Below are 57420 nucleotides of genomic sequence, written 5' to 3'. Positions count from 1 at the left end.
TCCCGTGCCGCGCGTGCATGGGACGCGAGAGAAAGCCGGCTCACCGCGCCGATCGAGGGTAGCGCCTCGCCGCGAAAGCCCAGCGTCCGGATCTCGACAAGATCGTCATCGGCGAGCTTCGAGGTCGCATGGCGCTCGACTGCGAGGTCGAGCTCGTCGCGATCCATGCCCTCGCCGTCGTCGCTGACGCGGATCAGGCTGCGCCCGCCATCGCGGAAGGCGACATCGATCTGCCGCGCCCCGGCATCGATGGCATTCTCGGCCAGTTCCTTGACGACGCTGGCCGGGCGCTCGATCACCTCGCCCGCGGCGATGCGGTTGGCGATGCCTTCCGGAAGTCTGCGAATCCTCATGCGGGTAATCTAGTGCGGCGCTAGCTCAAGCGCCAATCTGCCGTCTCGGCAACCAGCTCGATGAAGGCGCGCACCTTGCCCGGCAGCAATCTGGCGGAAGGATAGACGGCATGGATCGGCAGGGACTCGGGCGCGAAAGGCGCCAGGACCTCGACCAGGCTTCCCTCCCGGATCGCATCCCGCACCTGGTAGTAGAGTACCCGGACGAGGCCTGAGCCGGCGAGCGCCAGCGAGATCGCCGTATCGCCGCTATTGGTCACGAAGCGCGGCGCGAGGCTGATGCGGAAGTCGGCGCCCGCTTCGACAAAGTGCCAGTCATGGGGCGGCGACAGCGGCGTGAAGGCGATGAGGTCGAAACCCGCAAGGTCGCGCGGATGCAGCGGCGTGCCGGCGCCCGCCAGATAGGTGGGACTTCCGACCACGGCGCGCCGTGTCTCGCCGAAGCGCCTGGCGATCAGTTGCGAGTCCGGCAGATGACCGATCCTGATCGCCAGGTCATGGCCCTCCTCGACCAGGTTGACGAAGCGGTCGGACAGATTGAGCTCCGCCGAGACCTGCTTGTGGCGCGCAACAAAGCGGGCGAGCAGAGGCGCCACATGCAGCCGGCCGAAGATCAGGGGCGCGGTGATGGAGAGCCTGCCTTTCGGCTCTGTCCTCTCGCTCTGCGCCGCCTGCTCGGCCTCCTCGATATCCGCCAGGATGCGGCGGGCACGCTCGAGATAGCGGCTCCCGGCATCGGTGAGGCTCAGCGAGCGCGTGGTGCGGTGGAAAAGCCGGGCGCCCAGGCGGGTCTCGAGGCTGGCGATCTGGCGCGAGATGACCGAGGGCGACAGGCCAAGGCGGCGGGCGGCGGCCGTGAGGCTCTCGGCCTCGCAGGCGGCCACGAAAGCGGCCATCGTGTCGATCCGGTCCATTCGTGCAGGAATAGCAATAATGTTGTGCCAATTACAGATATTATCGTTCTTCAGGAAATAAATATATTCCGGGGCATGAGCACCCCTTCCAGCGATATCGCCTTCACCCCCACCATCAAGGCCATCCAGGCCGAGCGTGGGTCGCGGCAGAACTATGCACGGATGGAGGAGCGCGGCGGCTTCCGCACCGGGCTCACCGAAGACCTCGCCCAGTTCCTGAGCAGCGTCGACACGGCCTATCTCGCCACCGCCAATGCGGCGGGCCAGCCCTATGCCCAGCATCGCGGCGGGCCCAAGGGCTTCATCCGGATCGTGGGCCCGAAGACGCTCGCTTTCGCCGACTACAAGGGCAACCGGCAATATGTGACGACCGGCAATCTTGCCGAGAACGACAAGGCCTTTCTCTTCCTCATGGATTACGCCCATCGCCGGCGCGTGAAATTGTGGGGCCGGGCGCGCATCAGCCATGATGCAGAGGTGCTCGCGCAACTGATGCCGCGAGACTATGAAGCAAAGCCCGAGCAGGTGATCCTGTTCGATGTCGAAGCCTGGGACATCAACTGCCCACAGCACATCCCGCAGAAGATCGACGCCGAGGATGTCGAGCGCGTGCTGGCTGAGCTTCAGGCCCGGATCGCGGCCCTCGAAGAGGAAAACATGGCGTTGCGGGCCCGCCATTCCTGAGGGAACTTTTTGTCGGAAACGTTCTTATCTGAGCAAATCCCGCCAAAGTTGAAGACTTTGGCGACAAGGATTTGCTCCAACATATTGATTTGGCGCGAATCCTTTTCGGCGAAGTGATTCCACTTCGCCGGGATGCGCACTAGCGGGATTTCCCTGTTCGCAGCATGAGGAGGTTTGCATGAAAGGTCGCGTCATCTTTCTCGCCGTGATTGTGCTGTCCGGCGCCGCACAGGCGCAAGCTGCCAATGATCAGATGGCCGTCCTCATCGGGCCGTGGCAGATCGAGGCGAGCTTCACCAAGGAACAGAAATTCGATCGCTGCATCATGAGCCGCATGACCGATGCCGGGCTCAAGGCCAGTTTCGCACGCGACGAGGCCGGAACATCGCTGACGCTGACCTCAGAGCGTTGGAAGCTCGACAACGGAAAGAGCTATGCGGTCGACTTCGCGGCGGGCTCGGTGGCCTGGAAGGCCGATGTCACGGCGACCAGCGACACGGTGCGCCTGGCCCTGACCGACGCCCGCTTCAACAAGGCATTGCGCAATGCCAATCATCTCGATGTGCGCGGCGCCGGCGCCACGCTGAAGATCCCGCTCGACAAGAGCGCCGCCGCTCTGGCGCGGCTCGATCGCTGCTATGAGACGAACAAGGATGCCGGCGAGACCAACCCCTTCGTCGCCCCGACGCCTTAAACTCCTCCTGGAAAGCCCTGAAGTTCGCCTTCACGACCAAGTTGAGTTATCCTCCGTCCCGCCAAGGAGCGGAGTTCTCGGCATATGGACTTGGAGTTTGGGAGCTATCGCCTGAAGCGCGCCGAACGGCTTCTGCTGGGTCCCAAGGGGCCGGTGGAGCTCTCGGCGCGATCCTTCGACATCCTTGCCATGCTGCTGGAGAGGCCGGAAGAGGTTGTCGGCAAAACCGAGCTCTTCGATGCGGTCTGGCCCGGCCTGGTGGTGGAAGAAAACACACTGCAAGTGCATATTTCGGCGCTGCGCAAGGCGCTGGACACCGGCATGATCATGACGGTGCATGGCCGCGGCTACAAGTATGCTGGCCCGAGACCAGCCTCGACACTGGCCGTAAACGGTGCGGGCGAACCGGCCGGCCAGGCGGCCGGCGAGAAGCCCGCACCCTCCAAAACCTCCATAGCGGTGCTGCCCTTCGACAATATGAGCGGCGATCCGGAGCAGGATTATTTCAGCGACGGGATCACCGAAGACATCATCGCCGAGCTCGGAAGGTTCAGAGAATTTCTGGTCATTGCACGAAACTCGTCCTTCCAGTTCCGCGGCAAGACGAATGACCTGGCCGACGTAGCGAAGAAGCTCGGTGTCCAGTATGTCGTCGAAGGCAGCGTGCGCAAGTTCGGCAACCGGGTCCGGGTCACCGTGCAGCTGATCGACTCATCCTCGACGGCCCATGTCTGGGGAGAGCATTACGACCGCGAGCTCACCGACATATTCGCCATCCAGGACGAAATCACCCAGATGATCGCGGCCCGCCTGGCCCGGCAGGCCAGAACCGCGATTGCATCGCACGCCAGGGCTCGACCGACCGACAACATGTCGGCTTATGAATTTTACCTGCGGGCGCTGCAACTGACGGCCACCTATGACACGGTGCGCAAAGCGGAGCCCTTGCTGCGCCAGGCGGTAGCGCTCGATCCGCGGTTTGCCGCCGCCCACGCCATGCTCGGCTTTGTCGAGGCCATCAAATGCTACTGGATCTACCACAATCCGGATCATCTTCGCGATCACCTTCGTGACCATCTTCATGCCGGATTGGAGATCGCACAGGCCGCATTGCAGCTTGACCCGGACGAGGCCTATGGGCATCTCGCCGCCGGCTTCGCTCTCCTGTATCTATGTCGCTTCAAGCAGGCTGAAATCAGCCTCGACCGTGCGGTTGCCCTGAACCCGAATGACCCGTTCATTCTGAGCATCCGCGCTCTGCTGTTCAATTACACGAGCAGGCCGGAAGAGGGACTTCGCGACATATCCGAAGCCCAGCGCCGTGACCCATTCGCCGTGGGCTGGTACGAGGACTTTCGTGGCATCCTGCTGACGACCGCCGGACGATATCGCGAGGCAACGGCCTGTTACGCGAAAATGGAAACCGTGACATCGTGGTCGCTCACTCATCTCACCGTCTGCCATTTCGAATTGGGAGAAATCAGGCAGGCGCAGGACACCCTGGCAAAGCTGAAGGCACACTGGCCCGGCCTGACCATCGACGAAATCGCCGATATCGAAGTGAACTTCTTCGAGGATGCGGCAATCTTCAGCCGCTACCGGGCTATTTTGAGGCGCGTCGAAAAGGAAGAATAAGCGCCGCGCTATTGCCCGTCGGACTTGATCCCTTCCGGCTTGCCGACCACCGTCACGATGAGCTTGTCGGGCTCGGAGATGCGCCTGGCCTGGACCTTGGCCTGATCGAGCGTCACCGCATCGATCATGTCGTTGCGGCGGTTGATATAGTCGATGCCGAGATTGTCCTCCTGGATGGCAAGCAGCTGCCTGGCGATCTTGGAATTGGAATCGAAGCGCAGCGCATAGGAGCCGGTGAGATAGGTCTTGGTCTCGGCGAGCTCGGCGGCGGTCGGCCCCTCCTCGGCGAATTTCCTCATCGTGTCCTTGACGACGCCGAGCGCTTCGCCCGCCTTCTCGTTGCGCGTGCCCAATTGCCCGAAGACGAGGCCCGCATGATCGAACGAATAGAGGCCGATCGAGACGCCATAGGTGAGGCCGCGCTTCTCGCGCACTTCCTCGGTGAGACGCGAGCCGAAGCCGCCGCCGCCGAGGACGAAGCTTGCGACATAGGCCGGGATGAAATCGGGATCGGCCCGTAGCATGCCATCGGTGCCGAAGGTGATGATGCTCTGCGGGATGTCGCGGTCGATCACCTCGGTCATGGGCTTGCCGTCGACATGGAACATCGGCGCCGCTTTCGGCGGATCGGTGTCGGGGAGATCGCCGAAGGTCTCGTCGAGCAGGCGCGCCAGCGTCGCCTCGTCGATGTCGCCGACAACGGCCACTTTCAGGCCCTTGCGTGAGAAAAGCTGCTTGTGCATCGCCTTGAGGTCCTCGGCGGTGATCGTGGCGATGGACTTCACCGTGCCGTCCGTCTCGCGCGCATAGGGATGATCGGCGAAAGCCTTCGCCATCCAGGCGCGCGACGAGATGGTGTCGGGCTCCTCTTCCTTGCGGCGCGCGCCGACGAGGAGCTGGTCGCGCACCCGATCGAGCGGCTCTTGCGCGAAATGCGGCTTGGCGAGCGCCAGCTTGAGCAGCGCGAAGGAGGCGTCACGCCGGTTGGCCAAAGTCTGGAACGAGCCCTGGAACCGGTCGAAGCTGGCGTCGAAGGACATCTTCATCGCCAGCTCGTCGCGCTTCGCCTGGAAGGCGGCCGAATCGAGATCGCCCGCCCCTTCATCCATCATCGCGGTGATGAAGTTGGCGGTGCCCTCCTTGCCGGCGGCGTCATTGACGGCGCCGCCCGAAAAGGAGAACTGCATGGCGATGAGCGGGTTGGTGTGGTCCTCGACCAGCCAGGCGGTGATGCCGCCCTTGCTCTTCACTTCCTTGATCTCGATGGCCTGCGCCGGCAGGACATGGATGGCGACGATGGCGAGTGCCGCAAAGAACGGGCGAAGCGGGCGCATCACGGGCCTCATGCGTTACTGTTGGGTGGAGTTGGACGGCGTCGGATCGGTGGGCTCACCGCCGCCGGCCGGAGCGCCGGCGGCCGGCAGGAGGACGCCGGTCACCGAGCGCCTGTCATCGAAGGTCTTCGCTGCGGCGGCCTTCACGTCTTCGAGCGTCACCGCCTGGATGCGGTCCGGCCATGCGAGCACATCGGCGACGGTCATGCCGGTGGTCAGCGCCGAGCCGAAGGCGCGGGCGAGGGTGCCCTGGTTGTCGCGGGCATAGACGGTGTCGGCGATCAGCGTCGCCTTGGTGCGGGCAAGCTCATCTTCGGTGATGCCATTGGCCTTGATGTCCTCGAGGATGGCATCGATCTCGGCTTCCACCGGCTCGACCGCGCCGCCGGGGACGGGTGAGCCATAGACGCCGAAGATGCCTGAATTCAACCCGTCGCCCGAATACCAGGCGCCGGCATAGGAGGCGAGGCGCTTCTCGACCACCAGCTTCCTGTAGAGACGGCTGGTGGCGCCGCCGCCCAGGAGCTCGGCCAGCACGTCGAGCGCCTCGGCCTCGCCTTTCGCAGCGGTGGCGTAGGAAACACTCAGATAGGCACGCTGGACGACCGGCGAAGCGGCGCGCGCATCGGTCAGCGTGACGCGGCGCGGCGCGATCGGCTCGGGCTCCTCGGTGCGCATCCGCGCCGTCACATCGAAAGTGTTCGCGAGCTTGCCGTAATGCTCCTCGGCCAGTTTCCTCACCTCGTCCGGCGTCACATCGCCGGCGACGACGAGGATGGCGTTGGCGGGCGTGTAATGCGCCTTGTAGAAAGCGATCGCATCGTCGCGCGTCAGCCTGTTGACTTCCGGCATCCAGCCGATCACCGGCTTGCGATAGGGATGCGCCAGATAGAGCATGGCGTCGATCTGCTCGCTGAGCAGGCTCGAGGGATCATTGTCGATGCGTTCGCGCCGTTCCTCCTCCACCACCTTGAGCTCGGGCAGCACATTCTCGTCCTTAAGCACCAGGTTCTGCATGCGGTCGGCTTCGAGATCCATCACCAGGCCCAGCCGTTCCTTGGCGATGCGCTGGAAATAGGCCGTGTAGTCCTTCGACGTGAAGGCGTTATCCTCGCCGCCATTCTGGCGGATGATGCGGTTGAAGGCGCCGGGCGGATATTTGGTGGTGCCCTTGAACATCAGATGCTCGAGGAAATGCGCGATGCCGGCCTTGCCCTGCGGCTCATCGGCCGAACCCACGCGGTACCACACCATGTGGGTCACGACGGGAGCGCGGTGATCGGGAATGACCACCACCTGCATGCCGTTATTGAGGGTGAAGGTCTCGGCCAGAGGCTGGGCGGCGGGCAGCGGGCGGACAAACACCGCCAGCAGAAACACGCCCGCGAAAGCGGCATAAAGCCCGCGGCGCTTGAAGCTCATGAGATCACCTGTGTGGTAAAATTGGCGTGATGCGGCGGGCGGGCTGAAGAGGCTGGCGATGCGGGACCATGGCCCGCGCCTATTCATCCTTGAACACGTTGCCCATGTTCCAGATCGTCCCGTAATTCGGATTGGTCTTGCGCTTCTCGGCAAGCTGCGCCGCCTTCAATTCCTTGAACAGCTGGTTCTCGGTCTTCGGCTTGCCGTCCGGCCCCACCTTCGAGATCCCGTATTTCTCGTAGACGTCCTGCTGCGGCGGCTGCTGGCCTTGCGCGGGCGGGGGATTGGCGGCAGCCGTCGTCATCGGTGCGGGCTGCGGCTGCGCCTGGTCCATCGCGGGCTCGGCCGGGGGCGGGGCGCTGGCGATCTGCTGGGGCTGGCCGTCTTCACTGGTCTCGCCCGAGGGCGGACGCAAATTGAGATCAGGCGGCATGGAAAGGTTGCGGTTGACGCGCACCTGCGTCTCGTCCGGCGTCGCATTCTTTCCCGAACCCAGCAAATCCTGCATTTTGGTCTCGGAACAGCCGGCAACGGCAAAAGCCGCCACAAGGCTGAGGACGAGGCCATAGGCCATTTTCATGATATTGCAGTTCCCTTCGCTAGTCCCCGGATGTGCGGAATGCCGCAAAACTGCCCCGGCAATCGGGCAATTCCGTGACCGCTACCTCGTTCTGCCCTCTCTTAGGGATTCATAAACCAAGAGGGCCACCCCGGCAACGATGGCTACATCGGCGAGGTTAAAAATGTACCAGTCGAAGCTGCCGACATGGAAGGAAAAGAAGTCGGCCACAGCGCCATGGACGGCGCGGTCGAAGGCATTGGCAAGCGCTCCCCCGAGGATGAGCCCGATGGCGGCGGCGGTCACCGGCCGCGTCACCTTGGCGAGCCATACCCACAGCCCGGCGCTGATAGAAAGCGCCACGGCGATCAGGAGCCCCTGCGAGGTTCCCCCCGACAGCCAGCCATAGGAAATGCCGCGGTTCCAGGCGAGCACGATGTCGAAAACGGGAAGCAGCGCGATCGGCTCACGGCTCGCGATATCGACGACATGCAGCATCCACCATTTGAAGGTCTGGTCGATGCCGAAGCTGAGCGCGGCGAAGACCAGCCCCAGAACCGACAGGCTGCCCCACAGCCTCACGCGAAGAGCTTTTTCTTGTGACGCTTCTGCCATTCGCGCACCGCATCCGCATCGCGCGGCGTGATATCGGGGAATTCCCTGTCGCTGCCGACGGCCGGCGTGATCTTCCAGGATCTGGCGCATTTGCGCCCCTCGGCCGGCTTGAACACGACCGCCACGCCCTTCACGTCATCGAGACGGAAGGCGTCGGCCGGCCCCTCGCCTGCGACGAGCTTCGCCTCGGAGGTGATCGCCATCTCGGCGATGTCGATGCCTTCAAGCAGCGCCAGCACATCCTTGTCCGCGACATGGATCTCGGGCGCCGCTTCCAGCGATGAGCCGATCGTCTTCTTCACCTGGCGCTCGATCTCGAGCGCGCCGGTGATCACCCGGCGCACATCGCGGATCCTGTCCCACTTGCCGGCCAGATCGGCATCGATCCATTCGGCCGGCGGCGAGGCGAACTGCATGAGATGGACGGAGCTCTTTTCGCCGGCGAAGCGCGACAGCCACGCTTCCTCGGCGGTGAAGCAGAGGATGGGGGCGAGCCAGGTCGACAGGCAATGGAAGAGCTGGTCCATCACGGTGCGGCAGGCGCGCCGGCGCAGCGACGACGGCGCATCGCAATAAAGCGCATCCTTGCGGATATCGAGATAGAAGGCCGAGAGATCGACATTCATGAAATTGATGAGGGTGGCCACGACCTGCTTGAAGTCATAGGCGCGATAGCCCGCAACGACGCTCGCATGGATGTCGGCGAGCTTGTTCAGGATGTAGCGCTCGAGCTCCGGCATGTCCTTGGGATGGAGGCGCTCGGACTCCTCCCAGCCGTCGAGCGTGCCCAGTATGTAGCGCAAGGTATTGCGCAGCTTGCGATAGGCCTCGACATTGCTCTTGAGGATCTCAGGCCCGATGCGCTGGTCGTCGGCATAGTCGGTCGAGGCAACCCACAGCCGCAATATGTCGGCGCCCGACTGCTTGATGACGTCCTGCGGGAAGACCTGGTTGCCGAGCGACTTCGACATCTTGCGGCCGTCCTCGGCCATTGTGAAGCCATGGGTGATGACGGTGTCGTAGGGCGCCCTGCCCCTGGTGCCGCAGCTCTCGAGCAGCGAGGAATGGAACCAGCCGCGATGCTGGTCCGAGCCTTCGAGATAGACATCGGCCGGCCAGCGCAGATCGGGGCGCTGCTCGAGCACGAAGGCATGGGTCGATCCCGAATCGAACCACACATCGAGGATGTCGTTCACCTTCTCCCATTCATTGGGATCGGTGACGCGGTCCTTCAGGAAACGCTCATGGGCGCCGTCGGCGAACCAGGCATCCGCACCTTCCGCCTCGAAGGCGTTGGCGATGCGCTCATTCACTTCCGGATCGTTGAGAACGACGCCGGTCGCCTTGTCGACGAAGACGCAGATCGGCACGCCCCAGGCGCGCTGGCGCGAGATCACCCAGTCGGGACGCGCCTCGATCATGCCGCGCAGGCGGTTCTGCCCGGCGGGCGGCACGAACTGGGTGTCATCGATCGCCTTCAGCGCCTTGGCGCGCAGGCCGTCATTCTCGCCATCTCCCATGGAGATGAACCATTGCGGCGTATTGCGGAAGATGATCGGCTTCTTGGAGCGCCAGCTATGCGGATACTGGTGCTTGAGGCGGCCCCTCGCGATCAGCGCATTGGCGGCGATCAACGCCTGGATGACGGCCTCATTGGCATCGCCCTTCTCGCCCTTGTCGGTGAGCACACGCTTGCCGGTGAAGGCCGGCGCCTCGGCGGTGAAGGTGCCGTCGGCGTCGACGGTGAAGGGGATCTCGGTCCTGATGCCCATCGTCTTGAGCTTGCCCAGATTGGCCTCCCAGACATCGAAGTCGTCGGCGCCGTGGCTGGGTGCGGTATGCACGAAGCCGGTGCCGGCATCGTCGGTGACATGGTCGCCGGCGAGCAGCGGCACGCGGAAATCATAGCCGAGTGCCACCAGCGGATGCGCGCAGGTCGCGATCCCGGCGATATCGACATCGGCGAGCCGCTTGAACTCCTCGACGCGGCAGGCCTTGAAGGTCTCGCTCGCGAGATTGTCGGCAAGGATGAGGCGCTCGCCGGTCTTCGCCCAATTGTCGGCTGGCGCCTGCACGATCTCATAGAGGCCATAGGCGATCCTGGGTGAATAGCTGATGGCGCGGTTGCCGGGGATGGTCCAGGGCGTGGTCGTCCAGATCACGACGCTCGCCTTGGCGAGATCGCCCTTGGGCGCGGTGCCGTCGGCCATGAAGGTGACCGGGAATTTCACATGGATCGTATCGCTGGTGTAGTCCTGGTACTCGACTTCGGCATCGGCCAGCGCCGTCTTCTCCACCACCGACCACATCACCGGCTTGGAGCCCCGGTACAATTGTCCGCTCACGGAGAATTTCATCAGCTCGCGGGCGATCTGCGCCTCGGCCGCGAAGCTCATGGTAGTATAGGGGTCCTTCCAGTTGCCGATGACGCCGAGGCGCTGGAATTCCTCCGACTGCACGTTTTTCCAGTGCTCGGCGAAGGCGCGGCATTCCTGGCGGAACTCGTTGATCGGGATCGCATCCTTGTTCTTGCCCTTGGCACGGTACTGCTCCTCGATCTTCCATTCGATCGGCAGGCCGTGGCAGTCCCAGCCGGGAACGTAATTGGCGTCCCTGCCCGACATCTGCTGCGAGCGGACGATCAGGTCCTTCAGGATCTTGTTGAGCGCGGTGCCGATATGGATATTGCCATTGGCATAGGGCGGGCCGTCATGGAGGATGAAGAGCTCGCGGCCCTTGGCGTCCTCTCTGAGGCGGGCGAACATGTCCATCGCCTGCCAGCGCTTGAGGATGTCCGGCTCCTTTTGCGGCAGGCCGGCTTTCATCGGAAAGTCGGTCCTGGGCAGGAACAGGGTCTCGCGGTAATCGCGTACCGGATTGTCGGTCTTGTCGTTCATTGTCTTCTGTCAAATTGGGGTGTTCGGGCGCGCTTGTAACAGCGAAAACCCGAAGGGAAAAGGGCTGGCTGTCCTTCAGGCGGCCTTCATAGGCTCAATGGCCTTGATCTCCTTGGCGAGCCCCAGCTCAGCAGTCTCCTTGTCATAGTCGCTCTGAAGATGGAGCCAGAAATCGGCACTTGTCCCGAAATAGCGGGCAAGCCTGAGCGCCGTGTCCGCGGTGATGCCAATCTCCTCGCGGACAATTCGCTCGATCCTGGTCCGGGGCACATTCAAGGCCTTCGCCAAGGCATATGCGGTCATCTGGAACGGGATCAGGAATTCTTCGCGCAGGACTTCACCGGGGTGAAGCGGGGGCAGTTTCTTGGACATCGGAATCCTCGAGACCTCAATGATAGTCAACAAATTCAACTTCTTCCGCATTGTTATCGACCCACCTGAAGCAAATCCGGTATTGATCGTTGACACGGATTGAATACTGGCCGTCTCTGTCTCCCCGCAATCGTTCGAGCCGATTATTGGGCGGCACTTTCAGATCTTCGAGCCGGGCGGCACGGTGAACCATCCTCAGCTTGCGGCGGGCAACCTCCAGGATATTCGCGGGGAAACCTTTCGCCGCCTGTCCGTTGAACGCCGCTTCGGTCACCTTGTTTTTGAAGCTCTTGATCAAGACCAACCTTGTATCATTTATTGATACGTCAGCGCAACAGCTATTGTATCAAAAAGAGGATTATATTGATACATGTTGATGATGAACAAACCCATCAATCATAATCTTGCCGTGCGGGCATGATTTTCCCTGCGCCCCTTCACCGCGATCCGGGACGGCAAGATGACGTGGTTAACGAGACTGCTGGGCTTTTTCTCCCTTGGCTTCATGGCGCTGGCCACCTCGGCCCAGGAACTCCCCAAGGAGCCGATGCTGCGCATCGATGGCGGCATGCATACCGCCTCCATCCGGCGTCTCGATGTGAGCGCTGACGGGAAGATCCTGGTCACCGGGTCCGAAGACAAGACGGTGCGCGTCTGGTCGCTGCCCGAGGGCCGGCTGCTCAAGACCTTGCGGCTGCCGGCGGCGCCGGGCGATATTGGCAAGGTCTTTGCGACGGCAATCAGCCCGGATGGGAAGCTGGTGGCGGCGGGCGGCTGGGATGACGTCGACAACACCGCGCTCGATTACTACGTCTACATCTTCGACCGGGTCACCGGCCATATTCTGGGCCGGCTCGGACCGCATCCGCAGGTCATCGACGAGCTCACCTTCTCGCCGGACGGCAAACGCCTCGCCGTCGGCATGGGCGGCAGCGCCGGCATTGCGGTCTGGGACACGGCGCAATGGAACCGGATACTCACCGACGGCGAATATGGCGACCAGGTGAACGGCATCGCCTTCAGCTCGGCCGGCGAGATGGCCGTCACCTCGCATGACCGCGGCCTCAGGCTTTATGGCGCCGATCTCAATCTCAAGGGATCGATCCATGCACCGAGCAATGACAGGACGGAGGGCGTTGCCTTCTCGCCGGACGGCAGCAAGCTGCTGGTGGGCTATGTCGGCACCATGGCGGTCGATATTCTCGATGCCAGGAGTCTTCAGCGTCTTTATCAGGCCGACACCAGCGGGCTCGCCATCGGCGATCTGGCTGCGGTGGGCTGGTCTGATGACGGACAGACGATCTTTGCCGCCGGTGATTACTACACACAGGGCGGCGTCGAACGCATGCAGATGTTTGCCTGGGACAAAGAGGGGCAAGGCAAACGCCGTGCCCACGATGCCGCTGGCAACACGGTCATGGATCTCAAGGCCCTGCCAGGCGGCGGCGCCGCCATTGCGGATGCCAATGGCGGGTTCACCGTCTATGACGCGAAGGGCGACATCGTTCTGCGCAAGACGAGCATTGCCGCCGATCTGCGCGGCGAGCTCGGCGAGAATTTCACCGTCAGCGAAGACGGCATGCGCGTGCGCTTCGGTCTCGGCATCGAGGGCCAGGACCCCTGGCTCTTCGATATGGCGACCTTGCGCTTCACCGAAGCGCCGCAGCCGCCCGGCGATCTCAAGCCCGCCAATGTCACGAAGCTCGACGTCAGGAACTGGCAGGACGAGTTTGAACCTACCGTCAGCGGGGCTCCGCTTCAGCTCGACCGCAATGAAAGGAGCCGTTCGCTCGCGATCGAGGAAGATGGCGAGACCCTGGTGCTCGGCACCAACTGGTCATTGCGCCGCTACACGAAGAAGAGCACGCCGCTCTGGTCGCTTGCGGTGCCTTCCATTCCCTGGGGGCTCAACATCACCGCCAGGGACCAGTTGCTGATTGCCGCCCATACTGACGGCACGATCCGCTGGTATCGCCTTGCCGACGGCGCCGAGCTCCTCGCCCTCTTCGTCGATGCGACCGACAAGCGCTGGATCGCCTGGACGCCCACGGGATATTACGCGGCCTCGCCCGGCGGTGAAGATCTGATCGGCTGGCATGTCAATCGCGGCTTCGACCAGGCGCCCGATTTCTTCCCGGCCAGCCAGTTCCACGACCAGTTCTACCGGCCCGATATCGTGCGCGAGGTGTTCAACACCTATGACGAGGACCAGGCGATCAAGAACGCCAATGCCAAAGCGAAGCGCCCGCCGCGCAAGGAAGAGATCACCGATATCCTGCCGCCGGTGATCGAGATCGTGAAACCGGCGGAGGGCACGTCCGTCACCGAGGCGGTAGTGACGCTCTCCTATCGCGTGCGCACGCCGGACGGCGAGCCCGCGGATGAGATCGAGGTGCTGATCGACGGCCGCCCGCAAGGCCAGCGCGGCGCGGCGGTGGTCAATGAGGATGACAGCCTGAGCCTCGATGTGACGATCCCGGCGCGCGATGTCGAGGTGGCGCTCATCGCCAGGCAGGGCGACGCGGTGAGCGTGCCGGCGCGGGTGACGCTCAAATGGGCGGGACCGCCTTCCGAGGACCAGATCAAGCGCAAGCTCTATGCCGTCTTCGTGGGGGTGAGCGACTATGACAAGGCCGGCCTCAAGCTCAATTTCGCCGATGACGATGCGCGTGACTTTTCGGCCAGCGAGGCGGCACAGCAGGGCAGCCTCTATGAGGCGGTCGAGGTGAAGCTCCTCACCGACAAGGAGGCGAGCGCCGACAATATCCGCTCGGCGCTGGGCTGGCTCGAGGACAAGGTCGGCCCTGAGGATGTGGGCATGCTGTTCCTGGCGGGCCATGGCGTCACCGACGCCAAGCAGCGCTTCTATTTCCTCCCCGTGGGCGGCGATCCCGAAGACCTGCGCTCGACCGCGATCGGCGAAAGCGAGATCCGCGAGGCCATCTCCTCGCTCGCCGGCAAGGTGCTGTTCTTCATCGATGCCTGTCATTCGGCCGACAGCCTCAAGGGCGATGTCGCCCAGGCCGATGTGACGGCGGTCGTCAACCGCATGGCACGCGCCGATGCGGGCGTCATCATGTTCGCCTCTTCCGGCGGCAACGAATTGTCGCTCGAGCGCGCCGACTGGAATAACGGCGCCTTCACCGAAACGCTGCTCGCCGGGCTTGCCGGGGCCGCCGACTACGAGAAGGACGGCAGCATCTCGACCGCCGAGCTCAATCTGTGGCTGACGACGCAAGTGAAGAAACTCACTGGAAATCGTCAGAACGCGGTGATGCTCAAGCCCGACACGGTGCCGGATTTCCCGGTGGCGCGGGTGAAATAATAGTTGCCTCTCAAACCGTCATCCCGGCGAAAGCCGGGACCCATTCAATAGGGCCAACCGGGCGGCGCTGCCCATGTTGAATGAATTTAGTAGGCCCCGACTTTCGTCGGGGTGACGATGATTTTTTCGAGAGCCTCTGCGCTCAGCTCTCGAAGGACTGATAGACGAGATGGGCCAGCGAGACGATGTCGTCGCGGCTGGTCTCGCCGGCGATGACGAACCCTAAGGGCCCGTCGAGCCAGTAGCAGGCGGTGACGCCCTGCTTCTCGACGACGAGGAACTTGCTCTCCCGGCCGCCCGCATTGGCGGTGAGGAAGATGGTGATGCGCCGCTTGGCCTGGTCCTCATACATGAACTGCGCCGCCGGCTGGTCGCCCGCCGCCAGCAGGCGCCCGCCCATGAAGCTGTAGCCGCGCGCCGAGAGATCGGGAATGACCAGCTTCTGGCCGACGCGCTTCGACAGCCAGGTCGTCAGGTGCTCGCTGTCATTGGCGGCAACCTCGACCGCATGGCGGCTCTCGCGCGAATAGATCTCATGCGCCTCGATGGCCAGATCGGCGAATTCCATCGCCTTGGGCGGGTTCATCTGCTGGCTTCCGAACCAGCCCGCGGCGCCGCCGATCAGCAGCAGAGCGAGGGCGGCGGCAATGGCGGCGGGCGAGAACGAGAAACCGCGGCGATGGCGCAGCGCCGCCTTGATCTGGGGCGGCACTGTTTCGTCGAGCGCGGGGTCGAAGGCTTCCTTCAGCCATGATTTCTGGCGCCGCCAGGCCTCGACCTTGGCGCGCGCTTCCGGATCGGTGGCCAGGCGCTCGTCCAGCGCCCGGCATTCCTGCCCGGCAATCTCGCCATCGGCATAGGCATGCAGTGACCAGTCTTCGCTGTTGTTGGCCGGTTCCGTCATTTCACTCGTCTCAAGGAGGGTTTCGCCCCCTCGCCTATCAGTTCGCGCAAGGCGCTGCGCGCCCGCGACAGCCGCGACATGACGGTGCCCACCGGCACGCCGGTGATCTCGGCCACGTCGCGGTAGCTCATCTCCTCCAGCGCCACGAGCACCACCACCTCGCGCTGCTGGTCGGGCAGCCGGTCGAGGGCCGCCGTCACCTGCAGGAACAATGTCTCGCCTTCCTGCGAGGGCCTTTGCATGACCTCGGGATCGGAGAGGTCATCCACCGTCTTGACGATCCCGGCCCGCCTTTCCCGCCTCAGCCCGCTCACATGGATGTTGCGCAGCACGGCATAGAGCCAGGCTCTCAGCGGTCGCGTCGGGTCGTAGAGATGGCTCTTCACCAGGGCCCGCTCGACGCAATCCTGGACAAGATCGTCCGCCAGCGCCGGATCGCCGGTCAAAGCCCGGGCGAAGCGGCGCAGATAGGGTATCTCGGCAGTGAGATCAGCGCGGAAAGTCATCTCCGACCTTTATTCCTGATACAGCGCCCAAAGGCACCTTATTCCATCGGATGGGCGGGAGCACGCTCCGAATGGCGGCGCCTTATGCCAAGCACGATCAGCGCAATGGTGACGACGGTCGCAACCGTCAGTCCTGCCTTGATGTATTTGACATCGATGCCGAGCGCCGCATCGGGAAGGATGTCGAGCACATAGCCCAGGAGGCTCGCCACGTAATAGCTGATGGCGGCGATGGACAGGCCCTCGACCGTCTGCTGCAATCTGAGCTGCAGCCTGGTGCGCTCGCTCATCGCCTTCAGCAGATTGCCGTTCTGCTCCTCGACATCGATATCGACGCGGGTGCGCAGCAGATTGGCGGCATGCATGAGCTTGTAGGAAAGGTCCATCTGGCGGTCCTGCATGCTGAAGCAGGTGCGCATGGCGGGCATCAGGCGCCGGTCCATGAAGGCGGTCACGGTCTGCAAGCCATCGATCGGGCGCTCGCGCAGGGCGCCGAGACGGGCACGCACGATCTCCGAATAGGCCCGCGTGGCCCCGAAACGGAATTGCGACTGGGTGGCGCCCGCCTCGAGCTCGCCCGCCACCGCCATCAGACGGTGCAGCAGGGCCTTGTTGGCGGCGAGCCCCTCGCTCCTCGTCATCTCGGCCGTGATGTCGCCCAGCGACTGCTCGATGCGGCGCACGACCGGCTGCAGCCTTTGCGCCTCAGGCAGGCCGAGCAGGCAGAAGGTGCGGTAGGTCTCGAGTTCGAGGAGCTGCTGGATGAAGATGCCGGCCCTGGGCGCCGACATGCCGCGGTCGAGGACAAGGATGCGCACGAAGCCGTCATTGGCGGCCAGGAAATCGGTCGCCACCAGCGCATCGCCGGCTTCCGTCTCGAAAGCCACGAGACTCGCCTGATCGAAGACCTTCTGCCAGCCCTCGCCATCGGCCTCGGACAGGAAATGAAGGTCGACCGCCACCATCAACGGGCCCGGCTGCGGCAATTGCAGCATCGCCTTCTGCAATTCGCCACCCGGGCGGGCGAAGGGTGTCCGGTCGGGGCTCGCCAGTTCCCAGGTATAGGTCGTGAATTCGGCATGCTGTTCCCAACGCAGCGCCGAGTCGGCGAAACCGACGCGATAATGCTTCGAGGCAGCATCGGGCCCGCGATGGCCGCGCGCCGCGACGAATTCGCCAAAGGCGGCGCGATCCTGCGCGGCAAGCTCCGCATCGGTCATGAAGGCGAAATGCAGCAGGCGCAAAGGCGGTGAAACGGCCGCAAAGGGCCTGGCATGAACCTCGCCAAGCACGGCGCCACGCAAGGGATGCGGCTCGAGGGTCATCGCTTACCTTCAGCAGATCCGAAAGATCGAATCATAGTGCGATGATGGCGCCACGGCATGTGTCGCCGGGTCGCATCCAGAGCATCGGACCGAAAAGTGCGCGGCGGCTTTCGGATAATCCGATGCGCAAACAAAAAGATAGAGCGCCGCGACGATTCCATCAGAACGTCCTGCGCGCTAGATTGGATATTTGATCAATCCGTCCATTTCTGGCGCATGGTGACCAGTTCCTCGGCGGCGGTCGGGTGCAGCGCCATGGTCGCGTCGAAATCGGCCTTGGTCGCCCCCATCTTGACGGCAATGCCCAGAAGCTGCGCCATCTCGCCGGCATCGGGCCCCATGATGTGGCAGCCCAGCACCTTGTCGCTCGCAGCATCGACCACCAGCTTCATCAGCATGCGCTCGTCGCGCCCGGACATGGTGCCGCGCATCGGGCGGAAGGACGTCTTGTAGATGTCGATGCTCGGATGCAGCTCGCGCGCCTTCTCTTCGCTCAAGCCGACGGTGCCGATCTCGGGCTGCGAGAAGACGGCCGTCGGCACGTTGGTATGATCGACGGCGATATGGCGGCCGCCGAACACCGTATCGGCGAAAGCGTGGCCTTCGCGAATGGCGACCGGCGTCAGGTTCAGCCGGTTGGTGACGTCACCGACGGCGTAGATGTTCTCGACACTCGTGCGCGAATAATCATCGACCTTCACGGCATAATGCGGGGTCAGCTCGACGCCGACCTTCTCCAGATCGAGGTCCATGACATTGGGGATGCGCCCGGTCGCATACATGATCTGGCCGGCGCCGAAGACGGTGTCGTCATTGCAGGTGACGCGCACGCCATCGCCCGAGCGCTCGATCCTGGCGACATCGCAGCCCAGGCGGAATTCGATGCCCTTCTTCCTCATCTCGGCGGTGAGATGGTCGCGCAGATCCTCATCGAAGCCGCGCAGGATCTTCTCGCCGCGGTAAATCAGGACGGTCTCGACACCGAGATTGTTGAAGATGCCGGCGAACTCGACCGCGATATAGCCGCCGCCGACGATGCAGATGCGCGCCGGCAGGCGTTCGAGATGGAAGGCCTCGTTCGAGGTGATGGCAAGCTCGCGTCCCGGCAGATGCAGCGGCACGAAGGGCTGCGCACCCGTGGCGATGAGCACATGTTTGGCGGTGACTTCGCGGCCCGTCGACAATGCCAGTCGGTGGCGATCGACGAAGCTGGCGCGCGCCATGATCAGCTCGGCGCCCGCGCCTTCGAGATTGCGGATATAGGCCTTGTTGAGCCGGTCGATCTCCTTGTCCTTGTTGGCGACGAGCGTCTGCCAGTCGAAGGACACCTTCTCGGTCGTCCAGCCGAAGCCCACCGCATCCTCGAAGGCCTCGGCATAGTGGCTCGCATAGACGAAGAGCTTCTTCGGCACGCAGCCGCGGATGACGCAGGTGCCGCCGACGCGGTATTCCTCGGCGACCGCGACCTTGGCGCCGTGCTGTGCTGCGATGCGCGCCGCCCGCACCCCGCCCGAGCCCGCGCCGATGACAAAGAGATCGTAGTCGTATTGGGTCATCGTCAGAGCTTGCCTTGGGCGCGCAGGACGTCGATTGCCAAAAACCAATGACGCTCTGTTGAAGACGCAATCTTTGGATAAATTGTGGAATATACCTCCTCGTCATAGGCACCCACCTTGGCAAGGAAGGTTTGTCCCAGAGGTGATCTATAAAAATCAAGCAGTCCTTGCATCTCGGAAGACGAGAAATGCTTTGCAAAGACTCTTGTTATCTCCGGTCCTAGATCCAGATATTCCTGAACCAGACGAGTGGTGAGTTCCTCTTCAAGCGCTTTCTCTGCGCCCTCTTTCAAGGATGGAAGCGTACTCTTCCAGGAGGAAACCGCTTGGCGGGCGTAGGCCGCCATATACACTTTCGCCGCACTATCAAATCCCGCGACAGTCATAACTTCTTTCGCCAGAGCGAGTCTTTGCGCATCGCCCTCGTCCGCCAAGCTCGCGATGTCGAGAGTCTGATTTGCCAAGAAGCCGCAGCAGAAGAAGAGGACGGCGAAGGCAGCAGATTTCAGGCCGTTCATTCTTTTCGTTCCTGAATTATGAAGCTTGGCGCCTCAGCTCCTGGATCCCATGCGCCGTGGCGATGAGGGCGAGCGACGCCATGCCGATGAACAGGCCATGGTCGACGACGCCCGGGATGGAGGAGAGAGCGGCGGCAAGCTTTTCCACATTCTCGATACGGCCGAGCGCGCAATCGAGGATGACATTGCCGTTGTCGGTGACGTAGGGCTTGCCGTCACGCATGCGCAAGGTGATCGGCCCCTTGTTGCCGGACCAGGCGAAAGCCTGCTCGATCTTGACGCCCGTGGCTTTCAGGCCGAAGGGCACGACCTCGACGGGCAAGGGAAATTTGCCAAGGGTCGCCACCTTCTTGCTGTCATCGGCGATGACGATCATCTTGCGCGAGGACGAGGCGACGATCTTCTCGCGCAAAAGCGCGCCGCCCCCGCCCTTGATGAGGCGCAGGTCGCTGTCGAGCTCATCGGCGCCATCGACGGTGACATCGAGCACCGGCGTCTCGTCGAGCGTGGTGAGCCTGATCCCCAGGCCTTCCGCCTGCTTGCGGGTGGCCTCCGAGGTCGGCACGCAGACGAGATCCCAGCCCTCTTTCACCTTCTCGCCCACCGCATCGACGAAATGCTTCGCCGTCGAGCCGGTGCCGAGGCCGAGCTTCATGCCGGAGGAAATATGGGCGATAGCGGCCAGCGCCGCCGCCTTTTTCAAGTCATCAAGACTCATGAAACCCCGGGGCGCCCACGCGCAGAAGCTTTTCGATCAATTGGAACAGTCCCTTGATATCTTCGGCGTTGACCTCTTGTTTCAGGTATCCATGCGCGATCAGATTCCGCAAACGAAGGAGGTCTATCGCACTTGCGGCGTCGTCATCCGAGATCAGACCCTCCGTAACTAAATTATCGATCACGCCCTTTGAATTCAGCGCGTCCCTGGGCAAGTCGATATCATGTTCCAACAGTACCCTGCGCCCTGCGGCTTCGAAGAGCGGCCAGCCGAATAGGAGCTGAACCTTCAGATCGCCAATCGACTCTTCGTCGGCCGTCAACTCTACGAAATCTCGTTTCAGAGCACGAAAGTCCGATTCCAACTCTGCGAGCGAAGGAACCAGCAGCCAGCTCTCTTGGAGGGCTCTGTCGGCCAGAACAATATCTAACCTCCACTCCTTGTGCTTCGCCACCTCGCGCGCCAACTGCTCCAGATTCTTCGCTTTCTGGGCCGGTCCTTTGATCTCACTGATCCCAATGACCACCCCGCCCTCTCCCGCAGCCGGACGGGCAATCGCGTCGGGACGATAGCTTCTCAAAAAAGGCGGCAGGTCATTGGCATCGGGTTCGATAATGAATCTGAAACCCTCTCCCTCATAACGGGGCTGCAGCGACTTCAGAAGCTTGGTTTCCATGTTGCGCTCGGCGCTCATTTTGGCAGCTCCGTATGATCCGGCCCATAGCCTATTCGTACAAACACAAATTCAGGCAGCGAGCTTAAAGCATCCACCAAGCACGGCGGGGCTTCTCTGACTGTCAGGTTGGCAACTTTTTGCGTCTTCCTGGCAGTCACCTCAAAGATAAGATTATCGTCATCGAAAGCCAAACCCTCGAGTGAATCAAGTATGGGCTTGATTATATTGTCCACATCAAGATCGGTACTTCCGGTGAAGAAGTAAGCTATCCGAGCTGACAGTTCACCTCGCATTGGCAAGGCCGCCGCTGGCCAAGCGGATGCGGCGGCGATCTTCACTCTTTCTTTCCAATCAGCCCGGGCTTTGGGACTCTTTGTCTGTGGGGTGCGGGGAGTCCCCCGCACCACGAAATCAAAGAGCTCCATATGGTCAACCTGATCTACGAACCGAGACCGCCCATCAGCATGTATTTGATCTCGGTGAATTCCTCGACGCCATGGCGCGAGCCTTCGCGGCCGATGCCGGATTCCTTGACACCGCCGAAGGGCGCCACCTCGGTCGAGATGATGCCTTCATTGATGCCGACCATGCCATATTCGAGGCCCTCGGCGACGCGCCAGACGCGGCCGATGTCGCGCGAATAGAAATAGCAGGCGAGGCCGAATTCGGTGTCGTTGGCCATGCGGATCGCTTCCTCTTCGGTCTTGAAGCGGAAGAGCGGCGCCACGGGTCCGAAGGTCTCCTCGCGCGCCACCGCCATCTGCGAGGTGACATCGCGCAGGATGGTGGGCTCGAAGAAATTGCCGCCCAGCTCCTTGCCGCCGGTCACGACCTTGGCGCCCTTCTTGACGGCGTCATCGATATGCTCGCGCACCTTCTTGACGGCGGCCAGATTGATCAGCGGGCCGGTGGTGATGCCCTGCTCGACGCCGTTGCCGACCTTGAGCTTCTTCACCGCTTCGGCGAATTTCTCGGCGAAGGCGTCATAGACCTTGTCCTGCACCAGGATGCGGTTGGCGCAGACGCAGGTCTGGCCGGCATTGCGGTATTTGGAGGCCATGGCGCCCACGACCGCGGCGTCCAGATCGGCATCGTCGAAGACGATGAAGGGGGCGTTGCCGCCGAGCTCGAGACCGACCTTCTTCACGGTCGAGGCGCATTGCTGCATCAGCAGCTTGCCGATCTCGGTCGAGCCGGTGAAGGTCAGGATGCGCACCAGCGGGTTCGAGGTCATCTCGCCGCCGATCGGCTTCGCCTTGCCGGTCAGGATATTGAAGACGCCGGCCGGAATGCCGGCGCGCTCGGCCAGTTCGCACAGCGCCAGCGCCGAAAGCGGCGTCTCGCTCGCCGGCTTGCAGACGAAGCTGCAGCCCGCGGCCAGAGCCGGGCCCGCCTTGCGGGTGATCATGGCATTGGGGAAATTCCACGGCGTGATGGCGGCGACGACGCCGATCGGCTGGCGGATGGTGACGATGCGCGATGTCGGCCAGGGCGAGGGAATGGTCTCGCCATAGATGCGCTTGGCCTCCTCGGCGAAGAACTCGACGAAGGACGCGCCATAGGCGATCTCGCCGCGCGATTCGGCGAGCGGCTTGCCCTGCTCGGCGGTCATGATCTGGGCCAGGTCCTCCTGGTTCTCCAGCATCAGGTTGAACCACTTGCGCAGGATTGCGGCGCGCTCCTTGGCGGGCCTGGCGCCCCAGGCCTTCTGGGCCTTGGCGGCGGCTTCGATAGCGGTCCGGGTCTCGGCCTGGCCCAGATTGGGCACCGAGGCGATGACGTCCTCGTTCACCGGGTTGGTGACGTCGATCACGTCCTCACCGCCCACCCATTTGCCGTCGATGTAGCATTTATCCTTGAGCAGCGACTTGTCCTTCAGAATGTCGCGCAGCGCCTGGGTCTTGCGAATATCCATGATCAGGTCTCCTTGTTCCTCAAGCCTTTGCCGTCCGGATCCGTGCGGGCCCCGACGGGCTTGGCAAAATGATGGGGGCGCCGGGAGGCGCCTCTCGCCGGCGGCCTCTTAGCACAGAGCGGCAGAAAACCGCAAAACCTGCCCTCTCATGGCTGCTGCGCGGCGCAGACAGTCTTGTTGGAGCCGGAGCTGGTATCCTGAAAACAGAGCCAGACCTTGCCGGCGATCTTGTCGACCCGGTAGACGCCCGTCTCGGTCTTGAAGGGCGAGCGCTTCACCCCATAAACGCCGGGTTTCTGCGGCCCGGCATTCTCGCCCGCCGGATCGCAGACGGTCTTGCCAATGGTCGTCCCTTCGACCTTGGCCCAATAGCAGAAATTGATCTCGCCGGTCGCGGTGTTGAGCCGATAGATGGCGTTGATTTCGGGGCTATTGGGGATTTCGAACTCGTAGAGCGCATCGGCCGCCCTGGCCGCGGGCGAATAGGCCGCAGCCGCCCCCAGCAATGCCAATAGAACTGCATACCGTGCCTTGCCGTCCATCATCGTCTCCCTTCCCTGTTTGCGACCGGGCCGGATCGTAGCCTTCCGGCGGCGGCTTGCAAATCACACCTGCGGCTTTTGGATCGCGGCCACGTTGTCAAACAGCCTTCGAAAGGCATTCTTCACGGCCTCGATTATCTCGGGAAGGTCGTCACCGTCCTCAAGGGCGAAATTCATGGCGGCATTGGTCTCGAAGAACAGAATGCGTCCATCCGGCAACAGGTCGAAATCGATGCCGAAATAGTCGAGCGGGGTTCTGGCGCTAATTTCGCGCAGCGCCGTCATCGCCGGCTTGCCGAGCGTCTCTTCCGGGCGGCGCAGGATGTTCAGCGCCAGGGCGAAGGCCGTGCCCCTGGTATCGAAGGCCATCAGATTGCGCTTGTCCTTGGCGCGGTGGACATTCCACAATGGGCCGAAACGCACGTGGAGCATGAGCAACTCGCCGCCGATCACCACCGCCCGGATCTTGCGATAGGCGCCCTCGGGCACCGGGTTGTGAATGTATTCGATGGCGTAAAGCTGCGGACTCTTCGAGGTAGAGAGATAATAGGCAAGCTCGCCCGGCGTTTCGATCTTCACTGTTTCCGCGCCCTCTTGAGTGAACGGGCTGCGGATGATGACCGGGAAGCCAAGCTCTTCGCCGATCACGCGGACCAGCAAGGGGCGCTTCTGAGGTTCATTTGCTATGCGCATGATCTGAGGCACGACGAGACCGGGGATGCCCGTGAGGCGCTCAGCATTGCGCTGGCGCGTTGTGAGACAGGCGCGGCGCGGATGATTGATCACCGGCAGGCCGAAGCTGTCGGCATAGTCGGCGATGAATTCAAGCTCGTTGCTCCTGGAGAGAACCTCGGAATTCGTCCAGTTGTTGATGATGATTTGCGGCCGCGGCAATCCGCTCAGAGCGGCCTTCGCTGAATTCGCCTCTGGAAAAATTGACAGGAAGCGATATTCATCATTCATCTTCCTGAGCAAGGTCGCCGGTACATTCTCCGAAAAGTGCAGCCTTGCCGATGAGCAGGCTTCCATGATGAATAGGGGCGCCACGTTGAGGACGCCGATCAGCAGCCGTTGATTCGGCATCTTGGCGGATAGAAACGTCGGAATAACCTCACGAGCCCGGCGGCTCAGCACTTCGGCCTCTTGGTGGCGACCCGCTGCTTTTGCAGCAGCGGCATGGGCGATGAGGAGCGCGCCATTGCTCCTCTGTTCTTTAGAGGTGTGGACGCTCAGAAGCTCGCGGATCTTCTCAGGAGCCCCGGCCGCCACCATGACTGGAGCAACGGCCGCAAGGAAATCCGCATCGCCGGCGAAGGCGGCGAGGATGCCGTCAAGGAGCCGCAGAGCCAGATCCTTTCGCTCGAAATGGATGAGGCTGCGGGCGAGCGTAACGATTATCGACCGGATATCCCTGTCGAGCGGAAGTTCCTTTGGCCAATCCGGGATATCGAGACCGTCGAGGAACGTCGTGGGTTGGGCTGTGATTTTGTCTTTCAGCTGCATGGCGACGACAAAATTGGCGATGTTGCGCAGTCTGAGCGGAACCGTCGCTTCGATGGAGAGGCAGGTGCGCCAACTCGCCAGGGCCTCCTCGTTCTTGTCGAGCCGGAGCTGCGCGATGCTCAACAGCCCCCAAATGTCCGCATTGGCGGGCTCTGCCCGCAAAAGGTGGGCATACATGGCCGCTGCTTCGCCGATTTTCCCTGCCTGGTGCAGGGCAATGGCGCGCTCACGCGTTATCGACTGGATACCGTCCGAATTTGGCATCACCCGCGCCGTTGCCAAGCCTGTCGCCATCCGATCGTAGCGCTCCGGCGGCAGCTTGCAAATTGGTGCGGCGCATTCTAGATCGCAGGTCCACCTTTCACATCATCGTCATCATGAGCAGCAAAGCCGTCATTTTCGATCTCGACGGGACCCTCGTCGACACCGCGCCCGATCTGTGGCGCGCCACCAATCACTGCCTGGCGTTGCGCGGACGCCGGGAAGTCACGCTCGATGAAGTACGCGCCTTTGTCGGGCACGGCGCGCGCAAGCTCATCGCACGCGGGCTTGCCGCCACCGGAGAGCCCCTGGGCAGCGATGACATTGAAGCGCTCTATGGCGAGTTCGTCGCCTATTACGGCGACAATATCGCCATAGGCAGCGCCCCCTTTCCGGGATGCCTCACTTTGCTCGACCGGCTGGCCGCCGAAGGTGTGAGCCTCGGCATCTGCACCAACAAGCTCGAAGGGCTTTCGGTAAAACTGATCGAGGCGCTGGGCATGGGCGCCTATTTCGGCGCCATCATCGGGCCGGACACGATCGGGGTCGCCAAGCCCGATCCCGCTCCCTATCGCGAGGCGCTGAAAAGGATGAGGGGCGAGCAAGGCCGCTCGCTGCTGGTCGGCGACAGCGAGACGGACGTGCTGACGGCCCGCGCCGCCGGGGTCCCCATCATCGGGGTGACTTTCGGCTATACGGCCCACCCCATCGAAACCTATGGGCCCGATGCCCTGGTCGGCCATTTCGCCGAGGCCTATGAGCCGATCATGGCCGCGCTCAATTCTTGACTTTGGCGAGGGCTCGACCCTATATCGCGGCACCCTCAGAGGGCGATTAGCTCAGTTGGTAGAGCACTGTGTTCACATCGCAGGGGTCACTGGTTCGAGTCCAGTATCGCCCACCAGCCTTCGCTCGCGAAGCGTGCGAAGGCTGCCGCGCCGGAGCCCGCAGGGCGAAGGCGGGCCGGTTTCCGCGAGCTACGGCTCGGCAAGCCTCTGTGCCACCCGTTTGCGTGCGTAGATCAGCCCTGTATATCCTGCATTAATTCGCTCGCGAAGCGCGCGAAGCAGGCCGCAGGCGGGCCGGTTTTTCGGGCAAATCAGCGCTAAACTCCAATGGTCTATGTCTACATTTTGCAAAGCATAGACCACCCGCAGCGATACTATGTGGGGGTAACTTCAGACCTGCGGTCACGCTTGGAGCGGCATAATTCGGGTCAGGTGCCGCATACGGCTAAATACGCTCCCTGGGCTATCAAGACTTACATGGCCTTTTCGGACAAAGAAAAGGCCTTCGCATTCGAAAAGTACCTCAAATCCCCATCCGGCCGAGCCTTTTCAAAAAAACGCTTATGACAGCTAGACTTAGAGGCGACCCGACCGCCGGTTGATCGTCTCGCCGATTTGCGTCCGCGATTCTCCAAGATGGCGCCTATCCCTAGGTAATTTTCAACAATATACTGAAATCTTAGGTTGCATACCCGCCTGCCTAAGTTAAGAATCCGTGTTTTTCCCAGGTATTTGCCCGGCCCAGATGTGGCAAACCGGCAACACTCGCCAGGATTCCGTCACAGAGTCGCCAAGGTTACTTGACCCCACAGTCACGCAGGATGATTGTTTCGCTATGCACGATTCAGGTCGTGCAGCCTTCCAACGCCAGTTTCGTAGGGGATCGGGGGGCAGTTTTTAAAACCCAGAATGTGGGAGAACCATAATGAAAATGACAAAGTGGGCACTTCTGGCCGGGGCGGCGATCGCTGTGACGGCTACGGCTGCCCGCGCTGACGATCTCGGTGCCCTCAAGGCCCAGATCGAGGCGCTGCAGAGCCGCGTGTCGCAGCTCGAGGCTCAGCCGCAGGCGTCGATGCCGTCGGGCTACAGCCTCCTGTCGATCCGCGACGGCCAGGGCACCTTCGAGGGCGTCCTTGCCGAGCGCAATGCCGACAAGGTGCGTGAGTCTTCGGGCTTCACGCTTTCGGTCGTTCCGACGGCTGACGTTGCTCCGGTGGCGGAAGTGTCGGTGTCGGGCGAAATCCGCACGGCGTTGATCTACAGCGACTTCGACGCCACCGAACGGGGTGACAATGTCGACGTCGCGGTCCGTGGCCGTATCTTCATCAAGGGCAAGGTTGACACCGCGGTCGGCGAAGTGGGCGGCTATTTCCGTCTGCAGGCGGCGGGCGGCAGCAACTTCTCGGATTATTCCGAGAGCGCTGTGATGAACAAGGCCTATGGCTGGTGGAAGTTCGCCCCGTCATGGGAGCTGATGGCTGGTTACAACGACCACACGGCCGCTCTTCAGGCCGGTTGGGACTGGATGGCGGCGACCGGCCCGGTCAACTCCTTCGGTCCGTCGAACATCAACAACGAGCAGTTCCGCCTGACCTATGCGTCCGGCCCGCTGTCCTTCGCGATCTCGGTTGAAGATCCGGATGGAGCGTTAACAGCGGTCAACGTCTCGGATACGGGGCTAATTACTGCAGCGACTCTTGCGGTCGTCACAGGTTCTACGGTGGATCGTTCGGACCTTCCGAATCTCCAGGCCTACATCATGTACTCGTCGGACAGCTTCACGGCTCAGCTGGTGGGTCTGGTGCAGGATGATGACTTCGGCGACACGGACTGGGCGGTCGGCGGTGGCGGCACGATCGGCATCAGCGACGGCTTCCAGATCACGGCGGCCGCCGTGTTCGGCGAAGGCACGACCTCCTATGCCAACAATGTCGGGCCTCTGACGAATGACGAAGAGTTCTGGGGTGCCTCGGTCGGCATCATCGCCGGCCTCTCGGAAGACACCCGGTTGGAACTGGGTGCCGGCTATGAGGACTACGATGTATCTGGTACGGCGCTGGGCTTCGGCGGCGGCATCTACTGGGATCCGGTCAGCCAGGTCACGCTGGGCATCGGCGCGACCTATATCGATCGTGACGACACGCAGGGCTTCGGCATCGCTCCGATCTCTGAAACCGAAGAGCATGTTGAAATTGTCGATGAAGACGACAATGACAGCCTGCAGATCTTCTTCGGCACTTGGCTGCGCTTCCCGTAAGCGAATTGAGGACAAATACCTGGCATCGGTTGCTCCCGCTTCTGGATGCCAGGCTGGTCCCCTACAAGGGCCCCCGTTGCAAGCCGCAGCGGGGGTCTTTGCTTTTGCTGATTGCGGCCATAGGCGACTTGTGCGAGATTGCCTGCCCCGCAGGCTCTCGCGCGCCTCTCGATCCGGAATATTCAGCTCACCTCGGGGGCGTTGGCCGCAGCTGACGGGCCGGGCGGCGGGTTCTCGAAGAGGCGGCGATAGGCCTTGCGCATGGCCAGCCGCGTTTCCGGCAAATCCTCTCTTTCGCGCATGCTGATATGCATGGCGGCATTGGCTTCAAAGAACAGGATGCGCCCGTCCGGCATCAGATTGAAATCGATGCCGTAAATGTCGAGAGGCGTGCGGTTGCGGATTTCCCGCAAAGCCTCCATCGCCGGCTTGCCGAGCGCCGCTTCCGGGCGCTTCAGAATCTCCTGGGCGAAAGCCGTGGCGGTGCCCCCGGTATCGAAAGCCGTGAGGCCTCTGCGATCCTCGGCCCGGTGGACATTCCACTGCGCCCCGAAATGCACATGCAGCACGAACAGCTCGCCGCCGATCACCGCTGCCCTGATCTTCCGGTGAGCCCCCTCGGCTATGGTGTTGTGGAAATATTCGATCGCATAGAGCTGCGGATCTTGCGCATTGGCAAGATAGGCGCTGAGTTCGGCAGCGGTCTCGATCTTCGCCGTCTCCCATCCCTTCTGCCCGAATGTGTTGCGGATGATCACAGGGAAGCCGACTTTCTCCTCGACCACCCGGACCACGAGGCCGCGCTTCTCGGGCTCATTGATGATTCTGAGGACGCGCGGCACGATGACATTCGGGATTCCGGCCAAACGCTCGGCATTGTGCTGGCGCGTGGTGACCGCGGCGCGGCGCGGGTGGTTGATTACCGGAACACCAAAGCTGTCGGCGTAAGCGGAGATGAAATCGAGCGTGTCGGGCTTGGTGAGGACCTCGGCATTGACCCAGTTGTTGATGATGATCTGCGGCCTCGGAAGGGCCGCGAGGGCCCCGGCCGTAGACTGCGACTGTGGAAATATCGAGAGAAAACGAAACTCGTCATTCATCTTCGAAACCAGAGTCGCGGGCGTAGCCGCGTTGAAATGGAAGACGAACGGGGTAAACGCCCGGGTGATGATCTTGGGTTCTGGGCTCAGCACGCCGATGAGCATGCGCTGGTTCGGCATTTTGCGTGACAGATAAACCGGAACGGCCTCCCTTGCCCTGCGGCTCAGGGCCTGCGCTTCCTCCGCTCGTTCCATTGCCGCGGCGGCCGCGGCATGGGCGATCAGAAGCGCTCCATTGTCACGTTGTGATTCTGCCGTAAGCGGTTGAAGGAGCGCGAGTGCCTTTTCGGCGTCGCCGGCTTCGAGCATCACGGGAATGGCCACAGCGAGGAAGTCAGGATCGCCGGAAAGACCTGCAAGCGCGCTGTCCAGCAGCCGCAATGCCTCTTTCCTGTGATTGAAGTCGACAAGACATTGCGCCAGCGCCACGATCACCGAGCGACCGGCCTTGTCGAGCGGGAGGTCCTGGGGCCAATCCGGAATTTCCAGGCCATCGAGGAAATCGGTGGTGAGCCCCTCATATCCAGGCTGCAAGGAGCGGACCTCGTCCATCTGCTGCATGGCCAGCAGGAAATTCGCGATGTTGCGCAGCCTGCCCGGCACCGTCTTCTCGAGCGCGAGGCTCTTGCGCCAGCTGGCCAGTCCTTTCTTCTCCTGGCCAAGCCTCAGTTGCGCAACCGAGAGCAACCCCAGAATGTCGGCATTGGCCGGTTCCGCCCGCAGAATCGTCTCATAGGCGTCGATCGCCTCGACGATCCTGCCGGCCTTGTGCAAGGCGAGCGCCCGATCCCGCCCCGCCAGATTCTCAATGCCGCGAGCCTCATTCACCTGCCACTCACCGATCAACGTCCGCCGGCTGCATCAGATCGCCCAGAGCTGTGAGTAACGGTTGCAGTTCAGATTCATAGCGACGCCAGCGCTCGACCGAACTTTTATAGATCGGGTTTCTGACCTGTTGCTTGCTGAATGTACGAACGGTCGACTCTGCCTCATGAAACTGGAGGCAGGCCGGGTCCCATGGCAAGCCAATGAAATCGATGAGCTTGCGCGATTCGCCTTCGAAATCCGCCGTGAGCCGCTCATAGCTGAGCTCATAAATCTCCAAGGGAAGGACCTTTTTCCAATGCTCCATGAGGCGCCGGTATTCGCGATAGTAGAGACCGAGATGCGTAAGATCCCGGCTGTAGGGATGCGCGTCGTTCAGCGGATTCTGGAAGCAGGACAGACATGTATCGGCCGGATTGCGTGAGCAGTGCACAATGCGGGCTTTCGGCAGCAGAAGCGCTGCAAATCCCAGATTGACAAAATTGTGGGGCAGCTTGTCGACGACCCGCACTTCGCCTCGCGCGTGAAAGCGCAGGAGATTGACATAGTTGTCCGCGATCTCGCGAATGCCATGAGCTCCAAGTCCGCCCCAGCCCTCAATGAATTTGTTCACATCCCTTTGGTAGCCATAGGCTGCCGCGAACTGGCCTATGCGCGTCAGTTCTCCGGCCCCGGCGGCCTGGCCGTGACTCGCGATCACCTGCTCGGTCAAGGTCGTGCCGGACCTGGGCATTCCGACAACCAGCACGGGAAGCTCACTTTCGTGTCCAAGACCGGCATATTCGCGAAACACCTCCGGAGTGAACTTTTCGATCGCCGCATCCACCCACTGACGAAATTTCTCGATGTCGAAATTTGCCGGATTCACCCGGTTTGCCTGATCGAAATGATCGAATGCCTGTGGATACTTGCCCTCCTTCTCAAGCATGAAGCCCAACGAGGTGTGGAGCTTGCCGGCAATTGGGCCGGGCAGATTGTCTTCGCCCAGCAGACGCTCGGCCTCAGCCATCAGCGGGGCATTCTGCCCCGGCTGGTTGTTTCGTGACATGGCATACAAGCTGTCGGCAAGCATTTTGCCATCTTGGTGCAGCTCTTGGTAATGGCGATTGGCTTCATCGCTTTTGCCCAGCGCATCGAGGGCTTCGCCAAGATGCCATTTCGCCTTCGCGTTCTTCGGCTCATTGCGCAGGGCACGTTCCAGATAAGGCAGGCCCAGGGCCGCCTTTCCGACCGACAGGTAATATTCGCCGATCGAGATCAGGGTGGGTGTCAGTTTCGGATCGATGGTGAGCGCGTTATGAAGGAATGGCAAAGCCAGCTCGATCGCCCGGAGATCGAGATAGAGACGCCCCAGATTGTTGAGATAGGCCGGGTTCCGAGGCTCCGCCTTGGCCGCGAACTCCAGATAAGGAAGAGCGCGACTGCGCTTCAACTGCTGGAGATAGATCATGCCAAGAATGGTATGAACCTCGGGCCGCTTGGGGTGACTATTGAGCAGCTCGAGCGCGGCCGTTTCAGCCTTGTCCATCTCGCCGCCCTGAATGAGCGACCCGATCTGGCGCACCCGCGCTGGCACTGCGTCCTGTCCAAGAGTTAGTTTCGTCATCGTCTTCAATCTGCACCGCCCATCCAGAATAAGGCTCCTGGCCATACGCTTTGCCGCATTTCCGAAGGGTCGCCAAGTGGGGCAATAGAGGCGTGCAAACTCGATGGAGGCCGGCTCGATGGTTCCAATCCCCCTTCGTGAAATCGGTGATTCGACAACCCCCTGAAATCAATTGTGTTTCTTGGGCCGTTTCCAGGGGCCGCCCCAATAAGGAACAGCGCCCTTTCGGCTCCTTTGCTCGGGGGCTGATGTGACAAACCGGCAACACTTGCCAGGATTCCATCACGGGGTCATCAAGGTTACTTGACCCCACAGTCAGGCGGAATGCATGTTCAGCCATGCATCGATTCAAGTCGTGCAGCCTTCCGAGGCCAGTTTCGCAGGGGATCGGGGGCGCTGCTCCGAAATGTGGGGAGAACCAATAGTGAAGATGACGAAGTGGATCCTTCTGGCCGGCGCGGCGATGGCTGTGACGGCTACGGCTGCCCGCGCTGACGATCTGTCGGCCCTCAAGGCCCAGATCGAGGCGCTGCAGAGCCGCGTGTCGCAGCTCGAGGCCCAGCCGCAGGCATCGATGCCGTCGGGCTACAGCCTCCTGTCGATCCGCGACGGCCAGGGCACCTATGAGGGCGTCCTTGCCGAGCGCAATGCCGACAAGGTGCGTGAGACTTCGGGCTTCACGCTTTCGGTCGTTCCGACGGCTGACGCTGCTCCGGCGGCGGAAGTGTCGGTGTCGGGTGAAATCCGCACGGCTTTGATCTATAGCGACTTCGACGCCACCGAACGGGGTGACAATGTCGACGTCGCGGTCCGCGGCCGTATCTTCATCAAGGGCAAGGTTGACACCGCGGTCGGCGAAGTGGGCGGCTATTTCCGTCTGCAGGCGTCGGGCGGCGGCAATTTCTCGGATTATTCCGAGAGCGCCTCGATGAACAAGGCCTATGGCTGGTGGAGGTTCGCCCCGTCATGGGAGCTGATGGCCGGTTACAATGACAACACCGGCGCTCTGCAGGTGGGTTGGGACTGGCTCGCGGCGACCGGCCCGGTTGCTTCCTTCGGCCCGTCGAACATCAATAACGAGCAGTTCCGCCTGACCTATGGCTCAGGCCCGCTGTCCTTCGCGATCTCGGTTGAGGATACCGATTCGTTCGGTGGCTCCGCCGGTATCGACGTCGACAAGGACGGCGATATCGCGGACGGCGCAGATATTCTGCCGGTTGCGGCTTCCGCCGATACGTCCGACATTCCGAATCTTCAGGCCTATCTGATGTATTCGTCGGACAGCTTCACGGCTCAGCTCGTCGGCCTTGTGCAGGACGACGACTTCGGCGACACGGACTGGGCGGTCGGCGGTGGCGGCACGATCGGCATCAGCGACGGCTTCCAGATCACGGCGGGCGCCGTGGTCGGTGAAGGCACCTCGTCCTATGCCAACAATGTCGGGCCCCTGACGGTTGACGACGAGTTCTGGGCCGCCTCGGTCGGCATCATCGCCAACCTCTCGGAAGACACCCGTCTGGAGCTCGGTGCCGGCTATGAGGACTATGATCTCGGCGGCGAAGCCCTCGGCTTCGGCGGCGGCGTCTACTGGGATCCGGTCAGCCAGGTCACGGTCGGTGTGGGCGCGACCTATGTCGAGCGCGACGATGTCGGCAGCTTTACCGCGACCGACACGAATGCGGATGACGTGGCTGATACGATCGTCTTCTCCGAAGAGGACAATGACAGCCTCCAGGTGTTCTTCGGCACCTGGCTTCGCTTCCCGTAAGCATCGGACCGAGAATGCGCCGCGGTTTTCGGATAAGCCGATGCGCAAACAAAAGCACAGAGCGCCGAGGCGGTTCCAATTGAACGCTCGGCGCTCCGGGTGTTTTGCCTCACATCGCCTGGAACACGGCCGAACCGGCTGAATAGGAGCCTTGCGCCGTCTGCTTGAAGGGCGTGCATTCGGTGCGCGTGCCGCGGGGCAGGAAGCTTGTCGGGTTGAAGGCCTCGCATAGCGAGCCGTCGCTCGCCTGCCAGATGCCGGTGCCGTCTCCCTTGCCGTCCTCCTGGTAGGAGAATGTTCCGTCGCTGTGGAAGGTGGTCGTGCCGGTGCGGCTGCCGGCGCGCGTATAGCGGAAGCTGTTGCCCGACAGGATGCGCATGATATCGCCGGCTTTCAGGGGGCCGGTCGGAACGGTGGGGCCGGGATCGGTGGTGACGCCCGGATCATCGACATCCGGCGTGCCGGAGCTGCTGCAGGCGCCCAGCATCAGAGCGGCAAGCGCCATCCCGGCATAGGCCGGGGCGCCCAGGAAACCTCGTCTGCGCATCACAATCCCTCCGCCATGACGATGACCCGCGTGCCGACCGGGGCGCGGCGATAGAGCTCGATGACATCCTGGTTCAGCATGCGGATGCAGCCCGACGATGCATTCTTGCCGATCGACATCGGCTCGGTGGTGCCGTGGATGCGGTAGAGCGTGTCGCCGCCATTCTGGAAAAGATAAAGCGCGCGCGCCCCCAGCGGGTTGTCCGGGCCGCCCGGCATGCCGTTCTTCCATTTCGCCTTTTCCGGGCTGCGGTCGATCATGTCCTTGGGCGGCGTCCAGCGCGGCCACATGACCTTGCGGCCCACATCGGCCAGGCCGGCCCAGCGGAAGCCGTCGCGGCCCACTGCGCAGCCGAAACGCAGGGCCTGCTGGCCCTCCAGGATCACAAAGAGCTGGCGGGACCCGGTGTTAACGATGATGGTGCCCGGCCAATGACGACTCGGGTAGTGCACGACTGCCCGGCGGAACTCCTTGGGCAGCTTCTTCTCGTCGAAATGCGGTATCTGGAAAGGATCATCTGGATCCTGGTCGGCCAGGGCCGGCATGGTCATGAGGCCCGGAGCGAGCGATGCGCAGCTCGCCAAAGCCCCCGTGACAAAGTAACGACGCGTCAAATTTGGTCCAGGCACGGCCTTCCTCCTCAACCACCTTCGTCCAATCCCTGCATGCGCGCGTGGCAAGACTGCGGCACCTGCGATTCCTGCAACACCACGCCGTCCGTGTCGAGCAAGTCCTGCCCAAAACGGTCAACCGCTAAAATCGCATGCAATGCCTTAACAACTCATCAAGGATAACAGCTGATTAACCTGAATGAGACGACATGAAATGATACATTGCCCACTAGAGATGGGACGGCGTCCGACCCCGATTTGCTCTCCGTCTCCTGACAGCACTCAACCCCTTTCATGCCCCGCACCAGCTGCGGGGCTTTCTTTTGGCAGGACCAGACGCCGATTAAAGGGACTTGAACCATAGAAACCAATGTCCAGCCATGCCGGGGTCGGTTTTTACCTTCGCTTACAAATCATCATGTTAGGCCCGCTTGAGAGGGAGACGCGGGAATGATCGAGCGGCCAGGCGAGACACGCAGGTCCTATATCGATGTCGAGGTGCTGCAGCGCCTGCTCAAGGGCCTGGACTTCATCGTTCTGGCCCTGGGCGGTCTTGCCATCACATTCGGCCTGGCACCGAGAACGCCCGGCAATGATGCGCTCATCGGCTTCTTCACGCTCGAGCTCACCTTCCTGTGCATGCTCGCCATGCGCAGTCTCGGTCTTTATGACATCGCCGCGCTGCGCCACGGCTTGCGCTCCATCCTCCTGTCGCTCGCGACATGCGGCGCCGGCGGTGTGCTCAATTACCTGCTGGCGCGCCTCGGTCTCATCGACCTGCCGCTCGCATGGCTCACCGCCTGGATCGGACTTTCAGCCGTTCATCTCATCACAACGCGCGGTGCCGTCGCTCTGTGGGCGAAGCCGCTCGAGCGCGAGGGACGCTTCCGCAAGCGCATCGCCATCGTCGGTGGCGGCAAGGCGGCGGAAGACGCCATCCATGCGCTTGAATCCTCTCCCGGCCTCGATATCGACATCGTCGGTCTGTTCGACGACCGGTTCGACGACAGAAGCCCACAATCGATCCGGGTGCATCGCAAGCTCGGCAAGATCGGCGAGCTGGCCCAGTTCGCGCGCCAGAACAGGATCGATCTCATCATCGTCGCCATACCGCTGTCCGCCGAAGCCCGGCTCCTGCAGATCCTGAAACGGCTGTGGGAGCTGCCCATCGACATCCGAATCAGTGGCCAGGCGTCGCGGCTCAAATTGAGCCCGCGCGCCTATACGCACCTCGGAAACCTGCCTCTGCTTTCGGTCTTCGACCGCCCGCTGACCGGCTGGTCCTCCTTTCTCAAATCGGCCCTGGACCGCAGCCTGGCGGCGCTCCTGATCGTGCTTCTGGCGCCGGTGCTCGCCGTGACCGCGCTTGCGGTGCGCCTCGACAGCAAGGGCCCGATCCTGTTCAAGCAGCGTCGCTACGGCTTCAACAACGAGCTCATCGAGATCTACAAATTCCGCTCGATGTATGTCGATCTGAGCGACGCCGACGCGGCCCGCCTGGTCAGCAAGGGAGACCCGCGCGTGACCTCGGTGGGGCGCATTATCCGCAAGACCTCACTTGACGAATTACCTCAACTTTTCAATGTCTTATCTGGACAACTTTCGCTTGTCGGACCGCGCCCGCACGCCACCCAGGCCAAGGCGCAGGAAGCTCTCTATGAGCAGGTCGTCGATGGCTATTTCGCCCGCCATCGGGTGAAGCCCGGCATCACCGGCTGGGCGCAGATCAATGGCTGGCGCGGCGAGACCGACACCAGGGAAAAGATCGAGCAGCGCGTCCTGCATGATCTCGATTACATCGATCACTGGTCGCTCGGCTTCGATCTCTACATCCTGCTCAAGACCCCGCTGGCGCTGCTCAAGACCCAGAACGCCTATTGACCAATCCTGCGGTCATGCACAGGCCGATATTCGCCCTTTACCCCCGGCAGGAGAGGTATAGACTCCCATGAGCTGCGAAAAGGCAGCTCTGGGCAACCATTAGAGGGGTTTAAGCATGGATATCGTCAGTGTGATCATTCAGCTGGTCCTTGGCGCGGTGGGCGGCAATGCCGGCGGCGCCGTGGTCAAGAATTCCAGCCTGGGCACGACGGGCAACTCGATCGTTGGTGCCATTGGCGGCGTCATCCTCGGCCAGATCATCTCTCAGCTTACAGGCGCTCCTCCCCCGGATCCGGCCGCAACAGCAGCCGCGACCAATGGCATGGGCGACATCATCACAAACGTGATCGGCGGTGCGGGCGGTGGCGCCATCCTCCAGATCATCGCCGGCCTCATCAAGAACTCGATGAACAAGGCCTGATCGGTTCCACATCAGAAACGCAAACGGGCGCTGATCGGCGCCCGTTTTGTTTCAAGGATGCAGGAACCCTAGACTCGATGTTTTTGCGCATCGGATTATCCGAAAACCGCTGCGCACTTTTCGGTCCGATGCTTACAGCTGGTCGGTTCCGAACGTATCGCAGGAATTCATGTCGGCGGTTTCCATGCCGCGCTTGAACCAGCGCACACGCTGCTCGGAGGAGCCGTGGGTGAAGGATTCCGGCACCACATAACCTTGCGAGCGGCGCTGCAGACGGTCATCGCCGATGGCGGCGGCGGCATTGAGACCTTCCTCGACATCGCCCTGCTCGAGAATATTTTTCGAGTCGTCGGCAGACCTCGCCCATACGCCGGCCAGGCAGTCGGCCTGCAGCTCCATGCGCACCGAAAGCAGATTGCCCTCCTCCTTTGAGACCTGCATGCGGGCCTGGGTCACCTTGGCGGCGATGCCGAGCTGGTTCTGGATATGGTGGCCGACCTCATGCGCGATCACATAGGCCTGGGCGAAATCGCCCGGCGCGCCGAGCTTGTTCTTCATGTCCTGATAGAAGGAAAGGTCGATATAGACCTTGTTGTCGCCCGGGCAATAGAACGGCCCCATCGCCGATTGCGCCATGCCGCAGGCCGACTGCACGAAACCGCTGAACAGGACGAGAGTGGGCTTTTGATACTGACGGCCCATGGCCTGAAATTTCTGGGTCCAGACGCGCTCGGTCGAGCCCAGCACGCGCGCCACGAAGTCCTTGCCGGCATCGCCGGTGACATCGGTCGTCTGCTGCTGGCCGGTCTGCTGACCAGGCTGGGTCTGGTTGTTCTGGGTGGTGGACTGCCCTCCGGGGGAGGGCAGTTGGGTTTCGCTCTGCTGCTGGCCCGGGGGCTGCAGCCCGCCGCCGCCGGTGATGACCTGTATGAGGTCCACGCCGAAGACAAATTTGGCGATCAGATAGACGGCCACCAGGAGAATGATCGTCTGCAGGCTGAAGCCACGCCCGCCGCCGCCCATCGGGATCTGGAAGCCGCCACCCCTCCCGCCGCGCGGAAAGCCGAAGCCTCCGCCCTGGCCGCGGCGATCCTCGATATTGTCGCTGGGCCGTTCATTGTCGAGTTTCATGTCGTCAGTGCCTCCCTGTCGATACCCTGAATCCTACGCCACGCGGGCGCTGAACCTCGTCAGATCATATACCAGTTTCAGCGCCGGAGTCGCGATGCCTGTCATTTGCGCCAATTCGATGACGGCGCCGAGCAGCGCGTCCAGCTCGGTCGGCCGTCCGGCCTCGACATCCTGCAGCATGGAGGTGCGGTGCGCCCCCACCTTGGCGGCCATGTCCATGCGCTCCTCGACCCCCACCGAGAAGGTCACACCCAAGGCCTCACCGACGGCCTGCGCCTCCACCATCATGGCGCGCAGCACGTTGCGCGTGCCCTGGTCCCGGGCCAGCGCCTCGAGCGTGCCCCGCGTCAGGACGCTCACTGGGTTGAAGCTCAGATTGCCCCATAATTTGAGCCATATTTCATTGCGCAGGCCGAGCCTGACGGGGCTCTTGATGCCGGCATTGATGAGAAGCCGGCTCAAGGTCCTGGCCCGCTCGCTGATCTCGCCGGAGGGCTCGCCGAGCGGCATGCGCTCACCATAACCATGGACGATATGACCGGGGCTCTCGATCTCGGCCGCCTGCCAGATCACGCAGCCCAGCGCCCGCTCCGGGCCGATCTTCTTCCACAGGACACCGCCCGGATCGACGCTTTCGAGCTGCCGGCCGTCGAAGCGCCCGCCATGCTTGTAGAAATACCACCAGGGCACGCCGTTCTGGCCGAACAACAAGGTCGTCTGCGGTCCGATCAAGGGCTGCAGCGCATCGACGATACCCGGCAGCGCATGGCTCTTGAGGGTCAGGAGGATGAAATCCTGCGGCCCCAATTCAGCTGGATCGGCTGTCACCCTGGGATTGACCGTCCAGGTCTCGCCCGCCTGGGTGAGAGTCAGGCCCTTGGCCTTCATGGCATCGAGATGGGCGCCGCGCGCCACCAGCGATATATCCGCTTCGCCCGCCTTGGCGAGCCTGGCACCGACATAGCCGCCAATGGCGCCGGCGCCGAAGATGCAGACCCTGGTCATGCGAGACCCAGCTTCTGGGCCAGGCCGATGCGCTGCATCTTGCCGGTGGCGCCCTTTGGAATCTCGGACACGATGATGATCTTGCGCGGCACCTTGAAATCGGCGAGGCGCCTGGCGGCGAAATCGCGCAAGGCGCGCTCGTCGGCGCTCATGCCCTCTTTCAGCACGATGGCGGCGGCGACATCCTCGCCGAGCTTGTCATGCGGCATGGCGAAGGTCACCGCCTGATGCACCGCCGGATGATCCATCAGCACCTCGTCCACTTCGACGGGGGCGATCTTCTCGCCGCCGCGATTGATGATCTCCTTCAGGCGGCCGGTGATCTTGAGGAAGCCGTCCTCGTCCATGAAACCCTGATCACCGGTATGGAACCAGCCATGCGCGAAAGCCGTCGCGTTGGCGGCGGGGTTGTTCTCATAGCCCTCGGTGACATTGGGCCCGCGCGTCACCACCTCGCCCTCCTCATCGGCGCCGAGCAGGCGGCCATCGGGCGCCATCACCGCCACTTCGGGACCGGCGGCGGCGCCGACGAAGCCCGGCTTGCGCTTGCCCGGGGGCAGCTGGTTCGACGTCATCTGATGGGCATTCTCGGTCATCGAATAGGCTTCGATCACCGGGCAGGAGAAGGCCTTTTCGAGATCGGCGAGCACCGGCGCCGGCAGCGACGCCGAGCTCGAGCGGATGAAGCGCAAGGGATGCCGGTCGATCACCGCGCGGTTGCGCTCGGCGCGCACCAGGATCGCCTGGTGCATGGTGGGCACCGCCGAATACCAGCTGGGGGCGGCCTCATCCATCCAGGCAAAGAACTTGAGCGCGTTGAAGCCCGGCGTGCAGCAGATGCTGCCGCCGGCGGCGAGGCTCGCCAGGATCGCCGCCACCAGCCCATGGATATGGAACAGCGGCATGATGTTGAGGCAGCGGTCGGCCGCCGTCAAATTCAGTGTACGGACGATATTTCCGGCCGAGGCCGTGAGGTTGGCGTGGCTCAAGGGCACGATCTTGGGACGCGACGTGGTGCCTGACGTGTGAAGAACCAGCGCTACGTCCTGTGGACCGGCGAGACCGGGAACTGCCGGCTTGCCGGCGCCGGCCGAAGCGAGCGTGAACTCTCCCGCCAATTGGCCGGGGCTGATCGCGATGACGGGAAGGCCAAGCCTTTTGGCCGCCGCCACGGCCGGTGACGTGCTGCCCGTCTCGACCACCAGCGCCCTGGCCTTGAGATCATCCATGTAGAAGGCGAACTCATCCTCGCGATAGGCAGGGTTGAGCGGCGCCGTCGTCACGGCGCAGGCCATGGCGACAAAGGCCGCCGCCATTTCAGGACCATTGGGAAGCACGATGGCGACCTTGTCGCCTCGCCCCAGCCCCATGGCGTTGAGCGCGGCCACGGTGCGGTCGATGAGGCTCTTCAGATCGCCATAGGAAAGGGGTGAACGCTCCGGCGCGCTGAAAGCGGGCGAAGCGGCATTTGCGCGGGTCACGAGATGATAAACTGTCATAGCGGGTTCTTGCTGAGTTTTGTCCTGTCCGTCAACCTCCGGAAGCGCCGGACCAGGCTTCAAGTATCTCGAAAGCCTGTCAAATCCGGCATGGCTGAAACGACGCAAGATCAATTGAAGGAATAGCCCGGCTGCGCTAATAGCGGGCCATGACCGACCGTCTCGTCATTGCCCTGGCCCAGCTTAATCCGACCGTCGGCGCTGTCACCGGCAATCTCGCCAAGGCCCGCGAGGCCTATGCCAGGGCCAAGGCGGCGCAAGCCGATCTCATCCTCTATCCTGAGCTTTTTATCTCCGGCTATCCGCCCGAGGATCTGGTGCTGCGGCCCTCCTTCGTCGCCGCCTGCAAGCTGGCGGTCGAGGATCTGGCCAGGGACACGGCCGACGGCCCCGCCATCCTGATCGGGCTGCCCTGGCGCGAAGGCACATCGCTGCACAATGCGGTGGCGCTCCTCAACAACGGCAAGATCGAGACGCTGCGCTTCAAATATGATCTCCCCAATTACGGCGTCTTCGACGAGAAGCGCGTCTTCAATGCCGGCCCCGCGCCCGGCCCCATCAGCTTCAAGGGGGTGAGGATCGGCGTGCCGATCTGCGAGGACATCTGGACGGAAGAGACCTGCGAGACGCTGGCCGAGACCGGCGCCGAATTGCTGCTGGTGCCCAATGGCTCGCCCTTCGAGCAGAACAAGGACGATACCAGGCTCAATCTGGTGGTGGCGCGCGTCACCGAGACCGGCCTGCCGCTCGCTTATCTCAACCAGATCGGCGGCCAGGACGAGCTCGTCTTCGACGGCGCCTCCTTCGTCATCAATGCCGATCACAGCCTGGCGCTGCAGATGCCGATGTTCGAGGAAGCCGTCGCCATCACGACCTGGATGCGCGGCGACACAGGCTGGCGCATGGAAATGGGAGAGATTGCGCGCCTGCCCGAGAAGGAAGAAGAGACGTGGCTCGCCTGCGTCCTCGGCCTCAAGGATTATGTCGAGAAATGCCGCTTCCCCGGCGTGGTGCTGGGACTTTCGGGCGGCATCGATTCGGCCGTGGTCGCCGCCATGGCGGTCGACGCGCTGGGGCCGGAGCGCGTCCATTGCGTGATGCTGCCCTATGCCTATACGAGCAAGGACAGCCTCGTCGATGCGGAAGCCTGCGCCAGGGCGCTCTCCGTGCGCTATGACGTGGTGCCGATCAAGGAGCCGGTCGAAGGCTTCCTCTCGGCCCTCAAGCCGATGTTCAACGGCCATAACCGCGACATCACCGAAGAGAATATCCAGTCGCGCAGCCGCGGCGTGATCCTGATGGCGATCTCCAACAAATTCGGCTCGATGGTGCTGACCACCGGCAACAAGTCGGAAATGTCGGTCGGCTATGCGACGCTCTATGGCGACATGAATGGCGGCTTCAATCCGATCAAGGACGTCTACAAGACGGAAGTCTACCGCCTGGCAAGCTGGCGCAATGCGAACCGTCCCAAGGGACTTCGCGGGCCTGAGCGCGATCTCATCCCCGAGCGCATCATCTCGAAGGCGCCGACCGCCGAGTTGCGCGAGAACCAGACCGACCAGGATACGCTGCCGCCCTATGACGCGCTCGACGACATCCTCTCCTGCCTGGTCGAGAACGAGATGCCGGTCGCCGAGATCGTCAGGCGCGGCCATGCGGAAGCGCTGGTGAAGCGCGTGCAGCACATGCTCTATATCGCCGAATACAAGCGGCGCCAGGCAGCGCCGGGCGTCAAGATCACCAGGCGCAATTTCGGCCGCGACCGACGCTATCCGATCGTCAACGGCTTCCGGGACAACCGCTGACATGGCGCCAGTCCTGCGTTTCGCGCCCTCGCCCACGGGCCGCATCCATATCGGCAATGGCCGCACCGCCATCCTCAACTGGCTCTACGCCCGGAAGAACGGCGGCAAATTCGTGCTGCGCTATGACGACACCGATGTCGAGCGCTCGAAGGTGGAGTTCGCCGAAGGCATCGCGGTCGATCTCGACTGGCTCGGCATCACGCCCGACCGCGTCGAATATCAGTCGAAACGTTTCGCTGCCTATGACGCGGCCGCCGAGCGGCTCAAGGCCACGGGACGGCTCTATCCTTGCTATGAGACGGCGGACGAGCTCGAAAGGCGGCGCAAGCGCCAACTCGCCCGCCACCAGCCGCCGGTCTATGACCGCGCCGCGCTCAAGCTCAGCGACGCAGAGCGCAAGGCGCTCGAGGCGGAGGGCCGCAAGCCGCATTGGCGCTTCAAGCTCGAGCACCGCATCGTCGAATGGACCGACCTCATCCGCGGGCCCCAGCATATCGACACGACCAATCTTTCCGATCCCGTATTGGTGCGCGAGGACGGCACCTATCTCTACACCTTGCCGTCGGTCGTCGATGACATCGATTTCGGCATCACCCATGTGATCCGCGGCGAGGACCATGTCGTCAACACGGCGGTGCAGATCGAGATCTTCGAAGCCCTTGCGGGAACGGTGCCGAGCTTCGCCCATCACAGCCTCCTGACCGGCGCCGACGGCCAGGGCCTGTCGAAGCGCCTGGGCTCACTGGCGATCGCCGCCCTGCGCGATGAAGGGCTCGAGGCAATGGCGGTGGTGAGCCATGCCGCCCTGCTCGGCACGTCGGATTCCATCCATCCCTGCATCGACTATCGCGAGCTCATCGACGGCTGCGATCTCGGCAAGCTGTCGCGCGCGCCGGCCCGTTTCGACGACAATGAGCTGCGCGGGCTCAATGCCAGGCTTCTCCATATGCTGCCCTATGAGGCCGTCAAAACCAGGCTCACCCGGGGTGATGAGGCCTTCTGGCTGGCGGTGCGCGGCAACCTCACCCTTTTTGCCGATGTCGGCGCGTGGTGGACCATCGTCGCGGGAGACATCACCCCGGTGATCGCCGGCGAAGACCGCGATTTCATCGCCACCGCTGCGCAACTGCTGCCGCCTTCGCCCTGGAGCAGCGAGACCTGGAAGACCTGGACGGAAGCCGTGAAGGCGAAGACCGGCCGCAAGGGCAAGGCCCTGTTCATGCCTCTGCGGCTGGCCCTGACCGGCCTCGATCACGGGCCCGAGCTGGCGCTTCTCCTGCCGCTCATCGGGCATGACAGGGCCGCGGCACGGCTCACCGCAAACCCATAGTCAACGTTTTTGTTGACTTCTGTTTATGCTCTCCATATTTCACGCCATGGGCACGCTTATCAAAGCGTGCTGACTGTGTGCCCATCCGTGCGCACGGACCTCGTTCACAAGATCACCTCGGATTGAAATGATTTCGTATCGTGTTCAGCTCAGGCCCGACGACAATGGCACGTTCCTCGTGACATCGCCGGACTTTCCCGAGCTCACGACTTTCGGCGAGACTCGGGAAGAGGCTTTGCGCTATGCGCTCGGTGCTTTCGAGGAAGCCATCGAAGCGCGTATTTCTGACCGCCGGGAAATTCCGGTCCCCTCCAAGACCAAGCCGCGCGATATCCGTGTGACCTTGCCCGTGCAGGCATCGGTCAAGGTCCTGCTCTATCAGTCCATGTGGAAAGACGGCATCCGCAAGTCGGATCTGGCGCGGCGCATGTCCATTCACAAGCAGGAAGTCGACCGCATCCTCGACCTCAATCATGCGACCAATCTCACCAAGATCGAGCACGCTTTCGAGGTCCTCGGCAAGAAGCTCCTGGTCGATGTCCAGGACGCAGATGACAAGGCTGCCTGACGGGCGCCGGTCCTGACGGGTCCAGACCCGCCGCAAGGGCAGGCTCAGGAGTTAACCTTCGCCAAGCATTGATTGCCGCCGCAAAAGCCTTAAAAGATGCGGGGTTCGAGATTGGGGCCTTCAATGATCCTCGTCGGCCAGTTCGACTCTCCTTACGTGCGCCGGGTGGCGGTCACGCTTCACCACTATCATCTGCGCTTCGAGCGCAACCGGCTGTCGGTCTTCCATCCCGCCATGGTCGAGATCAATCCCCTGATGCGCATCCCCTCGCTCATCATCGACGGCGACGAGACGCTCTATGACAGCGGCGCCATCATCGACTATCTGGACGAGCTGGTGGGGCCGCAGAAGGCCCTGATCCCGCGCAGCGGCGACGAGCGCCGCCGCGTGCTGCAGATCGTGTCGATGGCGACAGGCGCCATCGACAAGACTCTGGCCGTGGTCTATGAGCGCCACTTCCACACGGCCCAGGGCATCGCGCATGAATGGACGGTCCGCTGCATGGCGCAGCTTTCCGGCGCCCTCGTCTATCTCGACGCGCATGCGCAGGAGCCCTGGTATTTCGGCAGGAAGCTCACCCAGGCCGACGTCACGCTCGGCTGCCTCATTGGCTATCTGAAGCTGCGCTTGCCGGAAGCCTTTCCCCTGGGCCGCTATCCCCGTCTCGAACGCCTGAGCGAGCGCTGCGAAGCGCTCGACGCCTTCATCAGGGCCAAGCCCTCGCCCGACGAGCTGATGCCGGCCAAAACGTGATCAAGCCGGTAAGGGAATCTCGGCCTTTGCATCGGGCACCTTGTAGCCCTTGATCACCGCCGGGCGCGCCGCCATCGTACGGTACCAGCGCGCGACATTGGGGAAATTGCCGAGATCGATCTTCTGCCATTCGAAGCGGGCGATCCAGGGGAAGGTCGCGATGTCGACGATCGAATAATCGCCACACATGAAGTCCTGGTCCTTCAGCAGCCGGTCCAGCACGCCATAAAGGCGCTTCGCCTCGGCTTCGAACCAGGCATCGGCGAAGGGCGCCTTGCCCTCATTGTAATGCAGGAAATAGTGCGCGCGGCCGAGAAACGGGCCGATGGCCGACATCTGCCACATCAGCCATTCATGGATGCGGATGCGCGCCTTGGCCTCGCTCGGATAAAGCTTGCCGGTCTTGTCGCCGAGATACATCAGGATGGCGCCCGACTCGAAGATGCTCTGGCCGTCGTCGCGGTCAATGATGGCGGGGATCTTGTTGTTGGGCGAGATCTTGAGGAAGTCGGCACCGAACTGCTCACCCTTGCCGATATTGATCGGATGCGCCTCGTAAGCGAGACCCATCTCCTCGAGCGCTATGGAGACCTTGCGCCCATTGGGCGTGCTCCAGGTGTAGAGATCGATCATCAGAGCTCCAGTCCGCCGCCTTGTTGCATTTTCTCTTCGAGCCGCAGAATAAGGTCATAGGCTTCCGGGGCAAGGACCGAATGATGGCTGAGGAACAAAGCTTCGCGGATGTCGGCGAGCGCCGGATCGGCGAAAGCCTTCTCCAGCGCCAAGCGCAAGGGCTGCACATCGCCGCTGAGTGCCGACACATAGGGAAGTCCCGGCACCATGGGCGAGCGGGCGATCTCGACGAGGCCGTCCAGGTAATCCGGCCGGTAGCGCCGCGCCAGCGCGACGCAGACCGAATCGATCGTGCAGACATCCGCCGCACCATCGCGCACCGCGATCATCGAATTGACATGCCCGCCGGACCTCAGCACGTCCGCAAAGAAACGACCGCCCTCGGCATGGGGCGCGAAGACCAGCTTCAGCGCCAGCATGCCCGACATGGAATCGGGATTGTTCACCGCCGCACGGCTGCCCTTGAAATCGGCAAGCGGACGTTTCTCGCGCGCCAGGACGAAGCTGCAGTAAGCGGGCCCGTCGCATCCCGGCACGGCATAATGCGGGGTCGCCACATAAGCGAGCCTGCCCCTGAATTCATGCGTGAAGGGATAGCCGCAGGTCTGGCTGAAAAGGAGATCGCCGCGCCGCCAGCCGGAGAAATGATCAGGCGTGCGATCGAGCACCTTGTCTGCCTGTCCCATATGCCGCATTACCCCTTGCGCCCAGGCGTCGGTCGCTTCGCGCACTTCCGGCCAGTCATACATGGGAAGCGAAATGGTCATCGGACGTCCCTGATCAGAGAGCGAATGAACCCTGCCGTCTCATTGGGCTGGATGCGGGCATTGCGGATGAGATTGTCGAAATGGCGCGACAGCTCGCGGATATGCTCGGTCGAGGTGAAGACGAAATACATGTCGCCGACATAGAGCGCCGCGCGCATCGGCCCGAAGACCGTATAGGGCACGGAAAAGCGCTCGCGATTGTCGAACAGGAACCAACGATAGGCGGGATAGAGGTCCTCCACCAGCTTCGCCGCCTGGTCGAGCTGGGCCAGGCGCTCGGCCGCGGCGAGGCCGCGCCAGATGCCCTCGCCCCGGGCAAAGCCTTCGAGCCCCTGCAAGGGCGAGCAGACCTCGATCTCGTGCTCGGTGCGCTTGGCATGGATGATGCGGGCCCTGGCGATGCCGGCCCAGGCCTTGGCGGCCGTCTCGTCGAGGCGTCCCGTCTCATGGGCGATCACAGCCTCCGTCTTCACCTGGTCGGGCAAGGTCGCCGGCACATAGCGCACCTTGAAGCCGCGTGCTTCCTCATGCCAGCTCAACAGCCGCTCATCGGCCGGGCTGCCGGCATCGGGCTCGATCGCCATTTGCGAGACGATGTCGGCCGCCACCTGGTCCTGCTGGGACAGGCCCAGAAGCCAGTCGATCGAGACCGTATGGCGGGCAGCGATCCGGGCGATCGTCTCGGTTCGCGGCAATCTTACGTTTACGTCAGACAGAAGCTGTGAGAGCGTTGACCGGTCCAGCCCGGCACGGGCCGCAAATTGCGCCCGCGACAGGCCGGAGCGCTCGATCAGGGCCAGAAGCCGCTGGCGGAAGATGTCCGATGTATCTCGCTTCTGCATGTTTACAATTGTCACCAAAGGGCGCGCATGCGTAGCACGATAAACAGATTATGCGCATAATCGCATGGCGGGTAAAGCCCGATGCGCATATAAAGCGACATGGCCCTGCCCCGCGAAATCGAGACCGCCAGGCCGCTGCGCATCGAGTGGCCGACCGTCGCCCTTATCGCCTCCACATACGGGGCGCTCGCTCTCCTGATGTGGTTCTTCCATGCATTGCCCTGGTGGGTGGTCGTCCCCATCGCGGCCTATCTCGTGGCGCTGCATGGCTCGCTCCAGCATGAGGCGCTGCATGGCCACCCGACCCGCAACCGCCTCGTCAACGAGCTCGCGGTCGCGATCAATCCGAGCCTCTGGTTCCCCTATCGGCGCTACCGCAAGCTGCATCTCACCCACCACAATGACGAGCATCTGACCGATCCGCATCTCGATCCCGAATCCTATTACCTGCTGCCCGAGCACTGGGCCTCATTGCCCACGCCGCTGAAGCAGCTCTACACGATCAACAACACGCTCTCAGGCCGCATGATCCTGGGGCCCATCATCGCCTCGATCCGCTTCTGGTCATCGGAAGCGCTGGCGATCGTCAAGGGCGATCGCGAGATCGCGCAGGCATGGCTGCTGCACATCACCGCCTGCGCGGTCACGCTCATCTATGCCCTGTGGATCTGCGGCATCCCCTTCTGGCAATATGTATTGCTCTTCGCCTATCCCGGCATCGGCCTCATGCTGGTGCGCTCCTTCTGCGAGCACCAGGCGGCGGAGAACGAGGGCGAGCGCACCATCATCGTCGAGGCATCGCCGTTCTGGTCGCTGCTGTTCCTCAACAACAACCTGCATGTCGCCCACCACACGCGGCCGCGGCTCGCCTGGTACGAGCTTCCCGCCTACTACCGGGCCGAGCGCGATGCGCTCATCGCCAAGAACAACGGCTATCGCATGAACGGCTATGGCGAGATCTTCCGGCGCTACTTCTTCAGGCCGAAGGAGCCGGTTGCCCATCCCTTCATCAAGTAACCAGACAATATCATCAGTCTACGGAGAAAATCGCCCATGACCACCGCACATCTACCGAAATCGGCCGCCTATGTCGTCGTCGGCATGGGCATGCATGGCATGTCGACGGCCTGGCATCTCGCCATGGAGCTCGAGCGCTCCGGCAAGGGCAAGGGCTCGGATGTCATCCTCATCGACAAGAACGGGCCGGGCGCCGGCGCCACCGGCATCGCCTGCGGTTGCGTGCGCAATCTCTATATGACGTCGCCCATCCACAACATCCTGCGCCATTCGGTCGATGTGTGGGAATCGGACCCGGTCAATTTCGGCTTCCAGCAAGTGGGCTATGTCTCGGTCGGCGAAGGCAACCAGCAGGCCGACTACGAGAAGATGCACAAGAGCCAGAACGCCGCCGGCTACAAGTCGGACATGTATGTCGGCAAGGAGGCCAAGAGCTTCCTCAAGAAGATCTGGCCGGACTTCAATGTCGAGCGTGCCGATGTCGTGCTGCATGAGATCCCGTCGGGCTATGCCGGCACCCACACGGCGGTGCGCGCGCTCAAGGAGAAATGCGATCAGTGGGGCGTGCGCTCCTTCACCGGCATCTCGGTCGAAGGCTATGACATGCAGAACGGCCGCATCACCGGCGTCATCACGTCTGAGGGCACCATCAAGGCGGACGCGGTCGTCATCTGCGCCGGCGCCTGGATCACCAGGCACTGGGACTGGCTGGGCCTCCCCGACAAGCTCGACATGCGCTATCCCGATGGCGGCGTCGTCAAGGATGCCGACATGTGGACCTACTGGCGCCTGCTCGAAGGTGAGGTGCTGCTCAAGGACGGCCACAAGTATCGCACCGGCGACGACAAGGATCCCCCCGTCCTCCATGTCGAGCTCATGAACACGCCGGTCATCACCGAGGACGGGCACAAATTCCCCGACCAGCACTTCTATATGTATGTGCGCTACGCGGCCGAGCGCGCCGGGGCGCCCGGCGTCCAGGGCGGCACCATCCCGATCAAGATGGGCCCCAAGGCGGTGCTCGATCCTTACGGCCACGCCAACGACCTCTATCAGGCCGATCCGTGGTTCAAGGACTATTACATGGCGACGCTCGCCTACCTCTTCGACCAGTTCAAGAACTATGGCAGCCAGTTCAAGCAGCGGCGCAACGGCGGCATTGGCGCCTTCACGCCGGATTCGGTGCCGATCTTCGACTGGGTCGCAGACAATGGCTATATGATCGCCGACTCCAACCACGGCTACAAGATGATCGGCGTCGGCAAGCTCGTCGCGCGCCATCTGGTGTCGGGCGAGCCGGTGCCGGAACTGGCGCCCTTCGCCTTCACCCGCTTCGCGCAGGGCAAGACCTTCGGCGACCGCAATTCCAATTGTCCCTGGGTGTAACAGGGCGTCCGCCTGACACATTAAAGTGTGCCGGGAGGGTGGTAGAATCGCCACCCTGCTGTTTTTTTGCCCGAATTCCCTGCTTTTCAGCGTTCGGGGTCCAGAAGCGCAAACCGGCGGGTAACCGGATTGTTGAGGAGGAAGGAGCGGTTGAGGCCCGCCAAATGGGCGTTTTCTCGCATGTGCAGCGTAAAAACCCTTGAAAATAAGGGTTTTCACGAATCAAACCATGCGCTAGGGCTCGCTTACCGAATTCAGCAAGCAAGGAGCAAATATATGGCTGATGATAAGGTGAAGGTGGTGACGATTCCTCTGTCGAAAGTGGCAGCGGAGCTCGCCGAGAAGAACGAAATGTCGAAGAAGGCCTCGACGGAATTCCTCGGCGCTTTCGTCGATCTCGTCGTCAAGCACCTCAAGAAGGGCAACAAGGTGCGCGTGACCGGCCTCGGCATCCTGCAGGTCCGCAAGCGCCCGGCGCGCATGGGACGCAATCCCGCCACCGGCGAAGCCATCAAGATCAAGGCGTCGAAGAAGGTTGCCTTCCGCGCCGCCAAGGAACTCAAGGAAGCGATCTGACGCTTCTGCAAGCTCTGACGTCAAGACGGCCTCGCTGATTGCGGGGCCGTTTCGCTTTTGGCGTGTCGAGCGTCGCTAATGCTTGCTTCGCTTATTTGAATGATTCTATGATCCCCTCCCAACAAGAACAAAAATCGAGGGTGAGGGGATGCTGTTGCTGGCCGGCCGACGCCTCGCGTCGATGATCCTGATGATGATCGTGATCTCGATGCTGTTGTTCCTGGCTTTCGAAGGCGACAAGCTGGCGCTCGCGGCGCGGGTGCTCGGCCAGTATTCGCCGATGGAGGGCCGTCTCCAATGGCTCGAGGATAATGGCTATAATCGCCCGCTCGTTGTCCGCTATCTGAGCTGGCTGTTCGGATTCTTCACCGGCGACTGGAAGATCTCGGCACAGGTCAATCGTCCGGTGCTGGAATTCCTGGCACCTCGCCTCGGCAATACCGCGATCCTCGGACTGTGCGTCTTCGTGATCACGGCGGTCATCTCACTGATCCTCGGCGTGCTCTCCGGCATCAATGAGGGCGGCCTGCGCGACCGCGTCATCTCGGTGATCTCGGTCATCACCACATCCTTTCCGGAATTTGCCTCCGGCACGTTCCTCGTCGCCATTTTCGTCTTCTGGCTCGATTGGCTGCCGGGCTCATCTTCCTTCACCAATGGCTTCAGCTGGCGCGAGCTCGTACTGCCGGTCGCCGTCCTCGTGATCTTCAATTTCGGCTACTATACCCGCATGACGCGCGCCTCCATGGCCGAGGTCATGACCTCGCAATATGTGCGAACCGCGGTGCTCAAGGGACTTCCGCCGCAGCGCGTGGTGGTAAGGCATGCATTGCGCAACGCGCTGATCGCCCCCTTCACGGTCATGATCCTGCAGCTCAACTACCTCCTGTCCGGCATCGTGGTGACCGAAGTGTTCTTCGCCTATGACGGCTTCGCCAAGGCCATGTATGACGCGGCGCTTTTCGGCGATACCTATGTCGTCTCGGCCTGCGCCATGGTCGCCGTCTTCGTGGCGGTGCTGTCGCAGTTCATCTCCGATATCGGCTACACCTATCTCAATCCGCGCATCCGTTTCGCATAAGGAACCGAGCTCATGACCGTAACGTCTGCGCCAGCGACCGAGATGCCGAAGCGGCCGCCATTCATTGTTCGCATGCTCAGGTCGATCGCTCTCCTGCGCGAATCCTATGTCGGCATGTTCGGCGCGTTCCTGGTGCTGTTCTGGATCATCATGGCGCTTGGCGCCGACCTCATGCCGCTGCGCGATCCCCTGGCGCAGTCGGCCCCCGATCTTCTCAAGCCGGCCCTGTCGCTGGCGCCCGACGGCTCAACCTATTGGCTCGGCACCGATGACAAAGGCCGGGACCTCCTTTCGCGCCTCATCTACGGCTCGCGGCTCGTGCTGTTCTGGTCGATCCTCGCGACCTTCGTCGCCTATGCGGTCGGCATGCTGCTCGGCGTCATGGCCGGCTATCGCGGCGGCTGGTGGGACGAGGTCATCTCCTTTCTCGGCAATGTATTGCTGTCCTTCCCGCCGATGGTGCTGTTCCTTGTCATTCTCACCAATTTCGGCCCGAATTCGCGTTTGGGCCATGTTATCGCCAGCCTTGGCGTCGACAGCACCGTGGTCTCGGGCGTCATCATCATCGTCGCGATTACTTTCGGCACGGCGCCGCAAGTGGCGCGCATCGTGCGCGGCCTGGTCCTCGATCTCAAGACGCGCGACTATATCGCCGCCGCCGAAGTCAGGGGCGAGTCGCCCTTCTACATCATGCTGGTCGAATTGCTGCCCAACGCCCGCGGGCCCCTCATCGTCGATGCGTGTCTCCGGCTTGGCTATGTCATCATCGCCATCGCGGTGCTCGGCTTCCTGAGCCTCGGCCTGCCGCCGCCCGATCCCGACTGGGGCAAGATGATCGCCGAGGTGCGCGGCTTCGGCGCCATGGCCAGCAATGCGATGATCTGGCCGGCCCTGGCGATCTCATCGCTGGTGCTCGGCCTCAATCTCCTCGCCGATGCGCTTCGCGAAATCTCACTGCATGACTGAGGGAGCAACGGAACGATGTGTGCAGCTCAGACACCGGTTCTCGAATGCAAGAACGTCTCGATCTCCTACTACACCCGCGCCGGGGCTGTGCCGGCGGTCTATGACTTCAACCTCACCGTAAATCCGGGCGAGGCAGTCGGTATCGTCGGCGAGTCCGGCTGTGGCAAGTCCACCGTGGCGCTCGCCATCATGCAATATATGGGCAGGAACGGCGCCATCACGGGCGGCGAGATCAAGTTCATGGGACGCGACATGCGCACCATGTCGCAAGAGGAGCTGCGCAAGATCCGCGGCTCGCAGATCTCGATGGTCTATCAGGAGCCGATGGCTTCGCTGAACCCGTCGCTCCTCATCCGCACCCAGCTTACCGAAGTGCTGGTGATCCACGAAGGGATCAGCGAGGATGCCGCCTATAAGCGCGCCGTCGAGGTGCTGGAAGCGGTGCGGCTGCCCGATCCGAACCGGATCATGAATTCCTATCCGCATCAATTGTCGGGCGGCCAGCAGCAGCGCGTCGTCATCGCCATGGCGCTGCTCTCCAACCCGAAGCTCCTGCTGCTCGATGAGCCGACCACCGCGCTCGACGTCACGGTTGAAGCCGGCGTGGTCGAATTGATCAAGGACATCTCGAAGCGCTTCGGCACGTCGATGATCTATATCTCGCATAATCTCGGCCTCATCCTCGAGACCTGCGACCGCATCTGCGTCATGTATTCGGGCCAGGCGGTCGAAGTCGGCAAGGTGAAGCAGGTCTTCGACCATATGCGCCATCCCTATACGCGCGGCCTGTTCTCCTCGATCCCGCTGCCGGGGGCGGACCGCTATGCGCACCCGCTCGTGCCGATCCGCGGGCAATTGCCGCTGCCGCGCGACCGGCCGAAGGGCTGCACTTTCGGGCCGCGCTGCGATTTCTTCGAAGCTGGGCGCTGCGACAAGCCGATTGCGATGCTCGACATCAAGGGCGATCCCGGCCACGAAGCGCGCTGCATCCGCTACGCTGAGATCGACTGGAAGAAATATAGGCCCAAAGGCCTCGAGGCCGAGCCGATCGTACCGGGACCGCCGGTGCTGCAGATCAAGAACATGAAGAAATACTACGAGATCCGCGACAACTCGATCGCCGCGATGATCTCCGGCCAGAAGTCGCGCTTCGTGAAGGCCAATGAAAAACTCGATTTCGAGGCGCGCGAGGGCGAGACCGTCGCCATCGTGGGTGAATCCGGCTGCGGCAAGAGCACGCTCGCCAAGGTTCTCATGGGACTCGAGGAATCGACCGGCGGCGAAGTGCTCGTCAACGGGCTCGAAGTCGGCCACATGCCGGTGCGCAAGCGTCCGGCGGGGCTGATATCCAGCCTGCAGATCGTGTTCCAGAATCCCTTCGAGACCCTTAATCCGAGCCATTCGGTTGGCGCCCAGATCGCCCGCGTGTTGCGCAAGTTCGGCGTTGCCAAGAACCGCGACGAGGCGGAGCGCAAGACCTATGAGCTGCTCGACATGGTCAAGCTGCCGCGCGAATTCGCCCAGCGCAAGCCGCGCCAGCTCTCAGGCGGCCAGAAGCAGCGCATCGGCATCGCGCGCGCCTTTGGCGGCGAGGCGGCGGTCGTCATTGCCGATGAGCCGGTCTCCGCCCTCGATGTGTCGGTGCAGGCGGCGGTAACGGGCCTCCTCACCGATATCCAGCGCAAGAAGCGCACGACCCTCGTCTTCATCAGCCACGATCTTTCGGTGGTGCGCTATCTCGCCGACCGCATCGTCGTCATGTATCTCGGTCACATCATGGAACAGGGAACGACCGAGGAAGTCTTCTCGCCGCCCTATCATCCCTATACCGAGGCGCTGCTCTCGGCCGTGCCGATCGCCGACACCTCCGTCACCAAGAAGCATATCGTGCTCAAGGGCGAGTTGCCTTCGCCCATGAACCCGCCCCCGGGCTGCCCGTTCCAGACCCGCTGCCCGCGCAAGATCGGCGCCATCTGCGAGACGGAGATGCCGCCCAACAAGGACATGGGCAATGGCCATATGATCATGTGCCACCTGCCGGACGATGTGCTGAAATCGATGGAGCCGGTCATCAAGGTGGGGCGCCACGATCCGGACGACACGACGCCGGCAGTGGAGACGTCGGCGAAGCATTAGCTACTGCAGAGACATATGACTGTGACGAATGCAGGCATGAAGCCTCCCGCCAATCCGTCATCCCGGCGAAAGCCGGGATTCACTAAACTCTATCCGTACGAGCAATGCTTCCCAGGTTGCACTTATTCAGGGGATCCCGGCTTTCGCCGGGATGACGGTGTAGAGTGAGCGTCGCTTCCCTGAATTCTTCCGATTTCTAGTTGCCTGCCGACATCCATGACCACCAAACTTCCCATCCATCTGCAACCAGCCCTCACCCAGGCGCGCCTCCTGCGCTCGCGCAAGATCAGCGCGCGCGAATTGCTCGATCTCTGCTGGACGCAGGTCGGGAAACACAACCCCGCCCTCAATGCGGTGATCGTCAGCGACATCGCGCGGGCCCGCAAGCTGGCCACCGCCGCCGACCGGCGCCTCAAGGCGGGCAAGCCCAAAGGCGTCTTCGACGGCGTGCCGATGACGATCAAGGAAAGCTTCGACTGGACGGGAACCCCGACCAGCTGGGGCGATCCGCGCTTTGCCCGAAACATCGCCAGGTCGGATGCCGTGGCGCTTACCCGCCTCACTGATCAGGGGGCCGTCATGTTCGGCAAGACCAATGTGCCGTTGATGCTTGCCGACTGGCAAAGCTTCAATGCCGTCTACGGTACGACGAACAATCCCTGGGACGTGACGCGCTCGCCGGGTGGCTCGTCCGGCGGGTCGGCGGTGGCGCTGGCCACCGGCATGAGCGCGCTCGAGATCGGCTCCGATATCGGCGCCTCGATCCGCAACCCGGCGCATTATTGCGGCGTCTACGGCCACAAGCCGACCTATGGCATCGTGCCGATGCGCGGCCAGTTCCTGCCCGGTATCGTGAGCCCGAGCGATATTTCCGTCGCCGGCCCCATGGCGAGGAGCGCCCGCGACCTCACCTTGATGCTCAAGCTTCTGGCCGGTCCCGACGGGGTCGAGGCGCGGGCATCGCGGCTTGAGCTGCCGGCGCCTCCGCAGAAATCCTTCAAGGACTTCCGCGTCGCCGTCATGCTGAGCGACCCGGTGAGCGAGGTGGACCAGCCGGTGCAGGATCTGCTGGGCCAATTGGTCAAGTTCCTGTCCCGGCGCGTGAAGCGTCTGTCGCTGACGGCGCGGCCTTCCTTTTCCACCCGCGAGGCGATGGACAATTACATAACGCTCCTGCGCTCGGCCACCAGCCGGCGGCAGAGTGATGCCGAATTCGCCCAGAACCAGAAACGGGTGGAGGGCTTCCGACCAGGTGATGACAGCTATTTCGCCCATATGACCCGTGCCTATGTCCTCCCGCACCGCTCCTGGCTTATGGCCAATGAGCGACGCCACCAGATGCGCCTGCTATGGGACCGGTTCTTCCAGGACTGGGATGTCATGATCTGCCCGGCGGCCGCCTCCGCCGCCTTCCCGCATGACCAGAAGGGCGAAAGGCATGAGCGGACGATCCTGGTGAACGGGCGGAAGGTGCCGACCACCGACCAGCTGTTCTGGGCGGGCTATTCCGGCGGCTTCTACCTGCCCTCGACGGTGGCGCCCATGGGGCTGACCCAGCAGGGCCTGCCCGCCGGCGTCCAGATCATCACCCGGCAATATGGCGACCTGGTCAGCCTGCGCTTCGCCGAACTCCTGGAACGGGAATATTATGATTTCGTGCCGCCGCCGGACCATCACTAGGCGGAAATATGCAACTGACTGTCACTGCGATGCGTAAATTCCATTCACCATTTGCGTATTCCTTTGACGGTGATAGCATCTTCCAAAGGGCGCAAACGGCTCGAAAAACGACGTCCGACCCAACAGGACGCCCGCGTTCATCTTTTACAGGAACCCCCATAATGGGAGGGAGGAAGAGGACAAATGTCAGACAAAGAACACATCTGGATTCCGAAGCTGAAACAGCAGCTCGCGGACAAGAAGATCGATCGGCGCGAATTCGTCCGCTATGCCAGCCTGCTCGGCATGTCGTCCGGTGTCGCCTATATGTGGGCCGGCAAGATCACCGGCGAGCCTTTGGCGCCGCCGGCCATGGCGCAGGACATGCCCAAGGGCGGCATTCTCAAGATCGCCCAGCGCATTCCCAAGGTCGACAACCCGCACACCTTCTCGTGGGTCTATGACTCGAATGTCGCGCGTCAGGTCTGCGGCTATCTCACCCGCACCGGCGTCGACAATGTCACCCGTCCGCATCTGTGCGAGAAGTGGGAAGCCTCCGAAGACCTCAAGACCTGGACCCTTCACATCAGGAAGGACGCCAAGTGGCGCAAGGGCGACGACTTCACCGCCGAGCATGCGGCCTGGAACATCAAGCACTGCCTCGACCCGAAAGTCGGCTCATCCGTCGTCGGCCTGATGAAGGGCTATATGCTGAAGGATGTCGATACCGGCACCAAGGACGACAAGGGCAATGCGGTGATGACCACCGAATTGTGGGATGCCAATGCGATCGAGATCAAGGACGCGAAGACACTGGTCCTCAACCTGGCGCAAGCCCAGGTCGCGGTGCCGGAGCATCTCTTCCACTATCCGTTCCTGATGCTCGATCCGGCCGAGAACGGCGCCTTCGCCGTGGGTTCGAACGGCACCGAATCCTTCGACCTCGTCGAACTGGAAGTGAACCGCAAGGCCGTCCTCAAGCGTCGCCCCGACTCGCCGGGCTTCGTCGATGAACTGCATTTCATCGATCTCGGCGACAATCCGGCAGCGGTCGCGGGCGCCCTTGCCTCCAAGCAGGTCGACGGCATCTATCAGGGCAATATCGAGCAGTTCGACCTCTACAAGGGCATGCCGCATGTCGAAATCCACCAGGTGGTGACGGCACAGACCGCGGTCGCGCGCATGCAGATGACCCAGAAGCCTTTCGACAATCCGAAAGTGCGCAAGG

52 protein-coding genes and 1 tRNA gene (2 of these 53 running past the window's edge) are annotated in these 57420 nt (G+C 62.4%); 23 read left to right on the top strand and 30 right to left on the bottom strand.

Translation table 11 applies throughout. From position 1 onward, the window contains the following. Together mutL and DT068_RS06170 are read right to left on the bottom strand one after the other, a co-directional pair. Positions 1 to 353: the 5' portion of a DNA mismatch repair endonuclease MutL gene (mutL, locus tag DT068_RS06175; RefSeq protein WP_119388935.1), read on the bottom strand. Its footprint begins 1420 nt before the window's first position; only the first 353 of its 1773 coding nucleotides appear in the window; its start codon is at positions 351 to 353; its stop codon lies beyond the left edge, outside the window. 20 nt (positions 354 to 373) lie between these two features. Continuing rightward, positions 374 to 1249: a LysR family transcriptional regulator gene (locus DT068_RS06170; RefSeq protein WP_368904475.1), complete on the bottom strand. Its 876-nt coding sequence runs from the start codon at positions 1247 to 1249 to the stop codon at positions 374 to 376. A gap of 93 nt (positions 1250 to 1342) precedes the next feature. On the opposite strand from DT068_RS06170, the gene DT068_RS06165 reads away from it, so the two are divergent. From DT068_RS06165 to DT068_RS06155, 3 genes are all read left to right on the top strand, one after another. Next, on the top strand, positions 1343 to 1951 hold the full coding sequence (locus tag DT068_RS06165) for a pyridoxamine 5'-phosphate oxidase family protein (RefSeq protein WP_119388933.1): 609 nt from the start codon (positions 1343 to 1345) through the stop codon (positions 1949 to 1951). A gap of 178 nt (positions 1952 to 2129) precedes the next feature. Then, entirely contained in the window at positions 2130 to 2645 is a 516-nt protein-coding gene (locus tag DT068_RS06160) for a hypothetical protein (protein ID WP_119388932.1), read from the top strand. An 84-nt stretch (positions 2646 to 2729) separates the two neighbouring features. Next, positions 2730 to 4280, top strand: a complete 1551-nt coding sequence (locus DT068_RS06155) for a winged helix-turn-helix domain-containing tetratricopeptide repeat protein (protein ID WP_119388931.1) — start codon at positions 2730 to 2732, stop codon at positions 4278 to 4280. 8 nt (positions 4281 to 4288) lie between these two features. On the opposite strand, the gene DT068_RS06150 is transcribed toward DT068_RS06155, so the two are convergent. The 7 genes from DT068_RS06150 to DT068_RS06120 all read right to left on the bottom strand — a co-directional run bounded on the left by DT068_RS06150 (position 4289) and on the right by DT068_RS06120 (position 11777). After that, positions 4289 to 5614 (bottom strand): M16 family metallopeptidase, encoded by a 1326-nt coding sequence (locus DT068_RS06150; protein WP_162914030.1) that lies wholly within the window; start codon positions 5612 to 5614, stop codon positions 4289 to 4291. A 15-nt stretch (positions 5615 to 5629) separates the two neighbouring features. Then, on the bottom strand, positions 5630 to 7036 hold the full coding sequence (locus DT068_RS06145; protein ID WP_162914029.1) for a M16 family metallopeptidase: 1407 nt from the start codon (positions 7034 to 7036) through the stop codon (positions 5630 to 5632). Between the two features lie 79 nt (positions 7037 to 7115). After that, the gene (locus DT068_RS06140; protein WP_162914028.1) at positions 7116 to 7616 is read right to left on the bottom strand and encodes a hypothetical protein; all 501 of its coding nucleotides are present in this window, start codon (positions 7614 to 7616) and stop codon (positions 7116 to 7118) included. An 81-nt stretch (positions 7617 to 7697) separates the two neighbouring features. Beyond that, positions 7698 to 8177 carry a signal peptidase II gene (gene lspA, locus DT068_RS06135; protein WP_368904474.1) on the bottom strand — a complete coding sequence of 160 codons (480 nt, stop codon included), beginning with the start codon at positions 8175 to 8177 and terminating at the stop codon, positions 7698 to 7700. Next, complete coding sequence (gene ileS, locus DT068_RS06130) at positions 8174 to 11107, bottom strand: isoleucine--tRNA ligase (protein WP_119388926.1); 2934 nt, start codon at positions 11105 to 11107, stop codon at positions 8174 to 8176. The genes lspA and ileS overlap by 4 nt, the downstream gene beginning before the upstream one ends. Positions 11108 to 11182: 75 nt before the next feature. Then, positions 11183 to 11479 (bottom strand): HigA family addiction module antitoxin, encoded by a 297-nt coding sequence (locus tag DT068_RS06125; RefSeq protein ID WP_119388925.1) that lies wholly within the window; start codon positions 11477 to 11479, stop codon positions 11183 to 11185. 16 nt (positions 11480 to 11495) lie between these two features. After that, positions 11496 to 11777 carry a type II toxin-antitoxin system RelE/ParE family toxin gene (locus DT068_RS06120; protein ID WP_119389283.1) on the bottom strand — a complete coding sequence of 94 codons (282 nt, stop codon included), beginning with the start codon at positions 11775 to 11777 and terminating at the stop codon, positions 11496 to 11498. Between the two features lie 162 nt (positions 11778 to 11939). Here DT068_RS06120 and DT068_RS06115 point away from each other — a divergent pair, with 162 nt between their 5' ends. After that, positions 11940 to 14804 carry a caspase family protein gene (locus DT068_RS06115; RefSeq protein WP_119388924.1) on the top strand — a complete coding sequence of 955 codons (2865 nt, stop codon included), beginning with the start codon at positions 11940 to 11942 and terminating at the stop codon, positions 14802 to 14804. A gap of 142 nt (positions 14805 to 14946) precedes the next feature. Here the strand turns inward: DT068_RS06115 and DT068_RS06110 are convergent, their stop codons facing one another. From DT068_RS06110 to DT068_RS06060, 11 genes are all read right to left on the bottom strand, one after another. Beyond that, the gene (locus DT068_RS06110; RefSeq protein WP_119388923.1) at positions 14947 to 15708 is read right to left on the bottom strand and encodes an anti-sigma factor family protein; all 762 of its coding nucleotides are present in this window, start codon (positions 15706 to 15708) and stop codon (positions 14947 to 14949) included. Then, positions 15705 to 16214 (bottom strand): RNA polymerase sigma factor, encoded by a 510-nt coding sequence (locus tag DT068_RS06105; protein ID WP_119388922.1) that lies wholly within the window; start codon positions 16212 to 16214, stop codon positions 15705 to 15707. The genes DT068_RS06110 and DT068_RS06105 overlap by 4 nt, the downstream gene beginning before the upstream one ends. A gap of 38 nt (positions 16215 to 16252) precedes the next feature. Continuing rightward, positions 16253 to 17539: a DUF3422 family protein gene (locus DT068_RS06100; protein ID WP_119388921.1), complete on the bottom strand. Its 1287-nt coding sequence runs from the start codon at positions 17537 to 17539 to the stop codon at positions 16253 to 16255. A gap of 194 nt (positions 17540 to 17733) precedes the next feature. After that, positions 17734 to 19095 carry a glutathione-disulfide reductase gene (gor, locus tag DT068_RS06095; RefSeq protein WP_119388920.1) on the bottom strand — a complete coding sequence of 454 codons (1362 nt, stop codon included), beginning with the start codon at positions 19093 to 19095 and terminating at the stop codon, positions 17734 to 17736. 2 nt (positions 19096 to 19097) lie between these two features. Then, on the bottom strand, positions 19098 to 19613 hold the full coding sequence (locus DT068_RS06090; protein ID WP_119388919.1) for a DUF2059 domain-containing protein: 516 nt from the start codon (positions 19611 to 19613) through the stop codon (positions 19098 to 19100). Between the two features lie 16 nt (positions 19614 to 19629). After that, positions 19630 to 20331, bottom strand: a complete 702-nt coding sequence (gene rpiA, locus DT068_RS06085) for a ribose-5-phosphate isomerase RpiA (RefSeq protein WP_119388918.1) — start codon at positions 20329 to 20331, stop codon at positions 19630 to 19632. Beyond that, positions 20321 to 21025: a hypothetical protein gene (locus DT068_RS06080; RefSeq protein WP_119388917.1), complete on the bottom strand. Its 705-nt coding sequence runs from the start codon at positions 21023 to 21025 to the stop codon at positions 20321 to 20323. The genes rpiA and DT068_RS06080 overlap by 11 nt, the downstream gene beginning before the upstream one ends. Further along, positions 21022 to 21432 carry a RusA family crossover junction endodeoxyribonuclease gene (locus DT068_RS06075; protein WP_119388916.1) on the bottom strand — a complete coding sequence of 137 codons (411 nt, stop codon included), beginning with the start codon at positions 21430 to 21432 and terminating at the stop codon, positions 21022 to 21024. The genes DT068_RS06080 and DT068_RS06075 overlap by 4 nt, the downstream gene beginning before the upstream one ends. A gap of 14 nt (positions 21433 to 21446) precedes the next feature. Next, positions 21447 to 22922 carry an NAD-dependent succinate-semialdehyde dehydrogenase gene (locus DT068_RS06070; protein ID WP_119388915.1) on the bottom strand — a complete coding sequence of 492 codons (1476 nt, stop codon included), beginning with the start codon at positions 22920 to 22922 and terminating at the stop codon, positions 21447 to 21449. A 146-nt stretch (positions 22923 to 23068) separates the two neighbouring features. Beyond that, entirely contained in the window at positions 23069 to 23467 is a 399-nt protein-coding gene (locus DT068_RS06065; protein WP_162914027.1) for a hypothetical protein, read from the bottom strand. A gap of 60 nt (positions 23468 to 23527) precedes the next feature. Beyond that, positions 23528 to 25261, bottom strand: coding sequence for a hypothetical protein (locus DT068_RS06060; RefSeq protein ID WP_162914026.1), 1734 nt, complete (start codon positions 25259 to 25261; stop codon positions 23528 to 23530). An 83-nt stretch (positions 25262 to 25344) separates the two neighbouring features. Here DT068_RS06060 and gph point away from each other — a divergent pair, with 83 nt between their 5' ends. The 4 genes from gph (at position 25345) to DT068_RS06040 (ending at position 28276) form a co-directional block, all read left to right on the top strand. Then, complete coding sequence (gene gph, locus DT068_RS06055; protein WP_119389282.1) at positions 25345 to 26016, top strand: phosphoglycolate phosphatase; 672 nt, start codon at positions 25345 to 25347, stop codon at positions 26014 to 26016. Between the two features lie 40 nt (positions 26017 to 26056). After that, positions 26057 to 26132, top strand: a tRNA-Val gene (locus DT068_RS06050). Between the two features lie 211 nt (positions 26133 to 26343). Continuing rightward, a complete protein-coding gene (locus DT068_RS06045; protein ID WP_119388912.1) occupies positions 26344 to 26583 on the top strand; it encodes a GIY-YIG nuclease family protein in 240 nt (79 codons plus the stop codon). A 358-nt stretch (positions 26584 to 26941) separates the two neighbouring features. After that, complete coding sequence (locus DT068_RS06040) at positions 26942 to 28276, top strand: hypothetical protein (RefSeq protein ID WP_119388911.1); 1335 nt, start codon at positions 26942 to 26944, stop codon at positions 28274 to 28276. Between the two features lie 182 nt (positions 28277 to 28458). Here DT068_RS06040 and DT068_RS06035 read toward each other — a convergent pair whose 3' ends face one another. Together DT068_RS06035 and DT068_RS06030 are read right to left on the bottom strand one after the other, a co-directional pair. Then, a complete protein-coding gene (locus DT068_RS06035) occupies positions 28459 to 30204 on the bottom strand; it encodes a hypothetical protein (RefSeq protein WP_162914025.1) in 1746 nt (581 codons plus the stop codon). A 7-nt stretch (positions 30205 to 30211) separates the two neighbouring features. Then, positions 30212 to 31807, bottom strand: a complete 1596-nt coding sequence (locus DT068_RS06030) for a tetratricopeptide repeat-containing sulfotransferase family protein (protein ID WP_368904541.1) — start codon at positions 31805 to 31807, stop codon at positions 30212 to 30214. Positions 31808 to 32237: 430 nt separating this feature from the next. Here DT068_RS06030 and DT068_RS06025 point away from each other — a divergent pair, with 430 nt between their 5' ends. Beyond that, on the top strand, positions 32238 to 33575 hold the full coding sequence (locus tag DT068_RS06025; protein ID WP_162914023.1) for a porin family protein: 1338 nt from the start codon (positions 32238 to 32240) through the stop codon (positions 33573 to 33575). A gap of 109 nt (positions 33576 to 33684) precedes the next feature. Here DT068_RS06025 and DT068_RS06020 read toward each other — a convergent pair whose 3' ends face one another. Continuing rightward, positions 33685 to 34122, bottom strand: a complete 438-nt coding sequence (locus DT068_RS06020; RefSeq protein ID WP_119388907.1) for a hypothetical protein — start codon at positions 34120 to 34122, stop codon at positions 33685 to 33687. Next, entirely contained in the window at positions 34122 to 34751 is a 630-nt protein-coding gene (locus tag DT068_RS06015) for a L,D-transpeptidase (RefSeq protein WP_368904472.1), read from the bottom strand. The genes DT068_RS06020 and DT068_RS06015 overlap by 1 nt, the downstream gene beginning before the upstream one ends. A gap of 432 nt (positions 34752 to 35183) precedes the next feature. On the opposite strand from DT068_RS06015, the gene DT068_RS06010 reads away from it, so the two are divergent. Continuing rightward, complete coding sequence (locus DT068_RS06010) at positions 35184 to 36614, top strand: undecaprenyl-phosphate glucose phosphotransferase (RefSeq protein ID WP_119388905.1); 1431 nt, start codon at positions 35184 to 35186, stop codon at positions 36612 to 36614. Between the two features lie 115 nt (positions 36615 to 36729). Then, complete coding sequence (locus tag DT068_RS06005) at positions 36730 to 37035, top strand: hypothetical protein (protein ID WP_119388904.1); 306 nt, start codon at positions 36730 to 36732, stop codon at positions 37033 to 37035. Between the two features lie 132 nt (positions 37036 to 37167). Here the strand turns inward: DT068_RS06005 and ypfJ are convergent, their stop codons facing one another. The 3 genes from ypfJ to DT068_RS05990 are packed head-to-tail and all read right to left on the bottom strand — an operon-like array spanning position 37168 to position 40670. Further along, positions 37168 to 38166: a KPN_02809 family neutral zinc metallopeptidase gene (gene ypfJ, locus DT068_RS06000; protein WP_119388903.1), complete on the bottom strand. Its 999-nt coding sequence runs from the start codon at positions 38164 to 38166 to the stop codon at positions 37168 to 37170. 33 nt (positions 38167 to 38199) lie between these two features. After that, complete coding sequence (locus DT068_RS05995; RefSeq protein WP_119388902.1) at positions 38200 to 39171, bottom strand: 2-dehydropantoate 2-reductase; 972 nt, start codon at positions 39169 to 39171, stop codon at positions 38200 to 38202. Continuing rightward, the gene (locus tag DT068_RS05990) at positions 39168 to 40670 is read right to left on the bottom strand and encodes an acyl--CoA ligase (RefSeq protein WP_119388901.1); all 1503 of its coding nucleotides are present in this window, start codon (positions 40668 to 40670) and stop codon (positions 39168 to 39170) included. Before DT068_RS05990 ends, DT068_RS05995 begins: the two co-directional genes overlap by 4 nt. Before the next feature lie 149 nt (positions 40671 to 40819). Between DT068_RS05990 and DT068_RS05985 the strand changes: the two genes are divergently transcribed. The 4 genes from DT068_RS05985 (at position 40820) to DT068_RS05970 (ending at position 45129) form a co-directional block, all read left to right on the top strand. Further along, the gene (locus DT068_RS05985) at positions 40820 to 42478 is read left to right on the top strand and encodes an NAD+ synthase (protein WP_119388900.1); all 1659 of its coding nucleotides are present in this window, start codon (positions 40820 to 40822) and stop codon (positions 42476 to 42478) included. Position 42479: 1 nt separating this feature from the next. Beyond that, the gene (gene gltX, locus DT068_RS05980; protein WP_119388899.1) at positions 42480 to 43808 is read left to right on the top strand and encodes a glutamate--tRNA ligase; all 1329 of its coding nucleotides are present in this window, start codon (positions 42480 to 42482) and stop codon (positions 43806 to 43808) included. 127 nt (positions 43809 to 43935) lie between these two features. Further along, positions 43936 to 44376, top strand: a complete 441-nt coding sequence (locus tag DT068_RS05975; RefSeq protein ID WP_119388898.1) for a type II toxin-antitoxin system HicB family antitoxin — start codon at positions 43936 to 43938, stop codon at positions 44374 to 44376. A 123-nt stretch (positions 44377 to 44499) separates the two neighbouring features. Continuing rightward, complete coding sequence (locus DT068_RS05970; RefSeq protein WP_162914022.1) at positions 44500 to 45129, top strand: glutathione S-transferase family protein; 630 nt, start codon at positions 44500 to 44502, stop codon at positions 45127 to 45129. On the opposite strand, the gene DT068_RS05965 is transcribed toward DT068_RS05970, so the two are convergent. Genes DT068_RS05965 through DT068_RS05955 form a run of 3 tightly spaced genes read right to left on the bottom strand, consistent with a single transcriptional unit; the run spans position 45130 to position 47371 of the window. Then, positions 45130 to 45762, bottom strand: a complete 633-nt coding sequence (locus DT068_RS05965; protein WP_119388896.1) for a glutathione S-transferase family protein — start codon at positions 45760 to 45762, stop codon at positions 45130 to 45132. After that, entirely contained in the window at positions 45762 to 46529 is a 768-nt protein-coding gene (locus tag DT068_RS05960; protein WP_119388895.1) for a phosphate/phosphite/phosphonate ABC transporter substrate-binding protein, read from the bottom strand. The genes DT068_RS05965 and DT068_RS05960 overlap by 1 nt, the downstream gene beginning before the upstream one ends. Then, positions 46526 to 47371, bottom strand: a complete 846-nt coding sequence (locus tag DT068_RS05955) for a helix-turn-helix domain-containing protein (protein ID WP_119388894.1) — start codon at positions 47369 to 47371, stop codon at positions 46526 to 46528. The genes DT068_RS05960 and DT068_RS05955 overlap by 4 nt, the downstream gene beginning before the upstream one ends. A 99-nt stretch (positions 47372 to 47470) precedes the next feature. Here DT068_RS05955 and DT068_RS05950 point away from each other — a divergent pair, with 99 nt between their 5' ends. From DT068_RS05950 to DT068_RS05915, 8 genes are all read left to right on the top strand, one after another. Next, positions 47471 to 48388, top strand: coding sequence for a fatty acid desaturase (locus DT068_RS05950; protein WP_119388893.1), 918 nt, complete (start codon positions 47471 to 47473; stop codon positions 48386 to 48388). Positions 48389 to 48424: 36 nt separating this feature from the next. Further along, on the top strand, positions 48425 to 49774 hold the full coding sequence (locus DT068_RS05945) for an NAD(P)/FAD-dependent oxidoreductase (protein WP_119388892.1): 1350 nt from the start codon (positions 48425 to 48427) through the stop codon (positions 49772 to 49774). Positions 49775 to 50050: 276 nt separating this feature from the next. Then, positions 50051 to 50350: an HU family DNA-binding protein gene (locus DT068_RS05940; protein ID WP_119388891.1), complete on the top strand. Its 300-nt coding sequence runs from the start codon at positions 50051 to 50053 to the stop codon at positions 50348 to 50350. A gap of 148 nt (positions 50351 to 50498) precedes the next feature. Further along, positions 50499 to 51431: an ABC transporter permease gene (locus DT068_RS05935; protein WP_119388890.1), complete on the top strand. Its 933-nt coding sequence runs from the start codon at positions 50499 to 50501 to the stop codon at positions 51429 to 51431. A gap of 12 nt (positions 51432 to 51443) precedes the next feature. After that, the gene (locus tag DT068_RS05930) at positions 51444 to 52397 is read left to right on the top strand and encodes an ABC transporter permease (RefSeq protein ID WP_119388889.1); all 954 of its coding nucleotides are present in this window, start codon (positions 51444 to 51446) and stop codon (positions 52395 to 52397) included. Positions 52398 to 52412: 15 nt separating this feature from the next. After that, complete coding sequence (locus DT068_RS05925) at positions 52413 to 54533, top strand: dipeptide ABC transporter ATP-binding protein (protein ID WP_119388888.1); 2121 nt, start codon at positions 52413 to 52415, stop codon at positions 54531 to 54533. 216 nt (positions 54534 to 54749) lie between these two features. Further along, positions 54750 to 56213 (top strand): amidase, encoded by a 1464-nt coding sequence (locus tag DT068_RS05920; protein WP_119388887.1) that lies wholly within the window; start codon positions 54750 to 54752, stop codon positions 56211 to 56213. Positions 56214 to 56396: 183 nt separating this feature from the next. After that, positions 56397 to 57420, top strand: the 5' portion of a protein-coding gene (locus tag DT068_RS05915; RefSeq protein WP_119388886.1) for an ABC transporter substrate-binding protein. Its footprint extends 650 nt past the window's final position; only the first 1024 of its 1674 coding nucleotides appear in the window; its start codon is at positions 56397 to 56399; its stop codon lies off the right edge, out of view.

This window comes from Taklimakanibacter lacteus, assembly GCA_003576695.1.
GTDB lineage: Bacteria > Pseudomonadota > Alphaproteobacteria > Rhizobiales > Aestuariivirgaceae > Taklimakanibacter > Taklimakanibacter lacteus.
Note: the sequence above shows the minus strand (reverse complement) of the source record. Positions and strands in the feature narration are given on the sequence as shown.

Coding starts and splice junctions, on each gene's coding strand:
- DT068_RS06170 (WP_368904475.1), bottom strand. CDS start 1,249: ATGGCCGCTTTCGTGGCCGCCTGCGAGGCCGAGAGCCTCACGGCCGCC.
- DT068_RS06165 (WP_119388933.1), top strand. CDS start 1,343: ATGAGCACCCCTTCCAGCGATATCGCCTTCACCCCCACCATCAAGGCC.
- DT068_RS06160 (WP_119388932.1), top strand. CDS start 2,130: ATGAAAGGTCGCGTCATCTTTCTCGCCGTGATTGTGCTGTCCGGCGCC.
- DT068_RS06155 (WP_119388931.1), top strand. CDS start 2,730: ATGGACTTGGAGTTTGGGAGCTATCGCCTGAAGCGCGCCGAACGGCTT.
- DT068_RS06150 (WP_162914030.1), bottom strand. CDS start 5,614: ATGCGCCCGCTTCGCCCGTTCTTTGCGGCACTCGCCATCGTCGCCATC.
- DT068_RS06145 (WP_162914029.1), bottom strand. CDS start 7,036: ATGAGCTTCAAGCGCCGCGGGCTTTATGCCGCTTTCGCGGGCGTGTTT.
- DT068_RS06140 (WP_162914028.1), bottom strand. CDS start 7,616: ATGAAAATGGCCTATGGCCTCGTCCTCAGCCTTGTGGCGGCTTTTGCC.
- ileS (WP_119388926.1), bottom strand. CDS start 11,107: ATGAACGACAAGACCGACAATCCGGTACGCGATTACCGCGAGACCCTG.
- DT068_RS06125 (WP_119388925.1), bottom strand. CDS start 11,479: ATGTCCAAGAAACTGCCCCCGCTTCACCCCGGTGAAGTCCTGCGCGAA.
- DT068_RS06115 (WP_119388924.1), top strand. CDS start 11,940: ATGACGTGGTTAACGAGACTGCTGGGCTTTTTCTCCCTTGGCTTCATG.
- DT068_RS06110 (WP_119388923.1), bottom strand. CDS start 15,708: ATGACGGAACCGGCCAACAACAGCGAAGACTGGTCACTGCATGCCTAT.
- DT068_RS06105 (WP_119388922.1), bottom strand. CDS start 16,214: ATGACTTTCCGCGCTGATCTCACTGCCGAGATACCCTATCTGCGCCGC.
- DT068_RS06100 (WP_119388921.1), bottom strand. CDS start 17,539: ATGACCCTCGAGCCGCATCCCTTGCGTGGCGCCGTGCTTGGCGAGGTT.
- gor (WP_119388920.1), bottom strand. CDS start 19,095: ATGACCCAATACGACTACGATCTCTTTGTCATCGGCGCGGGCTCGGGC.
- DT068_RS06090 (WP_119388919.1), bottom strand. CDS start 19,613: ATGAACGGCCTGAAATCTGCTGCCTTCGCCGTCCTCTTCTTCTGCTGC.
- rpiA (WP_119388918.1), bottom strand. CDS start 20,331: ATGAGTCTTGATGACTTGAAAAAGGCGGCGGCGCTGGCCGCTATCGCC.
- DT068_RS06080 (WP_119388917.1), bottom strand. CDS start 21,025: ATGAGCGCCGAGCGCAACATGGAAACCAAGCTTCTGAAGTCGCTGCAG.
- DT068_RS06075 (WP_119388916.1), bottom strand. CDS start 21,432: ATGGAGCTCTTTGATTTCGTGGTGCGGGGGACTCCCCGCACCCCACAG.
- DT068_RS06070 (WP_119388915.1), bottom strand. CDS start 22,922: ATGGATATTCGCAAGACCCAGGCGCTGCGCGACATTCTGAAGGACAAG.
- DT068_RS06065 (WP_162914027.1), bottom strand. CDS start 23,467: ATGATGGACGGCAAGGCACGGTATGCAGTTCTATTGGCATTGCTGGGG.
- DT068_RS06060 (WP_162914026.1), bottom strand. CDS start 25,261: ATGGCGACAGGCTTGGCAACGGCGCGGGTGATGCCAAATTCGGACGGT.
- gph (WP_119389282.1), top strand. CDS start 25,345: ATGAGCAGCAAAGCCGTCATTTTCGATCTCGACGGGACCCTCGTCGAC.
- DT068_RS06045 (WP_119388912.1), top strand. CDS start 26,344: ATGGTCTATGTCTACATTTTGCAAAGCATAGACCACCCGCAGCGATAC.
- DT068_RS06040 (WP_119388911.1), top strand. CDS start 26,942: ATGAAAATGACAAAGTGGGCACTTCTGGCCGGGGCGGCGATCGCTGTG.
- DT068_RS06030 (WP_368904541.1), bottom strand. CDS start 31,807: ATGACGAAACTAACTCTTGGACAGGACGCAGTGCCAGCGCGGGTGCGC.
- DT068_RS06025 (WP_162914023.1), top strand. CDS start 32,238: ATGACGAAGTGGATCCTTCTGGCCGGCGCGGCGATGGCTGTGACGGCT.
- DT068_RS06020 (WP_119388907.1), bottom strand. CDS start 34,122: ATGCGCAGACGAGGTTTCCTGGGCGCCCCGGCCTATGCCGGGATGGCG.
- DT068_RS06010 (WP_119388905.1), top strand. CDS start 35,184: ATGATCGAGCGGCCAGGCGAGACACGCAGGTCCTATATCGATGTCGAG.
- DT068_RS06005 (WP_119388904.1), top strand. CDS start 36,730: ATGGATATCGTCAGTGTGATCATTCAGCTGGTCCTTGGCGCGGTGGGC.
- ypfJ (WP_119388903.1), bottom strand. CDS start 38,166: ATGAAACTCGACAATGAACGGCCCAGCGACAATATCGAGGATCGCCGC.
- DT068_RS05995 (WP_119388902.1), bottom strand. CDS start 39,171: ATGACCAGGGTCTGCATCTTCGGCGCCGGCGCCATTGGCGGCTATGTC.
- DT068_RS05990 (WP_119388901.1), bottom strand. CDS start 40,670: ATGACAGTTTATCATCTCGTGACCCGCGCAAATGCCGCTTCGCCCGCT.
- DT068_RS05985 (WP_119388900.1), top strand. CDS start 40,820: ATGACCGACCGTCTCGTCATTGCCCTGGCCCAGCTTAATCCGACCGTC.
- gltX (WP_119388899.1), top strand. CDS start 42,480: ATGGCGCCAGTCCTGCGTTTCGCGCCCTCGCCCACGGGCCGCATCCAT.
- DT068_RS05975 (WP_119388898.1), top strand. CDS start 43,936: ATGATTTCGTATCGTGTTCAGCTCAGGCCCGACGACAATGGCACGTTC.
- DT068_RS05970 (WP_162914022.1), top strand. CDS start 44,500: ATGATCCTCGTCGGCCAGTTCGACTCTCCTTACGTGCGCCGGGTGGCG.
- DT068_RS05965 (WP_119388896.1), bottom strand. CDS start 45,762: ATGATCGATCTCTACACCTGGAGCACGCCCAATGGGCGCAAGGTCTCC.
- DT068_RS05960 (WP_119388895.1), bottom strand. CDS start 46,529: ATGACCATTTCGCTTCCCATGTATGACTGGCCGGAAGTGCGCGAAGCG.
- DT068_RS05955 (WP_119388894.1), bottom strand. CDS start 47,371: ATGCAGAAGCGAGATACATCGGACATCTTCCGCCAGCGGCTTCTGGCC.
- DT068_RS05950 (WP_119388893.1), top strand. CDS start 47,471: ATGGCCCTGCCCCGCGAAATCGAGACCGCCAGGCCGCTGCGCATCGAG.
- DT068_RS05945 (WP_119388892.1), top strand. CDS start 48,425: ATGACCACCGCACATCTACCGAAATCGGCCGCCTATGTCGTCGTCGGC.
- DT068_RS05940 (WP_119388891.1), top strand. CDS start 50,051: ATGGCTGATGATAAGGTGAAGGTGGTGACGATTCCTCTGTCGAAAGTG.
- DT068_RS05935 (WP_119388890.1), top strand. CDS start 50,499: ATGCTGTTGCTGGCCGGCCGACGCCTCGCGTCGATGATCCTGATGATG.
- DT068_RS05930 (WP_119388889.1), top strand. CDS start 51,444: ATGACCGTAACGTCTGCGCCAGCGACCGAGATGCCGAAGCGGCCGCCA.
- DT068_RS05925 (WP_119388888.1), top strand. CDS start 52,413: ATGTGTGCAGCTCAGACACCGGTTCTCGAATGCAAGAACGTCTCGATC.
- DT068_RS05920 (WP_119388887.1), top strand. CDS start 54,750: ATGACCACCAAACTTCCCATCCATCTGCAACCAGCCCTCACCCAGGCG.